The organism is Streptomyces sp. NPDC023527, assembly GCF_055560115.1.
Genome location: NZ_JBVHJJ010000012.1, coordinates 55323 through 111390, shown reverse-complemented (window position 1 = coordinate 111390; position 56068 = coordinate 55323). Strand labels below are relative to the sequence as shown.

The following is a 56068-nucleotide window of genomic DNA, read 5'->3' as shown; positions in this document are numbered from 1 at the left end:
GTGGCGCTGGCGCTGATCCCCGAGGCGATCTCGTTCTCGGTCATCGCCGGTGTCGACCCGAGGGTCGGCCTGTTCGCGTCGTTCACCATGGCCGTCACCACCGCGATCGTCGGCGGCCGCCCCGCCATGATCTCGGCGGCGACCGGCGCCGTCGCGCTGGTCATCGCCCCCGTCAATCGCGAACACGGTCTCGGCCACCTGATCGCCTGTGTCATCCTCGCCGGCGTCTTCCAGATCGTCCTGGGGGCGGTCGGCGTCGCGAAGCTGATGCGGTTCGTACCGCGCAGCGTGATGGTCGGCTTCGTCAACGCCCTCGCGATCCTGGTCTTCCTGGCCCAGGTGCCCGAGCTGCGCGACGTGCCGTGGGCCGTCTATCCCCTGGTCGTCGCGGGCATCGCGCTGATGGTGCTCTTCCCGAGGATCACCAGGGCCGTGCCCGCGCCGCTGGTCTCCGTCGCCATCCTCACCGCCGTCACGGTGGCGGCGGGCATCGCGGTGCCGACGGTGGGCGACAGGGGAGACCTGCCCTCCTCGCTGCCGGTGCCGGGCCTGCCCGATGTGCCGTTCACGATGGAGACGCTGACGACGATCGCCCCGTACGCGCTGGCGATGGCGCTGGTCGGGCTGATGGAGTCGCTGCTGACCGCCAAGCTCGTCGACGACATCACGGACACCCGTTCCGGCAAGACCCGCGAGTCGATGGGTCAGGGCGTCGCCAACATCGTGACCGGGTTCCTCGGTGGCATGGGCGGTTGCGCGGTGATCGGCCAGACGATGATCAACGTACGGGTCTCCGGCGCCCGGACCCGGCTGTCGACCTTCCTGGCGGGTGTCTTCCTGCTGGTGCTGTGCGTCGCCTTCGGCCCGGTCGTCTCCGGCATCCCCATGGCCGCCCTCGTCGCCGTCATGATCATGGTGTCGTTCGCGGCGTTCGACTGGCACTCCATCGCCCCGAGGACGCTCAAGCGCATGCCCGCCGGGGAGATCGCGGTCATGGTGATCACCGTGGCGTGTGTGGTCGCCACCCACAACCTGGCCATCGGTGTGGTCGTCGGCACGATCACCGCCGTGGTCATATTCGCCCAGCGCGTCGCCCAGCAGGCCACGGTCACCTCGGTCACCGACCCCGCCGGGGGCAGCGTCGTCCACGCCGTCACCGGCCAGCTCTTCTTCGCCTCCGCCAACGACCTCGTCGGCCGCTTCGACTACGCGGGCGACCCGGACACGGTCGTCATCGACCTCACTGGTGCCCACATATGGGACGCCTCCTCCGTCGCCGCGCTGGACGCCGTCACGGCCAAGTACGCCGGCCACGGCAAGTCCGTGGAGATCATCGGCATGAACCGGCCGAGCGCGAAGATGCACGACGCGCTGTCGGGGGAGCTGACGGGCGGCCACTGACGCCGACGCCGGTGGCGCGCGGACCGCTCATGGTCCTCGGAGTTCCCGCCCGGTGGCACGTTATCGGCCACCTCGATCACGGAACGCGCCGCGTCGGGGCCGTCCCGGGTGACCCTGGCTCGGCTTGATCGAAATGCGGCCATCGCGGCATAAGCGGACAGGATCACTGCCCTCGACGGCCGTGGATCGCCAGTGGCCACCCCTGGCACCGGGGTGGGCCGCGCGAAACCGCGTCCGTCCGATGGCGCGAATGCGCCGGTGCCATCCCAGCCGTCTCGACCAACATCATTAAGCGCTGCTTCACTTGCGCGGCGGGAGTCCCTCGTCGCCCCATCGGGCGATTCCAGGGGCTCCCTCTTGACGCATGCGCCCAGATGGAGGGACCCGGGATGTCGACCGCAGCGCACCGGCAGCAGGAGCAGCCCGAACAGCAGGCAGGCAGGGCGCAGCTCGGCCTGGGGATCGCCGCCGCGCGAAACCTGGCGACCACCACCAAGAGCGTCCCGCAGATGCAGGGCATCAGCTCGCGGTGGCTGCTGCGCATGCTGCCGTGGGTGGAAGTCAAGGGCGGCACGTACCGGGTCAACCGGCGCCTGGCGTACGAGGTCGGCGACGGCCGGGTCACCTTCGTCCAGGAAGGCTCCGCGGTCAGGGTCGTCCCCGCGGAGCTGGGGGAACTGCCGCTGCTGCGCGGATTCCACGACGACGACACCCTGCGGGCACTGGCCGAGCGGTGCCGGCAGCAGGAGTACGAACCCGGCCAGGTGATCGCCGAACGGGGCCGGGCCGTCGACCACGTCTATCTGATCGCGCGCGGCAAGGTGGAGAAGGCCGGCGTCGGACGGTACGGCGAGGAGACCCGGCGCGGCGTGCTGGCCGACGGCGGGTTCTTCGGCGCGCAGGTGGTGGCCCAGGAGCCGGGCGTGTGGGAGTTCACCGCACGCGCGATGACGGCGTGCACCGTACTCGCCCTGCCCCGGGCCGCGTACGAGGAGGTGGCGGCCCGCGACGAGCGGCTGCGGACCCACGTCCGGCACCGCGAGGCCGAGAAGGCACGGCCGCACAACAAGAAGGGCGAGGCGAACATCGCCCTCGCCTCCGGCCACACCGGCGAGCCGGTGCTGCCGGGCACCTTCGTCGACTACGAGCTCGCCCCCCGCGAGTACGAACTGAGCGTGGCCCAGACGGTGCTGCGGGTGCACAGCCGGGTCGCCGACCTCTACAACGACCCGATGGACCAGGTCGAGCAGCAGCTGCGCCTGACCATCGAGGCGCTGCGCGAGCGCCAGGAGTCCGAGCTGGTCAACAACCCCGAGTTCGGCCTCCTGCACAACGCCGACCACAGCCAGCGCGTCTCCACCCACTCAGGCCCGCCCACCCCCGACGACATGGACGAGCTGCTGAGCATGCGGCGGGGGACCAAGGCGTTCTTCGCCCACCCCCGGGCCGTCTCCGCCTTCGCCCGCGAGTGCAACAAGCGGGGCCTGTCCTTCGACAGCGCCGACGTGGGCGGACACCAGGTTCCCGCCTGGCGGGGCGTGCCGATCCTGCCCTGCGGCAAGATCCCCGTTTCGGACGAGGGCACCTCCGCCATCCTCGCCATGCGTCTGGGCGAGGACGAGCAAGGAGTGGTCGGTCTGCGGCAGACCGGGATCCCCGACGAGTACGAGCCGGGCCTGAACGTCCGGTTCATGGGCATCAACGATCAAGCCCTCATCTCCTATCTGGTGAGCACCTACTATTCGGCAGCCGTTCTCGTTCCCGACGCGCTCGGCGTCCTGGAGAACGTCGAGGTCTTCCACACCCCGTCCTGACGCGCACCACCACCGGAACGGAGAGAAGGACCTGTGTCATTGCTGTCCCGGATCACCGCGCCCACGGCCCGCCATGACGTCGCGCGGCTCGCGGCCACGCTGCTCACCCACCACCAGGGCGTGAGCCGTTCCGCGCCGCGGACGCTGCCCGGAACCGCGCCCCGCCCGGTGGGCACCACCCTGCCCACCGGACCGACGGGGCTGGGCACCTCCGCCGCCCGTATCGCGGCGCGTGCCACGGCCGGGAAGGCGACCGGGAAACCGGCCGACGGCACCCCCGGCGCCCCGGACGCGCGCGGTTCCGGCGTCCCGGAGCTGTACTGCCCGCCCCCGCTCCGGGACGACCCGGCCCTCGGCCGGGAGGTCAACGACCGGCTGGTGGAGTGGGCCGACGGGGTCGGCATCTACGCCGGACGCCTCGACCGCGTCCGCGCGGCCGACTTCGGGCGCCTGATGATGCTGGCCCACCCCGACACCGACGAACCGGACCGGCTGCTGGCGGCGGGTAAATGCGCGCTGGCCGAATGGGCCACGGACGACTACTACTGCGACGACGAGACCGTCGGCTCCAAACCCGAACTCCTCGGCTCGCACCTCGGACTCGCCTACGCGGCCCTCGACCCCGCCCACCTCCCGGCCCGTTATGTGCCCGCATGGGAAAGAGACATGGAGGGCGACCCCGTACGGGTCGCCCTGCGCTCGGCACTCGGACACCTGGCCCGATACGCCGAGCCGTCCCAGATCGCCCGGCTCCGGCACGAGGTCGCCGTCCTCTTCGTCGGCTACGGGCAGGAAGGCTCCTGGCGCTCCCGGGGCCACATGCCCAGCGTCCACGAATACCTGGCACACCGTCAGATCAACAGCTTCCTCCCCTGCATCGCGCTGACCGACGCGGTGGGCGGCTACGCCCTGCCCGCCACCGAGTACGCCGACCCCCGGGTGCGCCGCGCCGTGACAACGGCCGCCACGGCCAGCACCCTCGTCAACGACCTGTACTCCATGACGAAGGAACACGACTCCTCGGGCGTGGAGTTCAACCTGCCCACCGTGATCGCCGAGGAGGAGCGGTGCTCACCGCGCGAGGCGATCGAACGGAGCGCGGAGATCCACGACGAGCTGGTGCGCGCCTACGAGACGGAGGCCGCCGCCCTCGCCCTCACCGGCTCGCCCCAACTGCGCCGGTTCCTCGCAGGGGTATGGGCCTGGCTCGGCGGCAACCGCGAATGGCACGCCGGGAGCCCCCGCTACAACGGCGCGTGACCCCCGCCCTCTCTCCTGTCACCACACAACGTCCCCCTGCACGCATGCCGTAAGGAGCACCCCATGACGACCACGCCCGCCCCCGCCGGCGTCCTGCGCACCGCCTACCAGAAGTCCGTCGCGGAGTACTGGAACAACGAGAGGGACCCGGTCAACCTGCGCCTGGGAGACGTCGACGGCCTCTACCACCACCACTACGGGATCGGCGACTACGACCCCTCCGTCCTGGAGGGCCCCCAGGAGACCCGGGACGAGCGGATCATCGAGGAACTGCACCGGCTGGAGTCGGCCCAGGCCGACGTCCTCCTCGACCACCTGGGCCCCGTAGCCCCCGAGCAGCGCCTGCTGGACGCCGGCTGCGGCCGCGGCGGCACCAGCATCATGGCCAACGCGCGCTTCGGCTGCCAGGTCGACGGCATCTCCATCTCGCAGTCCCAGGTCGACTTCGCCAACGGCCAGGCCCGCAAGCGAGGCGTGGAGGACAAGGTCCGCTACCACTTCGCCAACATGCTGGACACGGGCCTCCCCACCGGCGCCTTCCAGGGCATCTGGAACAACGAGTCCACCATGTACGTGGACCTGTTCGAACTCTTCTCCGAGCACGCCCGCCAGCTGGCGTACGGCGGCCGCTACGTCACCATCACCGGCTGCTACAACGACGTCACGGGCGGCCGCTCCAAGGCCGTCAGCCGCATCGACGAGCACTACACCTGCAACATCCACCCGCGCAGCGCCTACTTCAAGGCCATGGCCGCCAACGGCCTCGTGCCCATCAACGTCGTCGACCTGACGGCCGCCACGATCCCGTACTGGGAGCTGCGCGCGAAGTCCTCCCTCGCCACCGGCGTCGAGGACCCGTTCCTGACCGCGTACCGCGAGGGCAGCTTCCACTACCTCCTCATCGCCGCCGACCGCATCTGACCACCGGCCCCGTTCGTACGCGCGGAGGGCTGCTCAGCGCACCGGCGGTGGCGCGGGTGAACACGGCAGCCCTCCGGTTCCCCGTCGGCGACCGGAAAAGATCCGGCGGCAGGCTGCCTCCGCCAGGGCCTCGATCAGGTGCCGACGTAGGCCGCGAGGTGTTCGCCGGTGAGGGTGGAGCGGGTGGCGACGAGGTCGGCCGGTGTGCCCTCGAAGACGATCCGGCCGCCGTCGTGGCCGGCGCCGGGGCCGAGGTCGATGATCCAGTCGGCGTGCGCCATGACCGCCTGATGGTGCTCGATGACGATGACCGACTTGCCGGAGTCGACGAGCCGGTCGAGCAGGCCGAGCAGCTGCTCGACATCGGCGAGGTGCAGGCCGGTGGTCGGCTCGTCGAGGACGTAGACGCCACCCTTGTCGGCCATGTGGGTGGCCAGCTTGAGCCGCTGCCGCTCGCCGCCGGACAGCGTGGTGAGCGGCTGGCCGATGGTGAGGTAGCCGAGTCCGACGTCGGTGAGCCGGGACAGGATCTTGTGCGCGGCCGGGATGCGCGCCTCGCCGTCGGCGAAGAACTCCTCGGCCTCGGTCACCGACATCGCGAGCACCTGGCTGATGTCGCGGCCGCCGAGGCGGTATTCCAGCACCGACGCGTCGAACCGCTTCCCCTGGCAGTCCTCGCAGACGGTTTCGGCGCCGGCCATGATCCCCAGGTCGGTGTAGATGACGCCGACGCCGTTGCAGGTGGGGCAGGCGCCCTCGGAATTGGAGCTGAACAGCGCCGGCTTCACGCCGTTGGCCTTCGCGAACGCCTTGCGGATCGGGTCGAGCAGCCCGGTGTACGTGGCCGGGTTGCTGCGCCGGGAGCCGCGGATGGGTGCCTGGTCGACCGACACGACGCCCTCGGAGGAGGGGACGGAGCCGTGGATCAGCGAGCTCTTTCCGGAGCCGGCGACGCCGGTGACGACACAGAGGACGCCGAGCGGGACGTCGACGTCGACGTCCTGGAGGTTGTGGCGAGTGGCGCCGCGGACTGGCAGCCGGCCGGTGGGCGTCCGCACCTTCTCCTTGAGGGCGGCCCGGTCGTCGAGGTGGCGGCCGGTGAGGGTGCCACCGGCCCGTAGCCCTTCGAAGGTGCCCTCGAAGCAGATGGTGCCGCCCCCCGTGCCGGCGCCGGGGCCGAGGTCGACGACGTGGTCGGCGATCGCGATCGTCTCCGGCTTGTGCTCGACGACGAGCACGGTGTTGCCCTTGTCCCGCAGCCGGAGCAGCAGCTCGTTCATCCGCTGGATGTCGTGGGGGTGCAGACCGATGGTGGGCTCGTCGAAGACGTAGGTGGTGTCGGTGAGCGGGGAGCCGAGGTGGCGGATCATCTTGACGCGCTGCGCTTCGCCGCCCGACAGCGTGCCCGCGGGCCGCTCCAGCGACAGGTAGCCGAGCCCGATCTCGACGAACGAGTCGAGGGTGTGCAGGAGCTTGCCGAGCAGCGGCGCGACCGACGGCTCGTCGAGGCCGCGGATCCATTCGGCGAGGTCCCTGATCTCCATCGCGCACGCCTCGGCGATGTTGATCCCCTCGATCTTCGACGACCGGGCTTCTTCGGCGAGCCGGGTGCCACCGCAGTCGGGGCAGGCGGTGAACGTCATCGCCCGCTCCACGAACGCGCGGATGTGCGGCTGGAGCGCGTCGATGTCCTTGGACAGCATCGACTTCTGGATCTTCGGGATCACACCCTCGTACGTCAGGTTGATTCCGTCGACCTTGATCTTGGTCGGCTCCTTGTGGAGGAGGTCGTGCAGCTCCTTCTCGGTGAACTCGCGGATCGGCTTGTCCGGGTCGAAGAAGCCGCAGCCGCTGAAGATGCGGCCGTACCAGCCGTCCATGCTGTAGCCGGGGATCGTGAGCGCACCCTCGTTGAGCGACTTGGAGTCGTCGTAGAGCTGGGTGAGGTCGATGTCGGAGACCGTGCCCCGGCCTTCGCAGCGCGCGCACATGCCGCCGTGGTAGACGGCCTTGCGCACCGTGATCCGCTCGCCCTTGCCCTTGTCGACGGTCATGGAGCCGCTCGCCGTCCGCTTCGGGACGTTGAACGCGAAGGCGGTGGGCGGGCCGATGTAGGGCTTTCCGAGCCGGCTGAAGAGGATGCGCAGCATCGCGTTGGCGTCGGTGGCGGTGCCGACCGTGGAGCGGGGGTCGGTACCCAGCCGCTGCTGGTCGACGATGATCGCGGTCGTCAGCCCTTCGAGTACGTCGACCTCGGGCCGCGCCAGTGTCGGCATGAAGCCCTGCAGGAAGGCGCTGTAGGTCTCGTTGATCAGCCGCTGCGACTCCGCGGCGATCGTGCCGAACACCAGTGAGCTCTTGCCCGAGCCGGAGACGCCGGTGAACACCGTCAGCCGACGCTTCGGGATCTCGATGCTGACGTCCTTGAGGTTGTTCACGCGCGCGCCGTGCACGCGGATCACATCGTGGCTGTCGGCAACATGCGGCGCGGGCGACTGTGTGTCCGTTCTCGTGACCCTACTCATCATGTCTCCCTCTGTGACGCGGGGCCGCCGGTCTCCGTCGGCCGGCTCGATCCAACCACCCTCGAACAGTTGTCCGCTCCCCTTTCGCTTCTCCTCGTGCTGCCTCTGAGCGCGCTCATCGATCCTGAAGCAGCCCGAGGACGTTGCCGTCGGGATCGGTGACCGTGGCCACCAGGCGTCCGCCACCGACATCGTGCGCGGGCTCCTTCACGGTGGCACCCGCGGCCGTCACCTCGGCCAGCTTCGCCTCGAGGTCCGGCACATGCCAGTAGGCCACCGGTGAGGTCATGCCCGGCGATCCACCGCCCGGCACCAGCCCGATGTGCTGACCCCCGGCCTCGAAGCCGACGTAGTAGGACTCGTCGGTCTGCGGCGGTACGCCGAGCAGGGCGGCGTACACCTCCTTGGCCGTCGCCAGGTCGGAAACGGGGTGCAGCACGGTCTTGATTCCCTGGGTGGAAGAGCCGGTCATGGTGACTCCTGAGGTCGTGGGTCCGGTCGGGACAGTCTGGCTCAATGACGAACGGGAGGCCCGGAAATCGACAGCCCCACCTTGGTCGAGCTCCACTAAGGTCTGTGTCATGAAGTGATGACACGCCCCGGCGCATCCCCCTGAGACCGTCCGAGCCTCTGCTCCGGCGTTCCTCCGGTGTGCCCGCATCGCCCGTCATCCACTTCGCACGATCGGACCTCTTATGACCGACGACACCTTCCTCGACCATGTCGCCGACCGGCTCGCATCCCTGCCCGCCGTCCATGCGGTCGCCCTCGGCGGCTCGCGTACCCAGGGCACCCACACTCCCGACAGCGACTGGGACTTGGCCGTGTACTACCGGGGTGGATTCGACCCCGCCGACCTGCGCGCCGTCGGCTGGGACGGCGAGGTATCCGAAATCGGCGGCTGGGGCGGCGGCGTCTTCAACGGCGGAGCCTGGTTCACGATCGAAGGCCGGCACGTCGATGTCCACTACCGCGACCTCGACATCGTGGAACACGAACTCGCCGAGGCCCGGCGGGGCCGCTTCCACTGGGAGCCGCTGATGTTCCACCTCGCGGGCATCCCCAGCTCTCTGGTGGTCGCCGAACTCGCCGTCAATCGGGTGCTGCGCGGCACCCTGCCGCGCCCCGAGTACCCACAGGCACTGCGCGAGGCGGCCCCGAAGATGTGGCGTGACCGGGCGGCCATGACCCTCCAGTACGCCAAGGGGTCGTACGTCCGGCGTGGCCAGGTCACCGAGTTCGCGGGTGCGGTGGCCACCGCCGCCATGCAGACGGCGCATGCGGTGTTGGCGGCGCGCGGTGAATGGGTCACCAACGAGAAGCGGCTCCTGCGGCGGGCCGGCCTGCGAGGCGTCGACGCGGTCGTGGCCGGGCTGCGGCCGGAGCCCGAGGCCCTGACCCGGGCGATCGCCGAGGTCGAGAGGCTATTCGAGGTCGCTGTTTGAGAGGTGGGCCGCGGGGTGGTGCGGAGGGGAACGCCCTCGCCCCCACCCCGCGGCCTTCGAGTCACGGAACGTTGGTCTCCGACATGCGAGCCCCGCATCGGCGACAGTAGCCACAGCGAGGGGCGGAGCCCAGGCGCGGGAGACCCATCGTCACAGAGCCGGGCAACGCGCTGGACAGTACGTTAGGGTGGTGCGCCGTCGGGGTAGCCGACCTCGGTGGAGGGGAGACCCGCCGCCGAGTCCGGGGCGGACGTGTTTGCTCTGGATATGGAGAGCCCGCCGCGGGGATCCGGACCCCGCGACGGGCGAGCCGAGGTGTTGGCCGCACGGGGCGTATTGGCAGTACGCCCCGCCGGTCAGCCTCTACCGATCATCGCCAGGGACAGAGCGGTCATGGCCGCCAGCAATTCCACCCACGGTGTCACCGCACTGGCCACACTCCGTACCCGGTCCCAGTCGACCGGCGTTCTCGGCTTCCTGTGCTGCACCATTTTGTGCGCCTTTCCTCGGGCCGGAGACTCGCCGAACGGTGAGGCCCCAGAAGGGCCCTCGGACACGGCAGCGCTACCGGCCCCGCCCGAGACCCCTGGCTGAGGCCCCGATCGTGACGAGCTGACCCAAGGTCAGTGCTGATGCGGCACGAAGGGAATGTATCCGTCGAAGCACCCGAATGCGTCGCATTTGGAGGATGAACGTCGGCGAGCCCCCTCATCTGTATGAGTGGTGACCGGTCGGAGGGACCCGAGAACGCCGGATTCGCCGGTCGCTTCCTGAACCACCCGAGGGTCAACACGGCGAAGTCTCCAACCCCCACCAGGGCGTACACCGCGAAACGTGTGGCCCCCCACGAATGCCCTCCGCACCGCCGCCGGAATGCGCGCCATGTGATCGCGGTTGTATCCGATCATGAACTACACGGCCGGCCGCGAACACGACGACAGACACGTAGGCGACCACGAAGTGCCCACCATCCAGCGGAAGTTCCTCTTCCTGCTCGGCAGCGCCCGCATCGGCGGCAACACCGAGACGCTCGCCCGCGAGGCCGCCGCCCAGCTCCCCTCCACCGTGGAGCAGCGGTGGCTGCGGCTGCGTGACCTCCCGCTGCCCGCCTTCGACGACCTGCGACACGCCACGGACCCTCACACGGGCAACCCCACTCGCCCTCTCCCCACCGGCAACGAGCGGATCCTGCTGGAGGCCACGCTCGAGGCCACCGACCTCGTGATCGCCTCGCCGCTCTACTGGTACAGCGTGTCGGCCGACACCAAGCTCTACCTCGACTACTGGGGAGGGTGGCTGCAGCTGCGCGAAGAGCTGCGGTTCAGGGCCCGGATGCGCGGCAAGACCATGTGGGCGGTCACCACGACCAGCCACCAGGACTCCGCGAAGGCCGACCCGCTGCTCGGTACGCTCCGCCTCTCCGCGGAGTACATGGGTATGGAATGGGGCGGCGACCTGGTCGGGTACGGCAACCGCCCGGGCGACATGCACGCGGACACGGCCTCCCTCGTCGCCGCGAAGAGCCTTTTCGACGTCGGCCTGTGACGTCCCGCGAAACGCCTCCGGCGTCCGCCCGGTCCCGCGCGTGACCTCGGTCGGCCGGGCCGTTATCCGCGCTCGGCCGCGACGGTGCCGGCGGTGCCGGCGTGAAGGACGGCGGGGGTGTCCATGTCGATCGAGGCCGTGGTGATGGCTTCGTCCAGGACGTCGCGGGAGCGGATCAGGTCGGTGATCATTCGATCGATGCGGTCCCGTTCCGTGGTCAGCTCGGTGACCAGCCGCGCGGTGGCGATCTCGGAGGGGCCGCCATCCGCATCCCGCATACAGGGAAGCAGCTGCGCGATCTTCTTGCTGTTGAGCCCCGCGGCGTAGAGCGCCTGGACGCGGATGACCCGGTCGACCGCCCACTCGCCGTAATGCCGTTGACCACCCGGGGTGGGCTCGGCCCGCAGCAGCCCCTGAGTGGGAGATGACCGTCGAGGACATCCGTTCCACCGTGGCCGATTTCGCCGCCGCCGCCCGCAACGCCATTGACGCCGGCTTCTCCGGGGTGGAGGTGCATGCCGCCAACGGCCACCTCCTGCACCAGTTCATGGCAGCGAACACCAACCACCGCACCGACGCCTACGGCGGCTCGGTCGCCGGCCGCATCCGGTTCGCCGTCGAGGTGGTACGGGCGGTCGCCGAGGCCATCGGCTCCGAGCGGGTGGGCCTGCGCATCTCCCCGGGAGTCACCGTCAACGGCATCGACGAGGGCGACACCGAGAGCATCTACCCGGCGCTCATCGAGGCACTGGCGGACGCCGGCCTGGCCTACCTGCACCTCGTGTTCGCCGACCCGGACCAGCCCCTCTTCCAGGACATCCGGAAGTCCTGGCCGGGCACGCTGATCGCCAACCCGGTGCTGGGCTGGGGAGAGCCCCTGCCCGCCGACGGCGGCAAGCGGGCGGGCGAGCGGCTGCTGGACGCGGGAGCCGACCTGATCTCCTTGGGCCGCGCGTTCCTGGCCAACCCTGACCTGGTCGAACGGCTGCGCATCGGCGCACCGCTCAACCAGGTACGCGACCAGCACATGATGTACGTGGGAGGGGAGACCGGCTACACCGACTATCCCGTGCTGGCCGCCGCCCAGCACCGGGCGGAGACGCTCGAGCTCGTCGGATCATGACCACCTCAAGCCTCGGGCCGCCCGGTCGATACGTAAGTTCGGCTTCGGCGGACCGTTGGCGTCATGGGTGCCGGTGCGTGCCGTGCGGGGGCGAAGCGTCGTTGAGCGTAAGAAGGCATTTTGGGCCAATCGCGCGCTGTTCAAAGAAAGGGACGCACGATGCGTCTTATCCGCCGGGTCGTCGTTGTTCTCCTCGGCCTCACCCTGACCCTGACCGCCCACGCGGGCGCGGCATACGCCGCGAAAGGCCCGTTCAGCTGGCTGGGCCCCAAGGGCAGGCCGTTCTTTGTCGAGAACCTGCCCGACGGCCGATGCTTCACGATGAGCCAGGAAGCACACGGCGCCCGCAACGGAACCGGCACCCCGGCCACGATCTTCGCCGACAAACAGTGCAAGAAAAAGGCACTCCGCCTCGCCCCCGGACAACAGGCACCCCGCAGCACGCCTTTCTCCAGCGTCCGCTTCGGCGCGCACTGAGTCGCCGGCGTCGGTGAGCCGGCCGCCGAAGCCGCCGTTCAGCCCTTCCGCTTCGTGACCGCGTCCGCGATCCGCAGCGTCATCCTCAACTGGCTGCCGTCCCGGTGGGTCGGATTGAACGAGTACACGACGCGCCGCTGCTGGTCGCGCGTGGCGACCATCGCGGAGTTGTAGCCGTACCGCTCACCGGTCTTGCCCCACAGCGTCACGCCGTTCACGGTGACCGTCTGCAGGCCCACGCCATAGCGGGCCGGGCCGCCGTCGACCATCCGCACATCCGCCGAGGGCAGCGTGAACATCTTCTCCAGCTGAGCCTTGGGCAGCAGCTTGCCGGAGAAGAGCGCGGACATGAAGCGGTCCAGGTCCCCGGTCGTGGAGATCATCTCTCCCTCGCCCCAGGCCTCGGACTGCCCGTACTCCGTGACATCCCTCAAAGCGCCGTCCGACATGGCGAGATAGCCGTGCACGTGCGGGCCGTGGAGCTTCGGGTCGTTGCCGGGGACGGACGTGCGGTCGAGGCGCAGGGGGCGCAGGACGCGCTTGCCGATCTCCTCGCCATACGGGCGTCCGGTCACCTTCTCGATGAGCATCGCGGCCAGCACATAGTTGATGCCCCGGTACTCCTGCTTGGTGCCCGGCTGGAACTTCATCGGACCGTGGCTCACCGTGGCCACCAACTGCTCCGGCGTCCAGCGATCGTAGCGGTGCCGCAGGATGTCCTCCGGCGTCTTGATGTCCGGAACGTCCGGGCCGCTCTCGGCGGGCAGGCCGCTGGTGTGGTTGAGCAGCTGGGTGGCCGTGATCGGCGGGAACTCGGCCGGCAGCACACCGGGCAGGGAGCGCTGGATCGGCGCGTCCATGTCCAGCTTGTGCTCCGCGGCCAGCTGGAGCACCACGGTGGCGACGAAGACCTTGGTGATGCTGCCGATCCGGAACTTGTCGTCCGCCCGTACGGGCCGCCCGGTCCGGATGTCCGCGACGCCCGAGGTGCCGTACCACTGGCCGGCCGAGCCGCTGACCCGTACCTGTGCCGCCGTCAGCTGCGGATCGTGGAGGTTGGAGATGGCCGCCCGCAAAGCCTGGGGGTCGAGCGGCGGAACCGCCGGGGCGGAGGGGGTGCTGCCCGCGCTCGTGGCGGCCATGGCGCCGCTCGCCGGCAGCCCCACGGTCATGAGCAGCGAGCCGGCCAGGGCGGTTCCGAGGAGAGCCCGGCGGGAGAGGAACGAGGATGAGGAAGTCATGTCGACCATGCTTTCCCGCCGCCCCCGCACCGCCATCCGGGTCGCACCCCCACCTGCCCCTGAGCCGCCCCCGAGACGCGTTGGGGGGTGACCCTTACTCCCTGGGTCGACCGACCAGCGAGCGTCCTGCCGGTCGCACCGGCCAAACCGGTCACACCGATCACACCGGCAAGGGATGGCCTGGAATGGGCCGGGCCTAGAGTGGTGGAATGCTCCTGCCTGCCGACCGGTCCGCCCTCGACCTGCTCGACGCCCACCTGGAAGCCCTCTGGTACGGAACGAGGCCCCCGCTCCCCGAGGGTCCCGCGGGCCTCGTCACGGACGGGGCGGGCGAGCTCGTCCACTGGGCCCTCGACCGGCTCCGGAGCATCCCCCTCGAACCGAAGGACGACTTCCTCCGCCGAGTCGGCAGCCTCCTGGAGGAGTTCCGCAGCCGCCGCTGCGCCTGGAACGCGGCGGCACTGCGGCTGCTCGGCGACCCCTACACCTTCGCGGCCACCGGCCCCCGCCGGCACCAGGACTGGGCGTACGACGTCCTCGCCGTGCTGCACCGTTCCGTCGACGATCCCCGCGGCTGGGTCCGGCTGGACGGCGACCACACCAAAACCACCCGCTACGGGTTGTCCGCGTACCCCTTCGACCCGCCGGCCGCGTCGCGGTTCCCCGACCACCTCTACCCCCTGGAAGCACAAGCGGCCCTCGCCGCGCTCGCCATCATGGCCGAGGAGTGGCAGGCGGAACCCGCCCCCGTACGCTCCCGCCCGGACCGCGACGCCGTCCTGGCGGACGCCCGAACCCTCCTCGACCGGTACGGCCCCACCGCGCGCTACTGGACCAACGCGACGGCCGCCGCCGGCGACCCGGCCCCGGACTTCCTCACGGCGGGCCTGCAGGGCACCCGCTCCCATTCCTTCCTCACCTCCGCCTACCTCGGCGGCCTCGACCTCTTCGAGGACCTGGGCCTGATCGTGGTGAGCGACGACGAGGTGGGCGTCTTCTGGTCCATCGGCGCGTACTGACATACGGCTGACGTACAGTTCGGCCATGACACCCACGACGCCCGCCAAGGCCCCCCACCCGGCGGCCCGGTGAGCCGCTTGTGGGCCTACCTGGAGGAGCGGACCCGCCAGGAGGTCGACGCGAACGTGCTGCGCGACCGCCGGATGATGGCGACCAAGGTGGTGTGGGAGGCCCTGCGCCCGCTGGAGTTGGGCCTGTACGAGGCGGAGCAGGTGGTCCACGCGCGCTACGAGGCCCTCGCGGACCGCGTGCGGCACACTCCGCCCGATCCGCTCGACCTCCCCTCGCTCTCCTCCCGCGCCGCGGCTCTCCCGGGCCGGGTGGTCGCGGTCGAGGCTCTCTGGGACGGCGACACCGTCCACGACTGGTTCGTGCAGGTGGTCGCCGTCCTGGACGGCCCGGCCGGGGAAGGCCACCTGGCGTTCGTCTACCACCGCCCGGGCGGCCCCCCACCGGCCGCCGTCGCCGCCGAGGCGGGCCGGGCCCTGGCCGACCACCTCGCGGTGCCCTTCCACTTCGCCTCCCCGGACGTCCCCGACGACGAGGCGCCGCGCTGGCGGACAGCGTAGGAAGCAGAGTGTCGGTCACTCGCCGAGCCGACCGACCGCTTCGGGGACCGTGCAATCCCTCCTATGTCGGCCGTGGACAGGAGGACAGGACAGCTAGCGCGGAGTGCTGTCGTCGGCCTTGAACGGGCCGCCGTGGCCGGGCACGATCAGGTCGGCGGCGGCCAGCACGCGAAGCCGGGAGGCGCGCAGTACCTCGCGGTCCGGGGCCACGGGGTCGTCCGCCGGTCCGTCCGAGTGCCACCACAGGTCGCCGGCGAACGCCACCACGCCCGAGTCCGTGCCGGCCAGCAGGGTGATGTCCTCGGGGCTGTGTCCCGGGGTGCGGATCAGCCGTAGTGACGGGGTGAGTTCGTAGCCCTCCGCGTCCCGGTTCGTCCACTGGTCGCCCACGTACTCCACCTTGTGGTCGTGGACCCGAGCCCGGCCGAACAGGCCCACGTTCATGGTGTTGTCCGGGTGGTGGTGGCTGAGGACCACGTCGGTGATGTCGTCGGGCCCGAGACCCAACTCCGCGAGCGGGCCGAGGATGTCGTCGCGGCTCGCCACCATGCCCGGGTCGAAGATCACATGCCGGCCGGCGTCGGAGACGTACGAGACGGTGGCGGCGACGCCGGGACCGGTGGAGCCGACGTAACCGGTGGTCAGGATCGTGTACACGGCGCTGCGGCCGAGCGGTGCGTCTGTCATGACCCCCATCCTTCAGGGCCGGCCAGCCGCTCACGAGTGGCACGACTGCCACTGATCGCAGGATACGTGCCACACTGCGCCCATGCCTTCTTTCGCGACCGTCGCCGCCTATGCCCCGCCCGGAGTCGGCATGCTCGCCGTCGGCATCGTCACCGAGGTGTTCGGTCCGCACGGGGAGGGGCTGCCCGGCTTCGACTTCACCCTGTGCACCGACCGGCCCGGGCCGGTAGCCACCGACCTCGGCGTGCCGCTCACCATCACGCACGGCCTGGACCGGCTGGCCGCCGCGGATCTGGTGATCGCCCTGCCATGGGCCGGTTTCCGCACCCCGCCCGGTCCCTCCGTGCTCGACGCGCTGTCGGCCGCACACGAACGAGGTTCGCTGGTCGCCGCCCACTGCGTGGGCACGTTCGCGCTCGCCGCCGCCGGGCTGCTCGACGGCCGACGCGCCACCACTCACTGGCGGTTCGCCGAACTGCTGGCCCGCCGCCACCCGGCCGTCACCGTCGAACCCGACGCCCTCTACATCGACGAAGGACGGATCATCACGGGCGCGGGGGCCGCCGCGGGCTCCGATCTGTGCCTGCACCTGCTGAGGCGGGAGTACGGAGCCGCGATGGCCAACGCCGTCGCCCGGGACATGGTGCTGCCCGCCCACCGCGACGGCGGGCAGGCGCAATACCTGGCAGCCCCCGTCCCCGAGGACTGTCAGGACGAGCGTCTCGCCGAGGTGCTCGGCTGGGCCCGAGAGCACCTCCACGAACCGCTTCCCGTCGCGGAGCTGGCCCGGCGCGCCGTGATGAGCAAACGCTCCTTCGCCCGCCGCTTCGCCGCCGCCACCGGCACCACCCCGCACGCCTGGCTCCGCGGCCTTCGACTGAGCAGCGCCGAGGAACTCCTGGAGACCACGGACCTGCCGGTCGAGGAGATCGCCCGCCGCGTCGGATACGGAAGCGCGGCCGTCCTGCGCGAACAGTTCGTGCGCCGCCGGGGAGTGCCACCCCGCTCGTACCGCCGCTCCTTCACCAACACTCCGTAACGGACAGGGCGGACCGGGTGAGTCGACACGTTCGACGACCACGGGTTCCTGGCGGCGGTGCAGCAGCACAAGCACGTCGCCCCGGCCTGACTGCCGGGCCCATGCGCGGTGGCGTCAATGGGCCTTGAACGCGGTGGGCCCAAGACGCGATAGCAACGGCGATTCACGCGTCGGCCTGCGCCAGGGCCGGGCGTGCGGCAGCGAGTCCCGGGGCGGTGCCCCGGGGCTCGCTTTTTGTTCTGCCGCAGGCATATTCCTGCGCTGCCGACGTGAAAATCCCCTGCCCGGACGGGAAGACCGTGGCGGCCCCGCCCAACGACTGGCCTATCCGGTAATCGTCTTTTACCCCTGAACGGGTGGGGGTTGGGGTACGGCGTGGACCACCGCCCCCTGAAGCGCCGGGATCGCCGCCGGACAGTGGCCTCTACCACCCCCGTAGTCCGCGCCGCACGGCACATCTGAAGTGATATGTGCTGGTCACGGGCGTCCAATGCGAGGCGCCGAGGGGTACGAGGACCTCACGGGGGCGCCTGGGTCAGTCAGTCGACCAGGCAGGCTATCGCCCATACGGGGTGGCTGCCGGGGGTTTCAAATGGAAAATTCCTGGTGCCTGGGTAGGTGCGAAAGTACACACGTTCCCCGGCCGGGCCGATATTCGCCACCATGTTCGCAGTGTTTTGGTCAGACGATTTGACCGGCTGTTGGAAACAGGAGTAGCAATCGCTCTGCGCCGGAGACCTTCCTGGTGTTTCCTCCGCCCAGCCGCGTCATTTCGGTACGACCCATTTCCCTTCCGTGCGGCCTCAGCGCCGCGCCTCCCCCCTTTCGGTGAAGGAGCGTTTATGTCTTCTGCACGCACTCGCGTGGCCGCAGCCCTGGTGGCCGCCGCCGCATCCGCAGTGGTCTTCGGTCAGGCGTCGGTCGCCCTGGCCGACGACCACCACGGCCACGGTGGCCCGGTCCTGATCATGTCCCCGGCCCCGGGCAAGATCACCAAGGAGCGCAAGGTCACGGACACCTACCAGTACGACCCGAAGGCGTCCGGATCCGCTTCGGAGGAGCAGCCCCCGCCGCCCGGCGGCTCCACCCCGCAGCCGGAGCCGGGTCCGCTCACCAGCGCCAAGGACGCCGTCAACTCCACCGCGCAGTCAGCCATTTCCGGAGCCTCCAGCACCGTGGACTCCGCGCTGAAGTAGTCCGGACATCCGCTGACGGCATGCGATGCCGCTCCCGGCCGGCCAACAGGCCGGCCGGGAGCGGCGCTTTGAAGGAGATGGACACATGAAGGACCCGACGAATCCCTTGAGTGGTCACAAGGGCGGTCGAAGCCGTATGGGCACGGCCGCCGCCGTACTGGCCTTTACGGCACCGGTGCTCGGGCTGCCGGGCACGCCGTCGGCCGAGGCGGCACCGGCCCACGGGCAGGCCGTCTTCGACGAGCCCGGCGCACAGACGTGGAAGCCGCCGGCCGGGGTCACCAAGGTGACGGTCCACCTGTGGGGCCCCGGTGGCGGCGGGGGCGGCGGTGCGGCCGGCGGCGGCGGAGGCGGCGGCGAGGCGTTCACCGCGCCGGCTCCGGGCGGCGGCGTGGGGGGTGCGGGCGAAACCGGCGGCGGGGGCGCCGGCGGCTCCAGTGGCGGTGGGGGAGGCGGCGGCTCGTACATCACCTGCACACTGACCGTGGACGACCCCGCCGACACCTACCGAGTGCTCATCGGCCGTGGTGGCCGGGCAGGTGACGGCGCCGCGGGCGGCAAGGGCGGCGCGGGCGGCACGGGCCACTTCGGCCGTGACGGAAAGAACGGCTCCACCGGGCGCAACGGCAGTAACGGCGGCCGGGGAACGCTGACGCGGTTCGGCGAGGCGGAGGGCGGCGACCTCAGCGAGCTCACATGGGTGGCCACAGCGGCCGGAGGCGGCGCCGGACAGCGGGCCCAGGGCGGACACGGCGGAGCCGGAGGCGGAAGCTCCGAGAACCCGGGAGGCAGGCCCCGCCCCGGCGCGAACCGCTCCTTGAGCACCCTCGCGAGCGCTTGCGACGGGAAGCAGAAGCAGACACTCGACGGTCAGGGCGGCCGACGAGGCGAGGCAGGCACCAAGGGCGGCGGAGACGGACGCGGCGGCCGCGGGGGCAACAACAAGCTCCGCTGCGAAGACGACGGTTCCGGACTCTACTGCAGCCGCAAAACCGGGCACGGCGCGGGCGGCACCCCGGGGAAGGCCACCGACCCGGCCGGACAGAAGCTGCCCGGCGGCGCGGCGACCGGCGGCACGGGCGGCAACGGCGGCCGCGGCGGAATCGGCGGCCATGGAGGCCAGGGCGGCCTCCCCAACGGCAAGTCCGGCGACACGGGCCAGGACGGCGGCCGAGGCCGTACCGGAGGCAACGGCTACGCCGTCATCACCTGGTAGACGCCGGATCCGGACCGCACGCACCACCGGCGTTCCCTGGATGCGCGGGTTCCGGTGGCCAGGGATCCAGCGGCCGGGCCGAAGCCGACCAGAGCGCCAGGGACGGCCGGCCGGGGCGCAAGGGCCACCAGGGTGGCCAGGGGGAGAACGTGCCGCTCTGGTGCCGTCGAGATCCAGTGGTGAAACATGGACGGTAATCGCACCCAGCGGCACGAAGACCTCTGCCCCTGCCGCCCGGGCGGCAGGGCCGGTCACGACACCGGCCCGACCACCACCACCGCCGGGCCGGTGCGTGGGAGGCCACGCGATCCGGCCGGGCGGTGGGAAGGCCGGTCAGGCGAGGGAGACGAGGTCGCGGTAGTCCTCGCTCCACAGGTCCTCGTCCGAGTCCGGCAGCAGCAGGACACGGTCTGGGCGCAGGGCGTCGATGGCACCCTCGTCGTGGGTGACCATCACGATGGCGCCGGGGTAGGAGCCGACCGCGGCCAGGACCTCGCCGCGGGAGGCAGGGTCGAGGTTGTTGGTCGGCTCGTCCAGCAGCAGCACGTTCGCGCCGGAGTGGACCAGCCCGGCCAGGGCCAGGCGCGTCTTCTCCCCTCCGGAGAGAACCCCGGCCGGCTTGTCGGCGTCGTCGCCGGAGAACAGGAACGCACCCAGCACACGCCGAACCTCACCACCGGTCAGATGCGGCGCCGCGGCGGCCAGGTTCTGCCGGACCGTGCGATCCCGGTCCAGGGTGTCGTGCTCCTGGGCGAAGTACCCCAGGCGCAGCCCGTGCCCGCGCACCACACGGCCGGAGTCCGGCTGTTCCGCGCCGGCGAGGATACGCAGCAACGTGGTCTTGCCCGCGCCGTTGAGGCCGAGGACGACCAGACGGCTGCCCCGATCCACAGCCAGGTCTACGCCGGAGAGCACCCGGTGGTCACCGTAGGACTTGGTCACGCCGACCGCGCCCAGCGGCATCCGCCCGCACGGTTCCGGCTCGGGCAGCCGGATCTTCGCGACCTTCTCCGACCGCCGGACCGGTTCCAGCTCCGCCAGCATCCGATCGGCGCGCCGCGCCATGCTCTTGGCCATGACGGCGGTCGCCGACCGGGCCTTCATCTTGTCCGCCTGCGCGTTCAGCGCCGCCGCCTTCCGCTCGGCGTTCGTACGCTCCCTGGCGCGGCGCCGCTCATCGGCCTCCCGCTGGGCGAGGTAGGCGCTCCAGCCGGTGTTGTAGAAGTCGATGGTCGCGCGGGTGGCGTCCAGGTGGAACACGCGGTTGACGACGTCGGCCAGCAGCGACGTGGCATGGCTGATCACGACGAGGCCGCCGGTGTGACCTTGGAGGAAGGTGCGCAGCCAGGCGACGGAGTCGGCGTCGAGGTGGTTGGTCGGCTCGTCCAGCAGCAGCGTGCCCTTGTGTCCGGCGAACAGGATGCGCGCCAGTTCGACGCGGCGGCGCTGGCCGCCGGAGAGCGCGCCGACCGGCTCGGCCAACACCCGGTCGGGCAGCCCGAGGCCCGCGGCCACACGGGCGGCCTCGGCCTCCGCGGCGTACCCGCCGCCGGCCTGGAAGGCCGCCTCGGCACGGGCGTAGGCGTTCATCGCCCGCTCCAGTACGGCGGGGCCCGCCGCGTCGGCCATCGCGGCCTCGGCCGCACGCAGTTCGCGCCGAGCCCGGTCGAGGCCGCGGGCGGACAGGATGCGGTCGGTGACCGTGACGGCGGGGTCGGCGGTGCGGGAGTCCTGCGCCAGGAACCCGACCTGGCCGGTGTGCGTGATGGTTCCGGCCGCCGGTTTCGCCCGCCCGGCCAGGGCGGTCATCAGGGTGGTCTTGCCCGCGCCGTTGCGGCCGACCAGGCCGATACGGTCGCCAGGGGAGACGGTGAAAGAGATGTCGGACAGCAGCAGGCGCGCGCCCGCGCGCAGTTCAGCACCGCGAATAGTGATCATGTGGTGACGCTCCGAGATAGCAAAGGGACACACTTCTGGCGTGGAAGCGGGTCCTGAGCTAGGAAACTCGGGGCGTAGACATGCAGCCACCGTAACCGACACCCGGAAAGCGGCGCATCCCCCGCCGCCCCGGGCGCGGGCCGCCAGTACTGCGGTGGCACCGGCCCCCGCCGCGCCGACGCCTAACCGTCGCTGCCCGCCAAGGCGCGTGTGCCAGGAGCGCAACACTCCCGCAGCACGGCGAGCTCAGCCGCCGGCAGCCGCCGGGAGGCGCCCCGGCGGCTGCCGTCGAGGCGGGCACTCCCGGCGTCGAGCCATTGCGGGAGCGGTTCGACGCCGATGAAGTCCGCCAGTCGCGTCAGCTCCTTGCGGGGCTCGTCGATCAGGTCCTCGTAGGCGAGCGTGGCCCGCATCGATGCGGGCACCCCGCTGAGATGGTCCACGCCCCGGACGACGAGCTCCGACCACAGCGCCCCGAATCCGCTCAGCGGCAGGTCACGGTGGAGCACGAGCGCGGGGTCGAAACGCTCCGCCAGCAACTGCGACAGCTCCGGCGGCAGGGAGAGGACCTGCTCCTCGGTCAGTTCCGCCAAGCGCTCGGCGCCGGTCCGCGCGAGGATGTCCCGCTGCAGGAGGATCAGCCGGTAGCCCGTATGCCGGCTCATGGACAGGGCGCAGTCGGGCCCGTCTCTGAACAGGTGTACGAAGCGCGCCTGTGGGAAGACCCTGCGCAGAAGCGGCACCCGCTCCGTGGAATAGCCGGATCGCTCGACGACCGCCGTGCGCCCGAAGCGCCCGCACAGCAGGCCGAACAGGGCCTCGTAGTGTCCGGCGGCGGTACGGTCCGGCCAGCGGCACACCTGCTTCTCCAGCTCGTCGAACAGCCCGTCCGGATCGTCGGTGAGATGTGGAAGCACCATCAGGGACAGGGCGGGGAGACCGGTGGTCTCCGTCGCGAACCGCCCTGGGCGACGGGTGTAGAGGAACTCCGGCATCGGCACCCCGCTGCGGATCATGCGCTCGAACAGCGGATTGGGGTCGGCGAGCAGCCGCCAGAACTCCCCACCGCCGAGAAGGCCCTCGGGAAAGCCCCGGCTCTGCACCGACGACAGCAACTCGTTGAGACTGAGCACGTCCGGATGCGCGTTGACGATGCCGGACAGCGCGGTCGACCCGCTGCGGCCTGTACCGACGATGAACGTCAGGGTGCGCATGCGGCCATTCTCCTTCGACGACGGACCCTCGTACCGATTGCGAACAGGCTTCCCCGCCATCCCCGCACGACTCCTCCCCGTAAGGCGGGAAGCGTCTTGGCGACCCGCCCGCTCCGGCCGCGCCGGACACCACAGCGCCTTGAAGAGCCCAACGCCTCGCTAAGAGCATGCGGCTTGTTGACCCTCACACCGTGTCAGGCGTTGAACTCGGAGACATCATGTTCACCATCGGAGACTTCGCCCGGCACGGCCGCGTCTCGGTCCGGATGCTGCGTCACTACGACGCGACCGGACTGCTGCGCCCGGCCCATGTCGACCCGGCCACCGGCTACCGCTACTACACGGCCGCCCAGCTGGCCCGCCTCAACCGCGTCATCGCGCTCAAGGACCTCGGTTTCACTCTCCAGCAGGTGCGGGACATCGTGGACGAGAAGATCGGCACCGAGGAACTACGCGGCATGCTCCGGCTGCGGCGCGCCGAGCTGGAGGCCGCGGTCACCGTCGCGGCAGCGCGGCTGGTCCAGGTCGAGGCGAGGCTCCGGTCCATCGAGAACGAGGGACACATGCCAACGAACGACGTCGTCATCAAGAGCGTCCCGGCGATCCGGGTGGCGCAGCTGACCGCGACCGCCGCGAGCTTCGATCCACAGGACATCGGCCCCGTGGTCGGGCCGCTCTACGACGAGCTGTTCCGACGCCTGGACGCGGCGGGCGTCACGCCCGCGGGACCCGGTATCGCCTACTACGAGGACGCCCCGGAGGGCGACGGCAGGATCAGCGTCCACGCCGCCGTCCAGGTCGCGGCCCCCCTCCAGGACGGCGCCTTCCAAGTGCTCGACCTGCCGCCCATCGACCAGGCGGCGACCATCGTGCACCGCGGCTCGATGGACACCGTGCTGCCCACGGCCCAGGCGCTGGCCCACTGGATCGACGGCAACGGGTACCGGTCGGCCGGATACCCCCGGGAGATCAGCCTGGAGTGCCCGGAAAACCGTGACGACTGGGTGACCGAACTCCAGGCACCGGTCACCAAACCCTGACACCTCATCACCTCGGCCCCGGAGAAGACCCTCGCGCGCCGGTCGGCGATCCTTCTCCGGTGGCTGGAGAGGGGATGGGGAGAGTGCGGTGGGCGCGCGCCGAGCGCGGCGGCTCGGCTCCCGCTACCCGCAGTCGCCCAGGACGACCCTCGCCCCAGCGGACTCGTACGCGGCGTACAGCTCGATCAGCTCGACCGGGATGGTCAGCACCGTGAGCCACATGCACAGCTGCACACCGATGTAGGTCACCAGCCCCGGCCACGTCTCCCCGAGACGGGCGCCGTACCGCCGGCGGATCCGCTTGGTGAGCAGCACGCAGACAACCAGTGCCGTTATGCCGAGGGCCAGCCCGATCGACGCGGCGGCGTATTCCGCCTTCGGGAAAGGCATGTGCCGACATGCCTCCTGCTGCCGCTCCGCCCAGTCGTTCTCGATGTCATCCCTGTGCAGGGAAGCGGCCGCCCCGGCAACGCTCATGAGCGGCACCAACAGTGCCGCGATCACCACTTTGGGCGTGAGGGGGCGCGTCCGCGCGGTGACGTCGAGCTCATCGGGTGCGGGGGGAGTAACCATCAGTACCAATTCGGTTCGGGTCGGACGATGCGGTGCGGTGTTCGCCCCCCATTCTCGCTGGGATGTACTGCCTCGCCGTCAGGCGCCCACCAGACGCTTTCCGCGGCTGGCTACGGTGATGCGATGGACTACTGGAATCACAACGTGCACTACCACCCGCTCGTCCTTGGGGCGGTGCCGGACGCGTGCGGCACGGCCTTGGACATCGGATGCGGTGAGGGACTGCTGGCGCGCAAACTGGCTCGGCGCGTCCGGACGGTGATCGGCGTGGACAGCTCCAGCGAGATGATCCGCCTTGCTCGCGAACGCAGCCCGCATTTACACAATGTGTCCTTCGCGGAGGCGGACTTCCTCGACGACTCACCCGGCCTGCTCAAGGAAGGCCAATACGACTTCGCCAGTGCGGTAGCGGTAGTCCATCACGTCGAGTTCTCAAAGGCGATCGAGGCCATGGTCCGCCTGCTCGCGCCGGGCGGGCGCCTGGTGATCATCGGCCTTGCCCGCAACAGGACTCCGCTGGACTGGATCACCAGCGGAGCCGGCGTCCCGGCAGCCCGACTGAACGCCCTTAGCCATGGAGGCAAGACCGACCCGGCCGGTATGCCCCTCCAGTGGCCCACCATGGACTGGGGCGAGGTTCGCCAGGAGGCGGCGCGCCTTCTGCCCGGGTGCCGCTTCCGCCGCCACCTGCTGTGGCGCTACTCGCTCGTTTGGGACAAACCCGCCGAAGGTGCGAGGTGAGTCGAACCCGGACGCATCGCAAATTTTGAAGCGGAGTTTTTCGATTCGCGTTTCGGATTCCGCCCGGCAGCAGTTCAGCGCTTGGGGTAGACGCCTGAGTACGGGGTGGTGGGCCGGGTCGACCGCGGGGTCCTTCTCGTTCCGCGGCGCCGATTCGTAGAGGGCCACGTCGCCGGTCACCCGGGTGGGGAGAGTGACGCCGCTGAGTTCGGTGTGTGCGCCTGTGGCGAGGTCGACGGAGACGGTACGCCACGCGGGGCGCGGAGGTCTCGCGTGGCGTCCGCGGTGTGATTCTTGAGGATGAGGCCCCAGCGATCGGCGGTCATGCCGTCCGCGTCGCCGCCCATCGCCCTGACGTACTCCTCGAAGGTCGCGTGACGTGCCGGCAGCCGGCGCGTGGAGTCGCTCTTGGCGATCTCGCCTCGGTGAGGGCTGCCGATGCGCCGTCGGCGCGCAGCTCTGCGAGGAGGTTGTAGCGGCCCTCTTCCGCCTCTACGCCGACATCACCCGAGAAGCAGCGAACCGGGCCACGCGCTGAAGACGGGCCGGACGGCTGTGAGGAACGCTTACTGCTGGTGCCACCTGTAGTACTGGTGGGAGGGGTCGCAGACCGTCGCTTGCAGAAGGGTGCCGTTTCGCACGCTGGGCGTCGACAGGCAGAGGCCGCTGGAGACGTTCTGCCAGACCTGGTACCAGCCTGAGGGCGGCCCGTTGGGATTGTCCGCGAAGAAGACGCGCCACTGCTGGTTGGCCGCGGCCGCGTTGCAGAACGCCATCGTCACCGTCCCCGACCCCGAGGCCGGCGCGGTGATGCACCGTCCCGTGCGCTGGTTGGTGAAGGTGAACAGGCCGGTCTGAGTGTTGAACCCTTCGAGCCATTTCTGCTCGGAACCACCACTGCACGACCACATATGGAGCTTCGCGGCGTTCTCGGTGGCATTGTCGAGACAGTGGCTCGAGTTCCAGACGTTGATCGGGCTGAAGCCCGCGGCATGCGCGGGTGCACCGGCCACGGAGAGGGCCAGCACCGCCGACACCGCGGTGAGGAGCGCGAACAATCTACGTCGTGTGGGCATGAGCTTCTCCGGTTTCTCACTGGAGACCGGCGGAGAGCCCGAACGGCATCCGGCGGGTGCGGAGGAATGGGTCCGAGCGTCGCGAGTCTTGAGGCTGCCCGCCGAAGTCGCCGGCGAAATCCTCCGGCCGGGCGCCCCGAGTCTCACACCAAGGCTTGTTTCCGGCAATGCGCTTGAGGTCGAATGTCCGATTACCGCAGGGGTTTGATCGCCCAGAAGCCGTCCTTTGTGGAGCTGACGGTCGTGGTGCGTCTGGAGTGGGTCAAGAGGACTACGCGTTTGCGAAAGAAGGGAGGCGACGACCCGGCTCCCATCTGGTGTTCGACCAGGTCGACGTTGGTGGCGCGGCCGTCATTGACACCGGAGTTACAGGTGAGGCGAAGTCGGCGCGGATGGAGTCGACGGCCTTGAATCCCGGCCTGACGCGCAGCACTTCCAGACACCGGCAATCGCGCAGGGGCAGCCCCTCTGGGCGCTGCTCGGCTGGATCGGTGGGACACCGGCGTGACGGTACGGCTCCATGTGGAACAACATCACCGCGCGCACTCCCTCCGGCAAGCACCCGCGGTGTCCTCGGCCTCCCAGCGAAGCAGGTCGCCTGGCTGGCACTTGAGCACCTCGCAGAGCGCAGCGAGCGTCGCGAAGCGCACCGCCTTGGCGCGGCCGTTCTTGAGTACCGCCAGATTGGCGGGCGTGATCCCTACGCGGTCTGCGAGTTCGCCCACGGACATCTTCCGCCTGGCCAGCATCACGTCGATGTCGACGGCGATCGGCATCAGATCACCTCGTCCAACTCGGCCTGCATCTGAGCCGCTTCGACGTCGCGGGCGACGGCCTGGGCGAGCAGCATCCGCAGCACGAGCACGATGAGCGCGACTCCCAGGATGGCCACGCCAATCCCGCCCATGATGAGGGTGACGCCCGGGTCGTCCCGCTGGCCGGGCGCGTTCAGGGCCGTGACCGCGAACCACACGAGAGCTGCCGCAACGATCGCGCCGATGATGACGTCCACGTACCGGAAGGCGGCGTGGGAGAACACGGTTCCGCGTCGCACCATCGTTACCAGTCGCCATACACCGACCAGGGCGACCTGGGCCGTCCCGATGCCCAGGATCGTGATCACGCGCAGCGGGGTCAGCGGGAGCGCCCCGTCCTCCGGGTCGCTCCCGCTGACCAACGCCCACACCATCAATGCCTGTACGAACACGGTGCCGGTGAGCACCACCACGAGCACGGCGCGCAGCGCGCGCACTGTCAGCTTTCCCATGACCTGTCTTCCATCGAACTACGATGGGAATCTATCGAATCTCGATAGATGGCGCAAGGGCTGGGTCGGAGGCCGGGCGGCTGTTTCGCACCATGGCGGGATACCGCCGCCCCCTCCCGCGGCAGGGCGCGATGCGCAGGTTTTCGATCTTGCTGAAGTCGACCTCGCTCAGCCACAAATCGGACGCCATCCGACTACGCCGAAGCCTTGCCCTGGTGAGACCCGCGCCCAAGCTGCTCCTGTTGATCCGTCCAACGCGGACTGTGCGGCGCCAAGGAATTCCCTATGCTCGGCGATGAAGGCCATGCCCTCCGCGTGAATGGCAGCGCCGCGCTCGTCCAGGCCGCCATCCGCTGCCGTGTGTGCCTGCGCGTACTGCCGGACGTCTTCCACCGGGCTGGAAAGGCGAAGCATCAGCCTGTGAGCGGCGTCAGCAATGCCCTCCGGCCCCTCCAGCACCACGGTGTGCCCTGCGCCTTTGCGGCCCATGTCCGCAAGCACGGTGGGTCGTTGAGGCAGTGACGGCTTGAGTGGCTTTCGGCGCCAGTGTGTGCAGCGCGCAGGCTGCGGAGGTGGCAGCGCCCGCGCACGGGCTGCCAGTGTGACGCGGGACGCGGGTGAGGCGGTAGCGGGTGACGAACTGCCGGAGCGTTCTTTCCGGCCCAAACGGCAAGGAGCCCCCGCCCTGAGGTTTTCCACCGCACGACCGGCACCTTGACAACCACCAAGCTGAGCACGTTCATCCGTACGCAGCTGGACACTTCAACGAGTAGGCCGACAACGGCCATTGGGGCTTTGGAACGGCGAAGTCCTCAATTCATCAGATCCGGCGCGAAGTAGTCACGCAGCCGGGCGATCTTCCCGTCGCGGATGCGGAAGATCTGCACGAGCGAGACAGCCGTGTCCTTTCCGTCCCCGTCGAAGACCGTGTCGATTTCGGCGATGAACACGTCGGGGTCGGAGGTGGTGTGCAGTACGTAACCGGACTTCTCGAGGTTCGGCGAGCGGTCGTCCTTCGCCTGTCGCTCGTAGTACGCCGTCATTGCGCCGCGGATCTCCTCGCGACCCACCAACCGTCTGGGGAAGACGGCGTCGGCCGGCATGAGCGGTGCCTCGAAGACGCCATCCTCGGTGAAGCTTTCGGCGAGGGCATCGGCATTCCGGGTCATGGTGCCGGCGTAGACGTAGCTCTCAAAGATCTCTCGCGGTGTTCTGGGCACGGCGGCCTCCCTGGGCGCGGTCGCGGACGCGGAAGACCACATCACCACAGGCGATGCCTGCGGGAACGTGGTTTCCGTGAACGATCACGTCGCGTGGGTGATCGCCACAGAACGTTCATGGGTCGAGGTGACGAATCCGCTCGTGCCGGCTCGCCCCGTGCTTCCGTGCGACGGCGAGTGCCTCGTCGCGCTCGGTGCCGCGCCGGGACCAGCGGGCCGACCGCCAGAGGCGCGGTCGCCGGGGCGGTCGTCCCGCCGGCTTCGACAGGGCACGGTTCACCCGCAGGAACGAGGTCGAGCGGACCATCAACGCGCTCAAGAGCTTCTGGGCCGTGGCGACCCTGTACGACAAGGGAGCGTTCGTCTTTCACGGCACAGTCACCGTCGCCGGCGATCCGGCCGTGGATCCGTCGGTGACCCGCCGGACAGTTCCTTAGCCCACCTGGAGTGCCTTGGCACCCGACAGGAAGGGGATGAGCGAGTAGTTCCCGTCGCCCGAGCCGCACGAAACCTGTGTGTCAGCGGTGTTGGAGACGTTCGTCCCCGTGGCGAACCGTCCGTCGCCGCTCGGCACCACCGTCGTGAAGTGATTGGTGGCGGAGGACGAGTAGTACACGCACTGATGCAGGTTCAGGTAGCCCGAGGCGGCGGCCTGGGCCTGCCGGGACTGCGGGAGGCCGGGGTGGGCGCCGTCATGCCCGCGAAGGCACACACGCCCACCGCAGCCGCGACTACGGGCCTCCATACACGTCTGATCACCGATCGCAGCATGCCTGGTTCCTCCCCGGTACCCAAGCGGCACCGGACACCCCGGCCCGCGGCGCAACAGGCTCAGGAGACCACCGACAGCAACGGAAAGTAACGGGGCGAACGCCTACGATCCTCCCATTAAGTGACGAGTCGACCAGTCTTGCGTAACCACTGGCAAGGCGCGCGAGGTTTGCCCTGGCGAGAGAACGTGTCCTTGGGCCGCGCCGCGCCGGTGACGGGGCGGTGTGCCCCTCCGCCTGACCGGGAGGGCCGCGACATCACTGGGATCTGAGCCGAGGCGGGGGGCCGGGGTCAGTGACCGCCGGGTTCCTTCCGGTCCTCGTCGCTCCATGTGCGGGTGTCACGGGGTTCGACGTAGGGCTCTTCATCCTTCGGGTGGCCACCGATGATCGCGCGCTGGCGGGCCATCTCCGCGTCGAACTCCAGGCCCAGCAGAATCGCCAGGTTGGTGATCCACAGCCACACCAGGAAGACGATCACGCCGGCCAAGGTGCCGTACGTCTTGTTGTAGGAGGCGAAATTCGCCACATACAGTGCGAACCCTGCCGAGGCGATCATCCAGATCACCAGGGCCAGGAAGCTCCCCGGGGTGATCCACTTGAAGCCGCGGCCCTTCGCGTTGGGTGCCGCCCAGTACAAGATCGCGATCATGATGGTGACCAGCAGGACCAGGACCGGCCACTTGGCGATCGACCACACGGTCAGAGCGGTGTCACCGATCCCCAGAGCGGTGCCGGCCCGCCGGGCAAGGTCGCCGGTGAACACCACGATCAGCGCGCTGGCACACGCCATGACCATCAGCACCAGGGTGAGGGCCAACCGCAAGGGGGTGAGCTTCCATACCGGGCGTCCCTCCGGCATGTCGTAGACGGCGTTGGAGCTGCGGATGAACGCCGCCACGTACCCCGACGCCGACCACAGGGCGCCCAGCAGGCCGACCACGGCCAGGACGGAGCCGGTGCCCCCGCCACCGGTCCGCAACTGCTCGACCGCGTCGGTGACGACGTCACGTGCCGCACCGGGCGTGAGCTTCTTCAGGTTGTCCAGGATGCTCTTCGTCGCGGACTCGCCCGCGACCCCCAGCAGCGAGACCAGCACCAGCAGCGCGGGAAACAACGCCAGCACCCCGTAATACGTCAGCGCCGCCGCCCGGTCCGCCAGCTCGTCATCCTTGAACTCCGCCCCCGTGCGCCGCAGCACCGCCCACCACGACTTCCCGCCCATGTCGGTCGGCTGGTCCGGCGCACCCTGATCCACCTGCGGATCCGGACCCGCTCCACCACCCTCATGCCGATGCCGCCCATCGCCGTCCTTGCCGAACCACTTCTGTGCCATGACAGTAGGGGTAACCGCAAACCCGTCCGCCAACCCCTGTCGGTAGCGGGCGACCGTACGCCACCACGCCCGTGACCTGTACGGGGGCCGCTGTCCGGCGAGGCGCTTCATTCGGCCACTCGGGTGAGGCGACTCCCCGCAGTACGTGGAGTCCTGGGCAGCCGGGGCGTGCGCGGCCCACCGGCGAGTGTGCCGAGCGGCGCCAGATCGGCGGTGCAGGCAGTCGGCACGAGGCGGGACGACGCTGAACCATGGCGTCACGGCGTGCCACGTAGCCTTGCGACATGACGATGCGCAAGGCCGCCGATGTGAGTGTCGACGCGATGATCGAGGACCTCAGGACACTCGTCGAAATCGAGTCCCCATCGCGCGATCCCGACGCCCTGACGGCATCGGCCAAAGCCGTCGCCGCTGTCATCGAGAGCCGCCTTGGCGGGCACGCCCTCCTCGTGGAGAGCGAAGCCGGGCCGCACGTCCACTGGTCGGCCGGTGGCGATCCCGAAGTGCTGATTCTCGGTCACCATGACACGGTGTTTCCGCTCGGCACCCTCGACCGCCGCCCGTTCACGGTCGAAGACGGGCGTGCGACCGGCCCCGGCGTCTTCGACATGCTTGGCGGTTTGGTGCAGGCCATTCACGGTCTGGCGACGCTCGACGATCGGTCGGGCGTCGAGATCCTGGTGACCGCCGACGAAGAGGTCGGCTCCCGCTCCTCTCGAGCTCTCATCGAAGAACGAGCCCTGGCTTGTGGCGCTGTACTCGTGTTCGAGGGTGCGGCTGAGGGTGGAGCGTTGAAGACCGGCCGTAAGGGCTGCGGCACGTTTCAGGTCGCCATCGCGGGCCGGGCGTCGCACGCGGGCCTTGAGCCCGAGGCCGGGGTGAACGCCCTGATCGAGGCAGCGCACCAGGTGTTGGATATCGCGGCGCTCGGCCGACCCGATATCGGCACGACCGTCACACCGACCGTCGCGTCCGCGGGAACCCAGAACAACGTCGTTCCCGCAGAGGCGACCGTCATCGTCGACGTCCGGGTCGAGTCGGCCGACGAGAAAGAACGCGTCGAATCCGCGTTCGCGGCACTGGTTCCGCATCTCGACGAGGCGGAGATCGCGGTCCAGGGAGCCATCGGCCGGCCCCCGATGCCGGAGTCGGCGTCGGCCGAGCTCTTCGCGGTGGCGAAGCAGCTGCTTCCTGGCCTCGAAGGCAGGGCAGTGGGCGGCGGAAGCGACGGCAACTTCACGGCCGCACTGGGGGTGCCGACACTCGATGGCCTCGGAGCGGTCGGCGGCGGTGCCCACGCCGACCACGAGTACCTGCTGATCGACGCCATGGCCGAGCGGGCGAACCTTGCCGCTGGACTGGTGCGGGCGATCAGGAACACGTAGGAGACGGAGAACATGCGCGACCTGTGAGCGATCACGCGAGGTCGCGACCCGAGATCCGCGATCTGCGCTTTTTGCGATCACCGAGATCCGCGTTCGTTGATCGGCGCCCGCTGCCGCTGTGGTGTGCGCGGGCGGCCGCCAGGGAGGTGTTGACCGGACTACCGAAGGACACGCCGAGCTGAAGTACGTCCCCCAACTGGCCTAGTCGATAGACGTTGCGCATCCAAACAAGCAAGGAGCGCAACGAAGTTGGACGAGTACTCGCGTGATGTCCGATCGATTCGCCTGCCGCGATGGGGCTGCGTCGCCGCGAACCCGGGCGTGGTGCCATGGCTGGTCTTTGATGAGGCGGGGAGAGCGGTGGAGCCGGTACGCCGGTACCTGATCGATTTCGTCGCCCGGTACAACCGGCCCGGCAGCGTCCGCAGTTACGCATTCGACCTGCTGAGGTGGTGGCGGTGGCTGCGGGTGGTCGATGTTCCATGGAACCAGGCCACTCCGGCCGAAGGGCGGGACTTCGCGTTGTGGCTGGGGGCGACGGTCAAGGTCCCCAGCGCCGCGCGGACGGTGTCCACCGCCACGGCGGGCACCATCAACCCGATCAGCGCAGCGCGTTGGGTCCGGCTCTACCAGAGCGAGGGCACACCCCTGGACCCGCAGGCCCCGCTGTGGTGGACCCTGCGCCGACGTGATCGCGGGGCGGGGCTGATCCATCAGTCGATGAACTACGAGGCTCTGCGGGCGGTATTCCGCCGCGCCAACGCCCTGCTGGAGACGAACTGGTCCATGCACGACCTGCGGCACACCGCCGCGCTACGCATGGCCCGCGACAAGCGTCTTTCGCTGCGTGACGTGCAGACCATCCTCGGACACGCGCACCTGAGCACCACTGCCGACATTTACCTGGTCGAGGACGAGGAGCAGGTGATCGCACGCGTCCAGGAGTACCTCGCCGACGTGAAGGAACGCGCCGTCCTTCCGCCGCCCCCGCCGGCCACCGGCTACGAGGCGAGCGACCTGGACGTGCTGTTCGGCGGTGAGCTCGCATGACGCGGCAAGGATCACGGCGCGCCAACTCCGTCCGGCTGGCGGGAACTGGACCGATTCCGCCGCGGCCGTTGTTCGTCGACCACGAACTGAAAGCCGATGAGGGACGTGTCGGGCCCCACGATCACCTGAGCCGCGCCGAAGTGCTCGCACTACTGCCCACCTCTCCGTTCTGGCCATCCCGTGACTCCAAGGCGGACCGGGACCGGGGGCACGTGCGGCTGCTGAACGCGGCCAAGATCCTGGACTGGCCCGCGGATCATCCCGGCGACGGGTGGCAGGAACGCTGGCGGGCGACCGATGCCGACAACGGGAAGGAATTCGTACTCGCCGCCGTGCTGGGCGACGACCAGAGTGAGTCCCAGCGCAACGGGCTGGTCGCGGGGCTCAACTGCCTGATGATGAGCCGGATCGTCCTGCCGGGCTATGCCTTCCTGCGCGGCTACAAGGCATTGCGGCTGTTCAAGGACGTCCAGCAGACCTTTCCCGACGGGGACCTGGACACCATGCGCGATCACGGTGCCGGGCTGGGCATGACGCCCCGACACGTCGACGAAGGCTTGCGCCTAATCTCCGCGATGGTCCTGCACACCGGCCGTGACCTGCATGAACTAACCGCAGAGGACATCGTCCACCTCCGGGCCCTGGGACGCCGGCTGCGAGGTGAGGCGTTCATCGGGACCCACACAGCCTGGGAACTTCTGCGAGGCGTCGGTGTCATCCAGTCCAGGGAGACCCTCAAAGACGCTCTGCGATATGGCCAGCGGCCGACGGCCGAACTGGTCGACTCCTACAACATCCAGTCCACAGCGATCCGGAACGTGCTGGTGCGGTATCTCGACGAACGTCGTCCCGGTGTCGACTACGGCACCTTCCGCGGACTGGTACGGGAACTGGTCGGTGTCTTCTGGGCAGACATCGAGGCCCACCACCCCGGCATCGACACCCTCCGGCTCCCCGATGACGTCGTCGACGGCTGGAAGCAGCGGTTGGTTACTACGTCCACAGCAAGACCGGAGAGGTCAAGGAGCGCCGTTCGCGCATCGACGTGATGATGCGCGTCCGAGGCTTCTACCTCGACATCCAGGAATGGGCGCACGAGGACCCGTTCTGGGCACAGTGGGCCGTCCCCAGCCCCATCACCCGGGGCGATGGAGCCGGGAACCACAAGATCTACAAGCAGACCACCGCACGCATGCACCAGCGGGTGCGCGAACGGCTTCCTCACCTCCCGCTGCTGGTCCAGACGACCGAGCGAGTACACCGCGAGGCTGCCGCTCTACTGGAGGCCGCTCGCGCCACCCCGCTCAACGGGGTCTTCGAGCACGACGGGACGAGTTACCTGCGGGAGCTGCTGAAAGTGAACCAGGTGCCCAGTCGGCTGGACCACGGATCGCCGCATGTCTACATCAGGCCGGTCGGTACCACTGGCCGTCGGATCAACCAGAGCCTCGTGGAGGACGACGCCTTCTGGTCCTGGGCGGTCATCGAGACCTTGCGGCACACCGGAGTGCGAGCCGAGGAACTGACTGAACTGACGCATCTGGCGCTGGTCTCCTACCGACTGCCCGAGACCGGAGAAGTCGTTCCGTTGCTTCAGATTGTTCCGTCCAAGAGCAACGAAGAACGGCTACTGCTGGTCAGCCCCGAACTCGCCAGCGTTCTGGCCACCATCATCAAGCGCCTTCGCGACACCAACGGCGGCAAGATCCCGCTCGTCGCCCGCTACGACTCCCACGAGCGCGTTACCGGCCCGCTGCTGCCCCACCTCTTCCAGCGACGGCCCTACTGGCAGCCGCAGGTCATGAGCGAGGCCGCGGTCAAGCACAGGCTCGATCGAGCACTGGAAGCCACCGGCCTGCTCGACCAGGCCGGCCAGCCGCTGACCTACACGCCGCACGACTTCCGCAGGATGTTCGCCACCGAGGCCGTCACCGGCGGGCTCCCCGTCCACATCGCCGCCCGCATCCTCGGACACAAGACACTCACTACCATCCAGGCATACCTCGCGGTCTTCCAGGACGACCTGGTGCGGACCTACCGCGGCTTCCTCGACCGGCGCCGGGCTGACCGACCGCAGGACGAGTACCGCGAGCCCACCGAGCAGGAGTGGCACGACTTCCAGCAGCACTTCGAGCTCCGCAAGGTGTCACTGGGCACCTGCGGACGGCCCTACGGAACCCCCTGCAAGCACGAACACGCCTGCATCCGCTGCCCCGTGCTCCAGCTCGATCCGCAGCAGCGGCCCCGCCTCGTCGAGATCATTCGCAACCTCCGTGAGCGCATCACCGAGGCCCGCGCCAACGGCTGGCTCGGCGAGGTCGAAGGACTCCAGGTCAGCCTCAACGCCGCCATGGCCAAGCTCACCAGCCTCAACCGGACCTCCACCGACGGCCGCCCCCAACTGGTCGACCTCGGTATGCCCCTCTTCACCGACACTCCAGGTCCCTGACAGTTGCGACGGTACGAGCCTTGAGGTTCAGCCCACTGAACTTCAGTTGCAGGTGGCGTTGGGACCCCGCAGAGGCTGGCTGGGGCAGTGAACGCCAGCAAGGTCCCACCCGCTAGGAACGCCGCACTTGCAGCGTCTTCCTACCGTGCTCCGGCCGCACCCCGTGTTGGGTTCACGCGCTCAAGCTTGGTCCAGCCGGTCCAGCCTCGCTTCGTGAGCAGCTCGATCAGCCGACGGGTCGGCGGCAGGGTGTCGAACACATGTGTATCCAGCAGCTCGGCGAACGGTGGCTCGATGCCGGTGTCGTCGACGTAGAACTCGCCCTGCTCGTTGGCCATCTGCGTGATGTAGGCGGCCAACTTGTCGGCCAGTTCGACCAGGCGTGGGTCGTCGTCGGTGCGGTCGAGAGCTTTGCTCAGAGTGAGATAGAAGTCGATGATCTGCGGATCCTCGATCTGCTCCCGCTTGCGTGCCATCCACTCCGGAACTCGCTCGGGTGAGCGCGCGGCCAGCGGGATCCAGCCGTCGCGCTCGACCTGGACAATCCGCTCGTCGACCCCGAGCGCCCGCAGCCGGTCAAGGAATTCGACCACCTCCTGGGGCAGTGCCAGGCTGTCCCCGGCGGCGAGACGGGCGATCCGCTCGCGGTGCCGCTGCCGCTCCCGGATCTCCGTCCGCAGCCGCTTGTCGATATCTGCCACTGCTGCGGCGAACTCCTCCTCGTCGGCCTGCAGCAGCTCCCGCACGCGCGCCAGAGGGACCCCGGCCTCGGCGAGGGTCCGGATCTTGACCAACTCGACCACGGCGCCGGCGCCGTACCTCCGATAGCCGGAGTGGTCCCGCTCCGGCTCCGGCAGCAGCCCCTTGGCGTGATAGTGCCGCACCGCGCGCACCGTCACTCCGGCATACGACGCCAGCTCGCCGATAGTCAGCATCACACCAGTCTCCTAGTTCGCAGCCCGGGTCCGGTAGAGACGCCGTGACCAGAGGTAGCCGACCAGCCCGATCACCACACACCAGCCGATGGCCCAGAGCACGTCCGAACCATCGGGCGATCCGGCCAGCAGGCCGCGGAAGGCGTCGATGATCGGCGTGAACGGCTGGTACTCCGCGAACCACCGCAGCCCGGTCGGCATCGACTCGACCGGCACGAACCCGCTGCCCACGAACGGCAGCATGATGAAGATCATCGGCCAGTTGCTCGCGGCCTCCGGATTCGGACTGGCCAGCCCCAGCGCCACGGTGAACCAGGTCATCGCGAACGACAACAGCGCGAGCAGACCGATCAGGCCCAACCACTGCATCGCCGAGGCAGCGGTCTCCAGACCGAGCAGGAACGCGACGCCAAAGACCGTTGCGAGTGCCAGCGCAGTCTGGACCATCGCGCCCAGCACGTGGCCGGTCAGCACCGAGACCTTGGCGATGGCCATGGTCCGGAACCGGTCGATGATCCCGCCTGTCATGTCGGTGGCGACCGAGACGGCCGTGCTGATGGACACGCTTGCCACCGCCATCACCAAGATCCCGGGAGTGATGAACGTCAGGTAATCGCCGTGATCTCCCGCCCGGGCTCCGGGCAGACCGGCGCCCATCGTGCCGCCGAAGACGTAAACGAACAGCAGCAGGAACAGCAGCGGCAGGCCGATCAGCATCAGCGTCTGCGACGGGTACCGGGCCATGTGCTTCAGGTTGCGGCGCAGCATGGTCGCCGAATCGCGGACGGCATACGTCGCGGTGTTCATGCCGGCACCTCCTCGGGAGACTCGTCGGCGGTGGAGTGGTCGGTGAGAGCCAGGAACACGTCATCCAGGTCCGCGGTGTGTACGGCGAGCCCGGTGACCGCGTCGTCGTCGACCTCGGCCAACAGCCGTCGCAGCGTGGTGAGGCTGCCGTCGTGCGGCAGGGTCAGGGTCAGCGCCGCGGCGTTCGGGTTCGCTTCGGGGAACTGGCGTGCCAACTCGGCCAGCCGTTCAGTGTCGGCGGCCTGAAGCTCGACGTGACCGCCGGGGACCAGCCGCTTCAGCTCGGCTGCGGTGCCCTCGGCGACCAGTCGGCCTCCGTCGAGCACACCGACCCGGTCGGCGAGCTGGTCGGCCTCCTCCAGGTACTGGGTGGTGAGGAAGACGGTGACCCCGTCGGCTACCAGCTCCCGCACGATTTCCCACAGGTCACGGCGGCTGCGCGGGTCGAGGCCGGTGGTCGGCTCGTCGAGAAAGATCAGCCGCGGCCCTGCAACCAGGGTCATTGCCAGGTCCAGCCGCCGCTTCATACCGCCGGAGTACGTCACCGCGCGTCGGTCGGCGGCATCAGCCAGGTGGAACCGCTCCAGCAGTTGCTCTACCACGCTCTCCGCACGGCGCCGGTCTAGGTGACCGAGGTCGGCCATCAGCCGCAGATTTTCCCGCCCGGTGAGTAACTCGTCCACGGCGGAGAACTGCCCGGTCACTCCGATCGACGCACGCACCTGGTCTGCCTCGTGGCGTATGTCGTACCCGGCGACCCGAGCCTCACCGGCGTCTGCAGGCAGCAAGGTGGACAGGATCCGGACTGTGGTGGTCTTGCCGGCCCCGTTGGGTCCGAGCAGGGCGTATACGGTGCCTGCGGGGACGGTCAGGTCGACTCCGGCTACCACCTCGTGGTCACCGTACGACTTGCGTAGCCCGGCGACCTCGATCGCATTGGTTCTCGTCGTCATGCCGACCATGCTGAGAGGTTGCCCCTGCGTCAGGGTCAACTGTTGCGGCTACGTGGCATCGCACCCCGAGACGTCGGCCTCTGCCTCACACCGGCCAGTCGGCTGTCGCACGAGCGCGCCGAGTACCTGGTAACAGGCCGCCAAGAAGCACGACCACCCCGTGATCAATTCCTTAGTCCGGAAAAGGACCTGTTCGTACCCGACCGGACCGGGCACAGGATGTCGGGTCCGGCACTGCGAGCCCTTCCTGATGTGAGTGATCGAAAGGGAAGGAGGCCGGGGTGCTGGAACGACTGAACCAGGCCATGGAGCACATCGACTGCCACCTTGATCAGCGGATCGAGGTGTGCGACCTGGCGCGGATCGCGATGACACCGGAGTACCACTTCCGGCGGCTGTTCTCCGCGCTGGCGGGGATTCCCCTGTCGGAGTACATCCGGCGCAGGCGGCTGACGGTCGCGGGCGCCGAGGTGCTGGCCGGGGAGCGGACGCTGCTGGAGGTCGCGGTGCGTTACGGCTACACGTCGGGGGAGGCGTTCGCGCGCGCGTTCCGCGCGATGCACGGCGTCGGCGACATGGACGCGCTGACCGTCCCGGCCGGGACGTGGGCGGTCTTCGAGAACTCCGGGCCGTTCCCGCAGGCGCTCCAGTACCTGTGGCGGGACGTGTTCACGCAGTGGTTCCCGTCCAACCCGTACCGGAGCCGGCCGGGGCCCGAGATCCTGCGGACGCGACTGTCGCAGGACGCGGCACAGGCGGACGCGGAACTGTGGATCCCCGTGGAGCGGACCGCGGTCTGAACCGTAGCGCGCGGCGGCGCCGAGCCGCCGCGCGCTGGAGACACGGCCCAGCCGGAAAAGTGATTGACGCCCGTCGACGTCCGAGATCGGATGGCGTCCCATGAGCAGAGGGCAGATGCACCCCGGCCGGCATCCCATCGACGACGACCTCGTACGGCGGTTGGTCGCCGGGCAGTTCCCGCAGTGGGCGGGGCAAGCGGTCGAGCGGTTCGCGTCCGGTGGCACGGTCAACGCCGTGTACCGGCTGGGCGACGGCATGGTCGTACGGCTGCCGCTGGTGGGGGGTGGGGCCGAGGACATCTTGATGGAGCGGGAGTGGCTGCCCCGTCTCGCGCCCCGACTGCCCCTCGCCATTCCCGAGGTGCTGGCGGCCGGGGAGCCCGCCGAAGGGTATCCGTGGCCGTGGTCGGTGTACCGGTGGCAGGCGGGGGAGAACCCCAAGGAGGGGGCGCTGAGCGAGCCCGAGCTCCTGGCCGAGGATCTGGCCGGGTTCGTGGCGGCGATGCGGAGCATCACCTTGCCGGGAGCGCCGGCGGCCCACCGCGGTGGGCCCCTGGCCTCGCTCGACGCGGAGACCCGGGCGGCGATCGGGGAACTGCGCGGGATCCCGGAGGAGGGCGTCGACTGCGACGCCGCGACCGCCGCATGGGAGGACGCGCTGCGGGCCCCGGACTGGGAGGGGCCACCGGTGTGGCTGCATGCCGATCTGATGCCGGGCAATGTGCTGGTGGACGGTGGCAGGCTGGCCGCGGTGATCGACTTCGGGTGCCTGGGGGTGGGCGATCCGGCCTGCGATCTGTTCCCGGCTTGGAATCTGCTGCCGGCCGGTGCGAGGAAGGTCTTCCGCGAGGCGCTCGGCGTGGACGACGCGACCTGGATCCGCGGTCGGGGGCGGACCCTTTCCCAGGCGTTGATCGCGCTGCCGTACTACCGCGAGACGAACCCGGCGATGGCGCACAACGCCCGGCATGTGATCCGGGCGGTGCTGGGGGAGGGCTGACTGGACGTCTCAACGCCACGCACTGCTCTGCTATCGCCGACCCACCAAACGAAACAGCTGGTCAAGCCAAGCCCGTGATTTCCGGCGCATCGCCCTAGCGGGAAACACACCGGTAATGGGTCGTCAGGTGCCCTGCGTCGTCCAGAACGTGGAAGACGAGCGCCGGAGGCAGGTCGAGGTGGACATGGTCCGTCGGGTGGGCGTAGCGCTCCCAGGGAAGTCTGAGGGTGGAGACGACACCGGGGGCGACGATCAGAGGCTTCCCTGCGAAGGTGGTCGCCGCTGCGGTGTGGGCGTGGCCGCAGATCAGGCCGGCGATATTGGGGAAGCGTTCCACCAGGCGGGCGAGCCGGTGTCCCTCGAACTGCCGGAGGCTGTCGATGTAGGGACTGTGCAGCAGGGTCGGCGGGTGATGAAAGCCGACGAGAACGGGCATGTCGCTCGGCGTCCGGGTGAGAACGTCCTCCAGCCAGACCAGGGTGTCGTCCTCGATGAACCCCTCGTCCTTCCCCGGTATCGAGGAGTCGCATAGGGCGATGGTGAAGTCGGCCGTGCGATGAACCTGGTTGACAGGGGCCGCCGAGGCGGGCTCCCCGAGCAGGAACTGGCGGAAGGAACTGCGCTCGTCGTGGTTACCCGGGCTCACCAGCACCGGATGCCGGGAAGTCAGCAGCTCCCTGGCCTGCTCGTACTCGGCCGGCGATCCGTGTTCGGCGATGTCGCCGGTCACCACGACGGCGTCGAGATCGTAGGGAAGGGCGTTCAAGTAGTCCATGACCACCCTTGTGCGGTCGGTGCTGCGTTGCCGGCCGTCGATGTGGATGTCGCTGAGGTGGGCTGTCACGATCACGGTCTGCCTGGTCCTTCCGAGAGGAGTCTGGGCTCAACGAGGACGGCAGGGCGTTCACGCCCGCGTCCCTCCATGGCTCCGGTGAACCTAAAACGGCGACTGGACCATAGGTAAGATCCGGTTTCATGCCAAAAGATTGGTCCAGTCCGGGGCTCGACCTCCATATCGACATCGGCACCGCGGGCGGCCGGCGTTCGGGGCTGGAGTTCGCACTGCGCGAGGCGGTTCGATCAGGACGCCTGAGATCCGGGACTCCCTTGCCGTCCACTCGTGGGCTGGCCAAGGAGCTCGGGTTCTCACGGGGCACTGTGAGCGCCGCCTATGACCAACTGGCCGAGGAGGGCTACCTGACGGTGCGCCCCGGCTCTGGCACACGCGTCGCCGACGTACCGGCCGCCGATCTTTCCCCGACGGCCCTGGAGGCCCCTCGAAGATCCCCGCGTCATGACCTGCGGCCCGGGCTTCCCGATGTGAGTGCCTTCCCCGTCCAGACCTGGCTCCGTGCGTGCCGCCGCGTACTGGAGTCCGCACCTCCGCGGACTTTCGGTGCCGGGGACCCTCAGGGGCAGCATCAACTGCGTGCCGCGGTGGCCGACTACCTCGGCCGAACGCGGGGAGTGCTCACCACACCCGACCGAGTCGTGATCACCTCAGGTTTCCACCAGTCCGTGGGACTGCTGAGCCGAGTGCTGATCGAGAGGGACATCGGTGCCGTCGCCATGGAGGATCCGGGCCACAACGCCTATCGCGAGGTGGTCCAGCGAGCAGGAATCGCCACGCCGGCTCTGACCGTTGACGCGTGGGGAGCTCGCGTCGGATCGCTTGCGCACGACATCGGGGCGGTGGTGGTCACTCCGTCGCACCAGTATCCGACCGGGGTGCCGCTGCATCCCGACCGGCGTCAGTCGCTGTGCGAATGGGCACGCGCCACCGGCGGCCTGATCGTGGAGGACGACTACGACGGAGAGTTCCGCTACGACCGTCAGCCTGTCGGGGCCCTCCAGGGCATCGCTCCCGACCAGGTGGTGTACTGCGGCACCGCGTCCAAGACTCTCGGCCCCGCCCTCCGGCTGGCCTGGATGGTCCTGCCGCGCCACCTGGTGGGCGCGGTCGTGAAGGCCAAGGAGGAGACCGATCTGTACACCGAGACCATTGGTCAACTCGTCCTCGCCGAACTGATCGGCACACACGCCTACGAACGTCACATCCGCGCATCCCGCCTGCGGTACCGCCGCCGCCGCGAGTTGCTCCTCGAACACCTCGCCGCTTTCCCCGCCCTCACCCCCCACGGTGTCCCGGCCGGTCTGCACACCCTCGTCACCCTCCCGCCCGGCGGAATCACCGAACGTCGGCTTCTGGCCGACTGTGCGGAGCGGGGCATCGCATTGAGAGGTCTCACCGAACTCCACCACGAGGCCACGGCCGGCACATCGGAAGGCCTGCTGATCGGCTTCGCCGCCCCCTCCGAGCTCGGGTACCCCATCGCCTTGGAGGCCTTGTCCTCGGTCATGGCAGACGCCATACGTTGATCAACGGCACGGTGGGCGATTCCGGCGCGGCCGGGGCTGAGACCTCAAGTGGAAGGCCCGGCGCCGACTCCTGCGCAACGGGGAAGGCCTCGCCGGGACCAGACCCGGGCCACCCTCACCAGCGCAGGCCACATGGACTCTGAATGACCGTCACCCTTCTTCGCATAAGGTGACGACACCGGAACATCCCGCTCGACCAGGGGTTCCGGGCCCGCACCGCGCATGGAGCGGGCGGCGGTCCAAGCGAGGAGTGGGTGTGGGGGACGTGGCGGTCGGCGCGCGGTCGGACCAGGACGGTCCGGGTGAAGGGCCCGAGAAGCCGGCGGGGAAGGCGAGGAGGTGGGGGAGGCCCGGAAAGTCCGCGAAAGCGCAGCGTCCGCTCTGGAAGGAACTGCCTCTGCTCATCGTGGTCGCGCTGGTGCTGGCGCTGCTGATCAAGACCTTCCTGGTGCAGGCGTTCTCGATCCCCTCGGGCTCCATGCAGAACACCCTGCAACCGGGTGACCGGGTCCTGGTCGACAAGCTGACGCCGTGGTTCGGCTCGAAGCCCGAGCGCGGTGAGGTCGTCGTCTTCCACGACCCGGGGCACTGGATGAGGGACCAGCCGACGCCCGAGCCCAACGTGGTGCAGAAGGCGTTGAGCTTCATCGGGCTGATGCCGTCCGCCAGCGAGAAGGACCTCATCAAGCGGGTCGTGGGCGTCGCCGGCGACACCGTCGAGTGCAAGGGCACCGGCCCGCTGAAGGTCAACGGCAAGCCGCTGAAGGAGCCTTACGTCTTTGCCGGCAACACCCCGTGCAGCACGAACCCGGAGAGCCAGTTCAAGGTCACGGTGCCCAAGGACCGGCTGTGGGTGATGGGCGACCACCGGCAGGACTCGCAGGACTCCCGCTACCACCAGGACGAGGACGACAAGGGCTTTGTCCCCGTGGACGAGGTGGTGGGTCGCGCCATCGTCATCGCCTGGCCCGTCGACCGCTGGGACACCCTCTCCGTCCCCACCACCTTCGACCAGAAGGGCATCGACAAGGCGGCGGCCGCCGCCCCCACCGCGGTGGCCTTCGCCGGCGCCGTCCCTCTGGTGCTGGTGCGTCGGCGCCTGCTCTCCCGCCGGAAGCCCGGCGGCGCGACACGGAACTGACCGATGAGGCCACGCCCTCGGCGCGGCGGGCCGGGGACGAACCGGGGTGTCGCGGGCGGTTCATTCCCGGTTACCGTTGGGGAAGGTGACGGATTGCCGTACTCGCATATGTACGAGCCGCCGTGGCCCTGGACAGAGCACGTGGAAGCCTGCGCCGGGGCCGCGCCGGCGACGCTCTCTCTGCCAGCCGGCTGAAGGACGTCGCCGGCGCCCTCGATCCCGTCCGTCGCACCGGACGGCGCCCGGTAGGCATCGTGTGCCCGGCGCGGGCGGTTCTCCGGCCGGCACCGGCCCGGCACAAACACGCCTGCGAATTTCTGTTATCGGCACCCCGCTCCCGGCGTCTCCTGAGTGTTGGCCTGCACTCAGCAGGCCCCGGACCGGGAGTGACCCACGTGAACCGTGAACACAAGACCCTGCCCCCCGAAGGAACCCACCGCCCCCGCCGAGGCAGCCGCCCCCGCCGGACGGCAGCCGTAGCCGGAACAGTGGCCGTGATGGCCGTCATGGCCGTCGGATGCGACGGCGATGGCAGCCCGGCCGCCGAAAAGACCTCCGCACAAGGCGCGCACCAGCCCACCGACCGACCCGCAGCCCCTTCCACCGAGCCGACCACCCCTGCATCTCCGACCGCCGCCGCCAGCAGCGCCGCCCCCAGCGCGAGCGCAAGCGCAAGCGCGCCCACGACAGGGACGGAGACCGGCAAGAAGCCCGACCCCCGCACATCCGCCAAGCCGAAGCCCAAGCCCACCGGCACGGGCACCGCCAACACCGGTAAGCCCCCGGCCACCCGCACCCCGACAGGCGGCACCAGCCGTCCCGCGCAGCAGGTCGTCGAGATGGTCAACGCGGAGCGAGCCCGCAACGGCTGCTCACCCGTCACCGTCAACGCCAAGCTCCAGGCCGCGGCCCAGGGCCACTCCGACGACATGGCCGCCCGCGACTATTACGACCACAGCACTCCCGAAGGCGTCGGCCCGGGCGACCGGATGACGGCCGCGGGATACCGCTGGAGCACGTACGGCGAAAACATCTTCAAGAGCCCGAAGGACGCCCGCACGGCGATGGAGGGATGGATGAAGAGCCCCGGCCACCGCGCCAACATCCTGAACTGCGCCTTCAAGGAGATAGGCGTGGGCATCAACCTCAGCTCGAACGGCCCCTGGTGGACGCAGAACTTCGGCGCCTCTTCCTGAAGCGAGTGATCGCAAAATAAGTGGCTCAGCCGCCGAATCGACTGCATCCTCAAGCCGTGGAAGAACCAAGACACAGAATCCGCGCGCACTACACAGAGACCACGGTCACCGTCTACCAGGCATACCCTCCGCACATCGGCCTGCCCGCCGCACGGGACGGCCGCTTCCCCGCAGCCTGGAAACGGGACCGGATGACGTGGATCAAGCAGTGTCCATAGGCTCTTTCCATGACGCCAGAGGAGAAAGACAAGGCCGACGCCCGCTTACGTAGAGCTCTCCGCGCCAGCCAAGCAGCCGGGCCGCAACGGGCCAAGAAGAACCGTGCCGACTGGCAGGGAGAGTCTGCGGCGATCTACTGCCGGATCTCCCACGTGAACGATGACGATCAGACCGGGGTGGACCGCCAAGAGCGGATCTGCCGGGAGGTCGCCGAACGCCTCGGTCTCAGGGTGGCCGAGGATCAAGTGTTCGTCGACAACAACAGGTCCGCATGGCAGCGCAAGCGCAAGCGGCCGGGGTGGGACGCCCTACTTGCCGAGGCAGGTAAGGGGCGCGTACGTCACGTACTGACCTACCACCCCGACCGCTTGATGCGGCAACCGCGCGATCTTGAAGAGTTGTTGCAGATCGCCGACGACCATGACATCACCTTGCACGGGCAGGCGAACCGGCGCGACCTGTCAGACCCCGACGACCGCTTCTTCCTCCGCATCGAGGTTGCGCACGCCTGTCGCTCCAGTGACGACACCTCACGCCGCCTCATCGACGCCATGGTCGACCGGGCCAAGGACGGAAGGCCGCACACCGGCAGGCGCCGCTACGGTTACGACAAGACCGGCATGGAGATCATCCCCGAGGAGGCCGTCATCGTCCGGGAGATCTACACCCGCTACCTGGACGGGGACAGCCCGGTTCGGCTGGCGAAGGACCTGTACGACCGTGGGGAAAAGACCGCCGAGGGGCGTCACTGGACCGCACCTCGCGTACGCGATCTACTCGACAATCGCCACGTCGCGGGCATCCGTGTCTTCCGGGGTGAGGAGATCGGCGAGGGTGAGTGGCCCGCGATCATCGATCGGGGCAAGTGGTTGGAGGTCAGGGAGCGTCGCGCGTACCGGGCCGCAGCTTCGGCGGCCAGCGGGCGGGCAGGCAGGTTCTACCTCTTGCGTGGCATCGTCATATGCACGGGCTGTAGCAAGCTCATGGGCGGAGCCGGAGGGAAGTACATCTGCCACGGCCATACCCACCGACTCGATGTTCCGCGCTGCAACCGCGCCATTTCCGCGCCCATCCTGGAGGACTTCGTGACCGAGGCCGCGATGTATCTCCTGGAGCGTCTCGACCTCGCCAACGTCCGCACGCCGTCATCCTTGTCGGAGAAGGATCAGGCCGCCATTGACGCCGACCGTCAGGAGCGAGCGGGCCGGTGGGCCGCGGCGGGCGGTCGTCGTCCTCCGCATCGATGTTGTCGCAGTCGGCGATGCGCATGGTCGCCGCGCTGGGCTGGACCGACAGCGCTGGCGGCGGCCCCGGCGACACCAGCGCGGTCACCGGGCATGTGCCGCAGGAGCGCGGGGTCTCCGCCGACGTCACGCACAATGACGCCCCGAGGTGGGTAGACATGTCGTGACGCGGCGTTCCCGGGTCCCGGAGGGCGCCGTGCAACCACGGGGGACGACATGAACACATCCATACGAGTGATCGCGGCGCTCACGCTGGCCGGGGCCATGGCTCTGGGAGGGACGGCCTCAGCGGAGGCGGCACCGCCGTCGAGCGGGCCCAGCAGTCTCAACTTCGACTGCCCCGATATCGCCCAGGGCTCGGTCGGGGTCTGCGCGGCCATCCTGCAGAAGGAACTCAACGCTCACGGTGCGAACCTGGTGGTGGACGGGATCGTGGGCCCGGAGACGGCCAAGGCCGTCAAGAACTATCAGAGGGCCGAAGGGCTCGTCGTCGACGGTATCGCCGGCAGGAGGACCAAGGCCGCGCTGACCGCCGGGGGATCGGTGCCCACTCCGCGGCCGTTCATCATCCAGCGGCCGGCCGTAGGCAAGGCGACGCCGCCGAGCCCGTACGACAAGGCCAAGGACGGAGCCTGCGGTGCCCTTGGCGAGGGTACGGGCGCACTCGCCGGCACGGCGGTCGGCGTCGCCACCGTCGAGACGGGCCCGGGAGCCATCGTGGCCGCCGCGGTGGTGGGCTTCGGCGCGAAGAGCTTCGTCACCAACGGCTGCAAGTGGGCCCTGGCCATCGATCCCGCCCACTGATCAGGCCCGGACGGCCTCGGCGCGTACAACGCAGCTACTACGCGACCGCCCCTCGCGGGTCCCGCCTCACTCAGACCAGTTCTTCCGCGAGCAGGTCCATCAGCAACCCGTCCTGCCAAGCTCCTGTGCGGTGGTCGCGTCCGTACGCTCGCATGATTCCCACCGGCTCGAACCCGAGCTTGCCGCAACTGCGGATCGCCGCGGTGCCGGTCGCGGCGGGATCGATGGTCAGCCTGTGGTGGCCAGCCACGTTGGGACTCACGGACTCACGAGCTCACGAACGGAAGCCGATGATGCCGAAACCGGGACGGGCTTCCGCATGCCTCACCCAGCCGAGGCACTGCATGACCGCCTCCACGACCTCGGGATCAAGAGGTGGGGCATGCCCCGCCCGCTTCGTGGCCTCGAACTGCTCCAGCGCCCGTGCGCACTGCTCCGGCGTCCACTCGCCGCAACCCGGCGTGTACGTCCACGGCAGAGGCTTCGGCAGATCGCTGTACCCGAAGTCCGCCACGGATACCGCGGTGATGCCCAGGGCCGTCAGCCCCTGGTCGACCACCGACAGCCAGTCGCCCCGGTGCGGGGTGAAGCAGGAATTGTCGAGGAAGGAGCCGGTGAGCGAGCACAGCCGTCGGTAGGCGTAGCCGTACTGGAACGCGTGCTTCTCGTCGTCGATGAAGGGGCCGCCGTGCACGACCGCCTTGAGCGCCTCGAACGCGGTGGGAGCGCCGTTCTCGATCGCGTCCTGGAAGTAATCGTCGTCGCGAGCCAGATCGTCGCCGAAGCTGTCGCGTATGACGGTGAGCAACTGGTCGTCGCGGGAGCCGACCAGGGCACGCGTCGCTGTCACGTCGAGCAGGTACACACTCAGGGAGGAACTCATGGGACGACCTTAGACGCGGCCACTGACAGCGCCCCGAGCCGCTGCGCTCGCCCGCTCCTGATGCCGACGTCCGGCGGCGTATCCCCCGGCCGCGCCGACCCGCGCCGACATGCCGACAGGCTCCCGGAGCCGGAGAACGACATGGGCGCGGGGCACACTGGCGCTGGCTTGCCCGCTTCGGCTGTACGTAAGGAGGAAGGTCATGATCGTCGACTGCGCACACTACCGGGACGGGCACCGGCAGCACGAGGGCGCGATGCCGCTGGAAGAGGCGGCCGCGCGTTGCACGCAGGGCGGATTCGTCTGGCTGGGCATGTTCGAGCCGGCTCCCGAGGAACTTGCCAGGGTTCGTGAGTGCTTCGGGCTGCACGAACTCGCCGTCGAGGACGCCCGGGCCTTCCACCTGCGGCCCAAGGCCGAGCAATACGAGGACGGCACCGAGCTGATCATCCTGCGCACCGCACGCTATGACGACGAGCGCGAGGAGGTCGACACCGGCGAAATCAGCATCTTCCTCGCCGAACACTTCGTGATCACTGTTCGCCAGGGCATCGCCAGCGAGCTGCACGGTGCCCGCAGCCGACTGGAACGCCGCCCCGAACTGCTGCGTACGGGCAGCGTCTCGACGCTGTGGGCGATCCTCGACCAGGTCGTCGACGGCTACGCACCAGTTGTCGCGGAACTCGAACGCGACATCGAGCAGATCGAGGCCACGGTGTTCTCCGGGGCGGTCGCCCCGACCGAACGGATCTACTCCCTGCGCCGTGAGGCCACGGACTTCTACCGCGCCGTCCACCCGCTTCTCGCCGTGCTCACCCGACGGCTTCAGCCCGGCAGGTCACCGCACGAACTCCTGCCGTACTTCCGCGACGTGCACGACCATCTGCTGTTGGTCAACGAGGAAGTCGCCGCCCAGCGCGACCTCTTGGCCACCGTCCTCGAAGCGAACATCGCGGTGATCTCCGTCGAGCAGAACAAGATCAATCTTCGGCAGAGCGCCACGATGGAACAGCTCACGATTCTCGCGACCGTATTTCTGCCGCTGTCCTTCGTGGTCGGATTCTTCGGGCAGAACTTCGACTGGCTGGTCGGACATATCAGCGGCTTCGCGGCGTTCCTCGCCCTCACCATCATCGGACTGCTGCTGCCGTGCCTGCTGCTGTACGCCTGGCTGCGCCGACGACGTCGCCAGGCGACACCGCCGATGCCTGAAGTGAGCAACGCCGCCTCGCACACTTCGGCGGCCTTCAGGAGGTGAGGACAAGCGGCGCGCCGGGACGTGGCCAGAAGGAGTCCGTCGTCCCTATCCAGCCGTGACCGCGCCGCAGTTTCCGCACTGCCAGTTTCCATTGTTGAGTTGCCTCATGTCCGATGATCCACACGCGGGACAGTCCATGTGCGTCTCCTCTCCTACGTACCAACGCTATGGGTTTCAAGGTACGCGGGGGAGGGGCGTAGGCAAGCGGTGAGCCCTTTCGTCGCGCAGGTCCGCGCCCCGCGCCTCCGGGCCCTCCCCGAACGCGCCCGGCGAGCCGTCACGGGCGGGGATGCCCTGGCCATGAGGAGGGGAGGCAGACGGGGTGTCACGGCTCGGAGCGGCCGTGCGGCGCCAGGCCGTTCGTGGTGGCCCGGCGGGTCACGCGGGCCGCTCCGAGCCGACGGAACCGCCACCGACAGGAGCAGGACATGGCCATCATCGTCACCTTCAACGCCCCCGGCGCGGCGCAGGATCTCTACGACGCCTGCATCGACCGCCTCACCGACGGGCGCGGCTTCACCACCCCGGCCGACCTGCCCGCACCTGGGCTGCTCGCGCACGCGTCGGGGCCGGTCGACGGCGGCTGGCGGGTCGTCGACGTCTGGGAGTCGGCCGAGGCGTTCCAGGCGTTCGCCGCGATCCTCGGTCCGGTCATCGCGGATCTCGGCTACGGCGACCTGCGGCCCGAGATCACTCCGGCCCACCACGTGGTCGTGCGCTGAGGCGCTTCGTAAGCCCGGTGCCCCCCTTGCCCGGCCTGTGAAGGCTGGGCAGGGGTGCCGTCGTCGGCAGGTCCGGCGGTAGACCGGGGGCTTTCGGACGGTGCGACTGATGGAAGGTCACCGGCATCGTGCTCTAGCCGGTCGGCGTGCGACGCGCGAGGATGCGCTCTGGCCCTGGGATCACCCGGAGCCGCTGTCGATCGCTGGAGGTTGACCGGTCGTGCACCGAAGACTGTTACGGGGTTTACGAAGCGTGCTGTGCGGTGTGATCGCGCTGCTGTTCGTCTGCGCCGGGGGCGTGCTGGTCTCGCCGGTCGCGCACGCCGCGGCCGCGTGCGCGGGTGACGGCAACGCCCGAGGGCTCGCCTCCCGGCCCGCCCCGGGGAGCCTGGTCTCGGTGGCGCGGGCCGACGGGCGGGTCGAGCAGTTCCAGCAGTTCTACGACGACTCCTCGATGAGCGGCCTGCCCTTCGTCTGGCACCGGGCACAGGACGTGGCCGGCGGCCCCTACGGCGCCTGGGAGCGGGTCGGCTCCGTCCCCGTCGGGCCGAAGCTCTACCAGGTGGCCGCCATCGAGAACAGCATCGGCGGCCTGGAGGTGTTCATCGCCTCGTACGGCCGTTTCTGCCACACCGTGCTGCCCGTGCCCGGCGGCCAGTGGAGCCCGCCGGAGGACTTCGGCCTGCAACCGGCCCCGTACCACGGCGGCATCGTACTGTTCAAGGAACGCGACGGCCGCCTGCACGCCTTCGCCTCCGGTGGCAGCCCCTCCTACTCATCGATGGACGTGCGCAGCCAGTACAGCTCTTCCCAGGACCACTGGGCCGACGTGCGGTGGCTGGGGAAGGTTCCCGAAGTGGATGTAGGGCTCAGCTCCCCGGAGTCGGTCACCCAACTGGCCGACGGGCGGCTGCGCGTCGTCGCCCGCGAGTGGAACCGCGACCGCTGGTGGCAGACCACCGAGCGGAACCGTTTCATGTCCTGGGAGCCGTGGCAGGTGTGTGCGACCGCCGCGTGTGCGTGAGCCGCAGGCGCCACGGGGTTGTCGGGCGGGTTGTGTACCTGGGGTGACAAGTCGACCACGTCGTCGACGTCAGCGAGGAACTGGACGTACGTGCCCGCGGTGTTGCTGCGGCCGGGCGGCCACGTTGGTGCGAGTCGGTGAAGGCCGGCAGCGAGGAGCCTGTTTCCGCCCAGGGGCCCTGAGACGTGGCTCAGCGAGGCAGCGTGACGAGCCCCGTCTCATAGGCGGTGATCACGAGCTGGACCCGGTCCCGGGCGCCCAGTTTGGTGAGCAGCCGTGACACGTGCGACTTGGCGGTGGCGACCGTGATGAAGAGGTCCTCCGCTATCTCGGTGTTCGACCGGCCGCGTCCGACCAGGGTCAGGACTTCCCTTTCCCGCTCGGTGATGCCCTCGACCGGCCGTGGGGAGCGCGCCGGGGCAGCTCCGGGCTGCCCGACGAAGTCCGCGATCAGACGGCGCGTCACACCTGGCGCGATCAGTGCGTCGCCGGCGGCGACCACGCGGATCGCCGCGAGGATGTCGTCCAGCGCCATGTCCTTGACCGCGAAGCCGCTCGCGCCGGCCCGGAGCGCGCCGTAGACGTGGTCGTCCTCGTCGAAGGTGGTCAGGACGAGGACGCGGGCCGTCGCCGGACCGGCGGTGATCCGGCGCGTGGCCTCGATCCCGTCCATGCCGGGCATCCGGATGTCCATCACCACGACGTCGGGGCCGACATCGCTGACCATCTGGACCGCCTCGGCGCCGGTGGCGGCCTCACCGACGACCTCCAGGTCGGGGTGATCGGCCATGATCACGCGCAGGCCGGACCGCACCAGCGGCTGGTCGTCGGCGAGCAGGACACGTACGGGCCTGTCGGTCATCGGGCCTCCACCGGAACCGCGACGGGTTCGGGCAGCGGCAGCCGCGCCGTCACCCGGAAGCCGCCCTCGGGACGCGGCCCGGCGCTGAGGTGGCCGTGCAACAGGCCGGCCCGCTCCCGCATGCCCACGATGCCGAAGCCATGGGCCGAGCCGTTCTCGGTGGCGCCGCGCCCGTCGTCGACGACCTCCACGGACAACTCCTCATCCCCGTAACCCAGCGTCACCCGACAATGCCCGGTACCCGCGTGACGGACCACGTTGGTCAGCGCCTCCTGCACGATACGGTAGGCCGACAGGTCGATGTCGGCCGGCAAAGGACGCTGCTCCCCGCTACGGCGCACGTCGACACGTACCCCCGCGTCCGCCGTCGCCGCTGCCAGCCGTTCGATGTCCGCCAGACCCGGCGAGGGCGCGAGCGGTGCCTGCCCCGAGGTCCCCGCGTCCGGGTCGGCCTGACGGAGCGCCACCAGCGTGCGCCGAAGGCCCGACAGGGTCTCTCTGCTGGTGGCCTCGATGGCTCGCAGTGCCTCGCGGGCCTCCGCCGGCTGGGTCTGGATGACCCGGCTGCCCACACCGGCCTGGATGGCGATGATGCCGATGCTGTGCGCGACCATGTCGTGCAGCTCCCGCGCGATCCGCAGCCGCTCGGCGGTCACGGCCTCGGTCACCTCCTGTGCACGCAGCGCCACCGCATGCTCGCGGCGCTCGCGACTGAGCAGACCGGCCATGCAGGAGGCGGTCATCGCCAGGAGGGCGATCACCCCGTTGACGGTCAGGTTGTCCCCGTGCGCGAAGCCGCCGACAACCAGGAGCTGCACGGCGAAAGACACGGCCACGGCGCCGGCCGAAGCCCGCCGCGTACAGGTGGCGACGATGAAAGCCAAGACGAGGTCCACCGCCAGATACGACAGGAACTGGCCCTGATACGACGCCGCCACGCTCTCATCGGCGGAACTCGGGGGGCCCACCACCACAGCAGTGGATCCGATGAGTGCCATGGCCAGAGCCAGCAGCGGCATCCGTCGCACCACGCCGGCGAGCAGGCTCACAGCCAGCAGTGACCCGACACCGTGGACCGTGCCCGACGCCCGCGGCGCACCCCCCACCAGCAGACCCACCATGAGGAGGTAGGAGGCACCCCCCGCCCAGGCAACGGCCTTGGTTCTCGTCATCGGTGGCTTTCCCTCCCGGGAGCAACGCCGCGGTGCGCGACGAGCGCAGGCAACGGAATGATCATCATGGGGTTCACGCCGCGAGACTAACGGGCCACCACCGGCATGGCATCAGCCCGGGGACGTACGCCCACGGGCCAACCCGGCCGCACGATTGCCGCCCACGGCCTCATGTCCGGACGGGGGTCCGCTCGGCAGTGTGGGTGCCGTGATCGAAGTCAACGAACTCACCAAGCGCTACGGCAGCAAGACCGCCGTCGACCATCTGTCCTTCACCGTGCGGCCGGGCCGGGTCACCGGATTCCTCGGCCCCAACGGAGCCGGCAAGTCCACCACCTTGCGGATGATCCTCGGCCTGGACGCGCCCTCCACCGGCGCCGCCACCGTCAACGGCGTCCCTTTCCACCGCCACCCGCGCGGCCTGCGGCACGTCGGCGCCCTCCTCGACGCCGGACAGGTCCACGGCGGGCGCACCGCCGCGGCCCACCTGTCCGCCCTCGCCCGCGGCAACGGCATCCCGCTGCGCCGGGTGGGCGAGGTGCTTCAGGAGGTGGGGCTGGCCGAGGTGGCGAACCGCCGCATCGGTGGATTCTCCCTCGGCATGAAGCAGCGGCTGGGCATCGCCACCGCCCTGCTCGGCGACCCGCCCGTGCTCATGTTCGACGAGCCGATCAACGGCATGGACCCGGAGGGCGTGCTCTGGGTACGCCGACTCTTCCGGCGCCTGGCCGCCGAGGGGCGCACGGTCTTCCTCTCCAGCCACCTGATGTCGGAGATGGAGAACACCGCCGACCAGCTGGTCGTCATCGGCCGGGGCCGCCTCATCGCCGCCGAGTCGGTACGGGACTTCGCGGCGCGCGGCACCCGTAGCAGCGTCGTGGTCGGGACACCGCAGGCCGCTGAACTGGCGGCCGTGCTGACCGCGGCGGGCGCCTCGGTCGAGCCGGAGGGCTCGGCGGGCGCCGAGAAGCTCGCCGTGACCGGGCTCCCGGCGGACCGGATCGGAGCGCTCGCCTTCGAGAACGGTATCCGGCTGGACGAACTGACCACCCGTACCGCCTCACTGGAGGCGGCCTTCATGGAACTCACCGCCGACAGCACCGAATACCTGGCAGGACAGCCCCGATGACCACGCTCGCCTCCGTTTCCCGGACCACCCCCGTCGCCGCGCCGGCCGCCCGCTTCCGCGACCTGCTCGCCTCCGAGTGGATCAAGGTAAGGTCCCTGCGTTCCACCCCGTGGACGATCGGACTCACCGTCCTGTTCGTCGTCGGGTCCGCCGCCGTGGCCACGCTGTCGGACAAGGCCGTGGCCTCCGGCCCCGCTGACTTCCTGCCCTACGACGCCTACCCGTCGGCCGGTTACTGGACGCTGATGCTCGTCGCCGCCAGCATGGGCGCCCTCACCGTCGTGAGCGAGTACAGCAGTGGGCTGATCCGCACCACCACCGTGGCCGTCCCGGCCCGCGGCTCGGTCGTGCTGGCCAAGGCGGCCGTCACCGCCGTGCTGTGGACCGCGGTCGGCACGGCCGCCTCCACCGGTTCCTTCCTGGTCTCCCAGGCCATCCTGGACGGACATCATGCCGGCGTTCCGATCACCCACCCCGGGGTTTTCCGGGCGCTGGTGGCATCCGCGTTGCTGGCTCCGGTCTGCGCCCTGGTCGGTCTGGGCCTCGGCGTTCTGCTCCGGCATGCCGCCGGGACCATGGTCACCAGCGTCTTCACCCTGCTGATGCTGCCCACCATGTTCTCGGAGAGCAACCGCTGGTCGGCGGACATCAAACACGCGCTGGTCTCGGCCGCCTGGAATCGCCTGGTCCAAACCTGGGAGCCGGATCCCGGATCCCTGGGCTACACCGCCACGGTCCCCGGCTCCTGGATCGTGTACGCGCTCTGGCCGCTGATCACGGTCGCACTCGCCGTGCTCGTCGTGAGGCGTCGCGACGTATGAGCGTGTCTCCAGGGCGCGAACATCTACGAGAGGGCGGGGTGATCCGGCTCCAGGTCTTGTGGTTCTGCTGCGGGTCCCGTGCTCCTCGAAGCCAGTCGGCCGACAGGTTTATCCGTCCACCGGTCACATTCTCCCGTCGGGATCCGTCAGTGAAGTGACGAAGCAACACGACCCACCCCGGGTGACCGACGACCGCCTCGAACTCCGAGGCCGATCGGCGCCCCGGCGCGGAGGTCGCGAGACCCACACATGGACAGGACAACACGATGCTGACGAACATCATGTATGTGACGCTGAATGTCACCGATCAAGACCGCGCGCTGAGGTTCTATACGGAACAGCTCGGCCTGGAGAAGCGCATCGACTTCACCGGTCCTGACGGACGCTTCCTCACCGTAGGCATCCCTGGCAGTTCGCTCGAAATCATCCTTTGGCCGCGCGCTGCTGCCCCGGCCGAGGTGCGGCCGGGCACCACGCCCGGTCCGGTCTTCCTCGAATCGGACGACTTGCGGGCGGACTTCAAGGTGCTTCGCGATCGCGGTGTGACGTTCGACCAGCCCGAACCGGAGGACTACGGGTTCGGGGTGCGCATCGAGGCTGTGGATCCGGACGGCAACCGGATCTCGCTGCGTCAGCGCAGCCAGCCAAGCCGTAGCGATGGCTGACCGTCCGTAGGCCCCGCGTGGCTGGCGCCGCGCGGCCCCGCCGGTACGCCCCGGCCTGCGGATATCGCAGACCGGGGCGTGCTGTGTAGGGACGACGTCGTCCGTCAGTGCTTCCCGGCGGTCGACTGCGCCGAGGTCGGGCCGGGCACGTTGCCGACGTACGGGTCGGCGCGGGGTCAGGCCAGGTGCAGGCTGTCGGCCAGTCCCGCGGCGGTGAAGGCGGCCACCAGGTCGTCGCGGTCTTCGGTGAAGTGGGCCCAGCTGTCGCAGTGCACGGGGATGACTCGGCGTGCGCCGAGGATCTGGGCGGCTTCGGCGGCCTGGGCGCTGTCGAGGACGATCAGCGCGCCGTCGAAGAGGACGGGGAAGCGGGGAGCTCCGGCGAAGAGGATGGCGGTGTCCATCGGGCCGAACCGCTCGGCGATCTGCCCGACCGCGTCGAGCGAGGCGTTGTCGCCACTGACGTAGACCGTGGGCAGGCCCTCCCCGGTCAGGACGAAGCCGACGACCTGGCCG

General features: G+C 69.5%; 53 protein-coding genes and 4 pseudogenes (2 of these 57 only partly in view). 33 read left to right on the top strand and 24 right to left on the bottom strand.

Annotated elements, in window-relative coordinates; genetic code table 11:
- The 4 genes from ACZ303_RS23610 to ACZ303_RS23595 all read left to right on the top strand — a co-directional run.
- Positions 1 to 1401 carry the 3' portion of a SulP family inorganic anion transporter gene (locus ACZ303_RS23610; protein ID WP_467342323.1) on the top strand. 87 nt of this gene lie to the left of the window's left edge, so 1401 of the gene's 1488 nt are visible here — the last part of the coding sequence; the start codon falls outside the window, past its left edge; it ends in the stop codon at positions 1399 to 1401.
- A 389-nt stretch (positions 1402 to 1790) separates the two neighbouring features.
- Entirely contained in the window at positions 1791 to 3215 is a 1425-nt protein-coding gene (locus ACZ303_RS23605; protein WP_467342064.1) for a family 2B encapsulin nanocompartment shell protein, read from the top strand.
- Positions 3216 to 3248: 33 nt separating this feature from the next.
- Entirely contained in the window at positions 3249 to 4475 is a 1227-nt protein-coding gene (locus ACZ303_RS23600) for a family 2 encapsulin nanocompartment cargo protein terpene cyclase (RefSeq protein ID WP_467342062.1), read from the top strand.
- 63 nt (positions 4476 to 4538) lie between these two features.
- Entirely contained in the window at positions 4539 to 5396 is an 858-nt protein-coding gene (locus tag ACZ303_RS23595; RefSeq protein WP_467342061.1) for a geranyl diphosphate 2-C-methyltransferase, read from the top strand.
- 134 nt (positions 5397 to 5530) lie between these two features.
- On the opposite strand, the gene ACZ303_RS23590 is transcribed toward ACZ303_RS23595, so the two are convergent.
- Positions 5531 to 7921 (bottom strand): ATP-binding cassette domain-containing protein, encoded by a 2391-nt coding sequence (locus ACZ303_RS23590; protein WP_467342059.1) that lies wholly within the window; start codon positions 7919 to 7921, stop codon positions 5531 to 5533.
- Between the two features lie 115 nt (positions 7922 to 8036).
- Positions 8037 to 8393: a VOC family protein gene (locus ACZ303_RS23585; RefSeq protein WP_467342057.1), complete on the bottom strand. Its 357-nt coding sequence runs from the start codon at positions 8391 to 8393 to the stop codon at positions 8037 to 8039.
- 223 nt (positions 8394 to 8616) lie between these two features.
- On the opposite strand from ACZ303_RS23585, the gene ACZ303_RS23580 reads away from it, so the two are divergent.
- Together ACZ303_RS23580 and ACZ303_RS23575 are read left to right on the top strand one after the other, a co-directional pair.
- A complete protein-coding gene (locus ACZ303_RS23580; protein WP_467342055.1) occupies positions 8617 to 9366 on the top strand; it encodes a nucleotidyltransferase domain-containing protein in 750 nt (249 codons plus the stop codon).
- Between the two features lie 906 nt (positions 9367 to 10272).
- Positions 10273 to 10911 (top strand): flavodoxin family protein, encoded by a 639-nt coding sequence (locus ACZ303_RS23575; protein WP_467342053.1) that lies wholly within the window; start codon positions 10273 to 10275, stop codon positions 10909 to 10911.
- A gap of 62 nt (positions 10912 to 10973) precedes the next feature.
- On the opposite strand, the pseudogene ACZ303_RS23570 reads toward ACZ303_RS23575, so the two are convergent.
- Positions 10974 to 11327 (bottom strand): annotated as a pseudogene (locus tag ACZ303_RS23570) (MerR family transcriptional regulator); the annotation flags it as partial.
- Between the two features lie 5 nt (positions 11328 to 11332).
- On the opposite strand from ACZ303_RS23570, the pseudogene ACZ303_RS23565 reads away from it, so the two are divergent.
- Positions 11333 to 12034, top strand: a pseudogene (locus tag ACZ303_RS23565) (oxidoreductase); the annotation flags it as partial.
- Positions 12035 to 12193: 159 nt separating this feature from the next.
- Complete coding sequence (locus ACZ303_RS23560) at positions 12194 to 12511, top strand: hypothetical protein (RefSeq protein ID WP_467342051.1); 318 nt, start codon at positions 12194 to 12196, stop codon at positions 12509 to 12511.
- A 38-nt stretch (positions 12512 to 12549) separates the two neighbouring features.
- Here ACZ303_RS23560 and ACZ303_RS23555 read toward each other — a convergent pair whose 3' ends face one another.
- Positions 12550 to 13752 carry a serine hydrolase domain-containing protein gene (locus tag ACZ303_RS23555; protein WP_467342049.1) on the bottom strand — a complete coding sequence of 401 codons (1203 nt, stop codon included), beginning with the start codon at positions 13750 to 13752 and terminating at the stop codon, positions 12550 to 12552.
- 209 nt (positions 13753 to 13961) lie between these two features.
- On the opposite strand from ACZ303_RS23555, the gene ACZ303_RS23550 reads away from it, so the two are divergent.
- Complete coding sequence (locus tag ACZ303_RS23550; protein ID WP_467342047.1) at positions 13962 to 14771, top strand: hypothetical protein; 810 nt, start codon at positions 13962 to 13964, stop codon at positions 14769 to 14771.
- Positions 14772 to 14840: 69 nt separating this feature from the next.
- Entirely contained in the window at positions 14841 to 15341 is a 501-nt protein-coding gene (locus ACZ303_RS23545) for a hypothetical protein (protein ID WP_467342045.1), read from the top strand.
- A gap of 93 nt (positions 15342 to 15434) precedes the next feature.
- Here ACZ303_RS23545 and ACZ303_RS23540 read toward each other — a convergent pair whose 3' ends face one another.
- Positions 15435 to 16028 (bottom strand): MBL fold metallo-hydrolase, encoded by a 594-nt coding sequence (locus ACZ303_RS23540; protein WP_467342043.1) that lies wholly within the window; start codon positions 16026 to 16028, stop codon positions 15435 to 15437.
- Positions 16029 to 16110: 82 nt separating this feature from the next.
- On the opposite strand from ACZ303_RS23540, the gene ACZ303_RS23535 reads away from it, so the two are divergent.
- The 3 genes from ACZ303_RS23535 (at position 16111) to ACZ303_RS23525 (ending at position 19479) form a co-directional block, all read left to right on the top strand.
- Positions 16111 to 17067, top strand: a complete 957-nt coding sequence (locus tag ACZ303_RS23535; protein ID WP_467342041.1) for a GlxA family transcriptional regulator — start codon at positions 16111 to 16113, stop codon at positions 17065 to 17067.
- An 842-nt stretch (positions 17068 to 17909) separates the two neighbouring features.
- On the top strand, positions 17910 to 18263 hold the full coding sequence (locus ACZ303_RS23530; protein WP_467342039.1) for a hypothetical protein: 354 nt from the start codon (positions 17910 to 17912) through the stop codon (positions 18261 to 18263).
- 85 nt (positions 18264 to 18348) lie between these two features.
- Positions 18349 to 19479, top strand: a complete 1131-nt coding sequence (locus ACZ303_RS23525) for a hypothetical protein (protein WP_467342037.1) — start codon at positions 18349 to 18351, stop codon at positions 19477 to 19479.
- A gap of 333 nt (positions 19480 to 19812) precedes the next feature.
- On the opposite strand, the gene ACZ303_RS23520 is transcribed toward ACZ303_RS23525, so the two are convergent.
- Positions 19813 to 21417: an ABC-F family ATP-binding cassette domain-containing protein gene (locus ACZ303_RS23520; protein ID WP_467342036.1), complete on the bottom strand. Its 1605-nt coding sequence runs from the start codon at positions 21415 to 21417 to the stop codon at positions 19813 to 19815.
- A 182-nt stretch (positions 21418 to 21599) separates the two neighbouring features.
- A complete protein-coding gene (locus tag ACZ303_RS23515) occupies positions 21600 to 22631 on the bottom strand; it encodes a sulfotransferase family protein (protein ID WP_467342034.1) in 1032 nt (343 codons plus the stop codon).
- Between the two features lie 218 nt (positions 22632 to 22849).
- On the opposite strand from ACZ303_RS23515, the gene ACZ303_RS23510 reads away from it, so the two are divergent.
- Positions 22850 to 23671, top strand: coding sequence for a MerR family transcriptional regulator (locus ACZ303_RS23510; RefSeq protein WP_467342033.1), 822 nt, complete (start codon positions 22850 to 22852; stop codon positions 23669 to 23671).
- 123 nt (positions 23672 to 23794) lie between these two features.
- Here ACZ303_RS23510 and ACZ303_RS23505 read toward each other — a convergent pair whose 3' ends face one another.
- Positions 23795 to 24244, bottom strand: coding sequence for a hypothetical protein (locus ACZ303_RS23505; RefSeq protein ID WP_467342032.1), 450 nt, complete (start codon positions 24242 to 24244; stop codon positions 23795 to 23797).
- A gap of 123 nt (positions 24245 to 24367) precedes the next feature.
- Between ACZ303_RS23505 and ACZ303_RS23500 the strand changes: the two genes are divergently transcribed.
- Complete coding sequence (locus ACZ303_RS23500; protein ID WP_467342030.1) at positions 24368 to 24985, top strand: class I SAM-dependent methyltransferase; 618 nt, start codon at positions 24368 to 24370, stop codon at positions 24983 to 24985.
- Between the two features lie 566 nt (positions 24986 to 25551).
- Here ACZ303_RS23500 and ACZ303_RS23495 read toward each other — a convergent pair.
- From ACZ303_RS23495 to ACZ303_RS23470, 6 genes are all read right to left on the bottom strand, one after another.
- Complete coding sequence (locus ACZ303_RS23495) at positions 25552 to 26043, bottom strand: RICIN domain-containing protein (RefSeq protein ID WP_467342028.1); 492 nt, start codon at positions 26041 to 26043, stop codon at positions 25552 to 25554.
- A 551-nt stretch (positions 26044 to 26594) separates the two neighbouring features.
- Positions 26595 to 26837 (bottom strand): helix-turn-helix domain-containing protein, encoded by a 243-nt coding sequence (locus tag ACZ303_RS23490; protein WP_467342026.1) that lies wholly within the window; start codon positions 26835 to 26837, stop codon positions 26595 to 26597.
- Positions 26837 to 27328, bottom strand: a complete 492-nt coding sequence (locus ACZ303_RS23485; RefSeq protein ID WP_467342024.1) for a DUF2975 domain-containing protein — start codon at positions 27326 to 27328, stop codon at positions 26837 to 26839. Before ACZ303_RS23485 ends, ACZ303_RS23490 begins: the two co-directional genes overlap by 1 nt.
- A gap of 812 nt (positions 27329 to 28140) precedes the next feature.
- Entirely contained in the window at positions 28141 to 28548 is a 408-nt protein-coding gene (locus ACZ303_RS23480) for a nuclear transport factor 2 family protein (RefSeq protein WP_467342022.1), read from the bottom strand.
- 433 nt (positions 28549 to 28981) lie between these two features.
- The gene (locus ACZ303_RS23475) at positions 28982 to 29260 is read right to left on the bottom strand and encodes a hypothetical protein (protein ID WP_467342021.1); all 279 of its coding nucleotides are present in this window, start codon (positions 29258 to 29260) and stop codon (positions 28982 to 28984) included.
- Between the two features lie 350 nt (positions 29261 to 29610).
- Positions 29611 to 30654, bottom strand: a complete 1044-nt coding sequence (locus ACZ303_RS23470) for a YihY/virulence factor BrkB family protein (protein ID WP_467342019.1) — start codon at positions 30652 to 30654, stop codon at positions 29611 to 29613.
- A gap of 284 nt (positions 30655 to 30938) precedes the next feature.
- Between ACZ303_RS23470 and ACZ303_RS23465 the strand changes: the two genes are divergently transcribed.
- The 4 genes from ACZ303_RS23465 (at position 30939) to ACZ303_RS23450 (ending at position 35538) form a co-directional block, all read left to right on the top strand.
- A complete protein-coding gene (locus tag ACZ303_RS23465; RefSeq protein ID WP_467342017.1) occupies positions 30939 to 32039 on the top strand; it encodes a M20 family metallopeptidase in 1101 nt (366 codons plus the stop codon).
- Between the two features lie 249 nt (positions 32040 to 32288).
- Positions 32289 to 33089, top strand: a complete 801-nt coding sequence (locus tag ACZ303_RS23460; RefSeq protein ID WP_467342015.1) for a tyrosine-type recombinase/integrase — start codon at positions 32289 to 32291, stop codon at positions 33087 to 33089.
- Positions 33090 to 33157: 68 nt separating this feature from the next.
- The gene (locus ACZ303_RS23455; protein WP_467342013.1) at positions 33158 to 34138 is read left to right on the top strand and encodes a hypothetical protein; all 981 of its coding nucleotides are present in this window, start codon (positions 33158 to 33160) and stop codon (positions 34136 to 34138) included.
- A complete protein-coding gene (locus tag ACZ303_RS23450) occupies positions 34138 to 35538 on the top strand; it encodes a tyrosine-type recombinase/integrase (RefSeq protein WP_467342011.1) in 1401 nt (466 codons plus the stop codon). Before ACZ303_RS23455 ends, ACZ303_RS23450 begins: the two co-directional genes overlap by 1 nt.
- Positions 35539 to 35678: 140 nt before the next feature.
- Here the strand turns inward: ACZ303_RS23450 and ACZ303_RS23445 are convergent, their stop codons facing one another.
- Genes ACZ303_RS23445 through ACZ303_RS23435 form a run of 3 tightly spaced genes read right to left on the bottom strand, consistent with a single transcriptional unit; the run spans position 35679 to position 38233 of the window.
- Positions 35679 to 36473 carry a MerR family transcriptional regulator gene (locus ACZ303_RS23445; RefSeq protein ID WP_467342010.1) on the bottom strand — a complete coding sequence of 265 codons (795 nt, stop codon included), beginning with the start codon at positions 36471 to 36473 and terminating at the stop codon, positions 35679 to 35681.
- 12 nt (positions 36474 to 36485) lie between these two features.
- Complete coding sequence (locus tag ACZ303_RS23440; RefSeq protein ID WP_467342008.1) at positions 36486 to 37280, bottom strand: ABC transporter permease; 795 nt, start codon at positions 37278 to 37280, stop codon at positions 36486 to 36488.
- Positions 37277 to 38233, bottom strand: coding sequence for an ABC transporter ATP-binding protein (locus ACZ303_RS23435; RefSeq protein ID WP_467342322.1), 957 nt, complete (start codon positions 38231 to 38233; stop codon positions 37277 to 37279). Before ACZ303_RS23435 ends, ACZ303_RS23440 begins: the two co-directional genes overlap by 4 nt.
- A 281-nt stretch (positions 38234 to 38514) precedes the next feature.
- Between ACZ303_RS23435 and ACZ303_RS23430 the strand changes: the two genes are divergently transcribed.
- The gene (locus ACZ303_RS23430; protein WP_467342006.1) at positions 38515 to 39033 is read left to right on the top strand and encodes an AraC family transcriptional regulator; all 519 of its coding nucleotides are present in this window, start codon (positions 38515 to 38517) and stop codon (positions 39031 to 39033) included.
- Between the two features lie 100 nt (positions 39034 to 39133).
- Positions 39134 to 40033: an aminoglycoside phosphotransferase family protein gene (locus tag ACZ303_RS23425; protein WP_467342004.1), complete on the top strand. Its 900-nt coding sequence runs from the start codon at positions 39134 to 39136 to the stop codon at positions 40031 to 40033.
- Positions 40034 to 40127: 94 nt separating this feature from the next.
- On the opposite strand, the gene ACZ303_RS23420 is transcribed toward ACZ303_RS23425, so the two are convergent.
- A complete protein-coding gene (locus ACZ303_RS23420) occupies positions 40128 to 40883 on the bottom strand; it encodes a metallophosphoesterase (RefSeq protein WP_467342002.1) in 756 nt (251 codons plus the stop codon).
- A gap of 125 nt (positions 40884 to 41008) precedes the next feature.
- Between ACZ303_RS23420 and pdxR the strand changes: the two genes are divergently transcribed.
- From pdxR to ACZ303_RS23390, 6 genes and pseudogenes are all read left to right on the top strand, one after another.
- Entirely contained in the window at positions 41009 to 42412 is a 1404-nt protein-coding gene (gene pdxR / locus ACZ303_RS23415) for a MocR-like pyridoxine biosynthesis transcription factor PdxR (RefSeq protein ID WP_467342000.1), read from the top strand.
- A gap of 256 nt (positions 42413 to 42668) precedes the next feature.
- On the top strand, positions 42669 to 43553 hold the full coding sequence (gene lepB / locus ACZ303_RS23410) for a signal peptidase I (protein ID WP_467341998.1): 885 nt from the start codon (positions 42669 to 42671) through the stop codon (positions 43551 to 43553).
- Positions 43554 to 44050: 497 nt separating this feature from the next.
- The gene (locus ACZ303_RS23405; RefSeq protein ID WP_467341996.1) at positions 44051 to 44749 is read left to right on the top strand and encodes a CAP domain-containing protein; all 699 of its coding nucleotides are present in this window, start codon (positions 44051 to 44053) and stop codon (positions 44747 to 44749) included.
- Positions 44750 to 44805: 56 nt separating this feature from the next.
- A pseudogene (locus ACZ303_RS23400) lies at positions 44806 to 44955 on the top strand (DUF4291 family protein); the annotation flags it as partial.
- 21 nt (positions 44956 to 44976) lie between these two features.
- On the top strand, positions 44977 to 46368 hold the full coding sequence (locus tag ACZ303_RS23395; RefSeq protein WP_467341995.1) for a recombinase family protein: 1392 nt from the start codon (positions 44977 to 44979) through the stop codon (positions 46366 to 46368).
- A 60-nt stretch (positions 46369 to 46428) separates the two neighbouring features.
- Positions 46429 to 47016, top strand: a complete 588-nt coding sequence (locus ACZ303_RS23390; RefSeq protein ID WP_467341993.1) for a peptidoglycan-binding domain-containing protein — start codon at positions 46429 to 46431, stop codon at positions 47014 to 47016.
- A 70-nt stretch (positions 47017 to 47086) separates the two neighbouring features.
- Here the strand turns inward: ACZ303_RS23390 and ACZ303_RS23385 are convergent.
- Together ACZ303_RS23385 and ACZ303_RS23380 are read right to left on the bottom strand one after the other, a co-directional pair.
- Positions 47087 to 47260, bottom strand: a pseudogene (locus tag ACZ303_RS23385) (GNAT family N-acetyltransferase); the annotation flags it as partial.
- A 30-nt stretch (positions 47261 to 47290) separates the two neighbouring features.
- The gene (locus ACZ303_RS23380; protein ID WP_467341992.1) at positions 47291 to 47899 is read right to left on the bottom strand and encodes a DUF7691 family protein; all 609 of its coding nucleotides are present in this window, start codon (positions 47897 to 47899) and stop codon (positions 47291 to 47293) included.
- Between the two features lie 202 nt (positions 47900 to 48101).
- Between ACZ303_RS23380 and ACZ303_RS23375 the strand changes: the two genes are divergently transcribed.
- Positions 48102 to 49157 carry a magnesium and cobalt transport protein CorA gene (locus ACZ303_RS23375; RefSeq protein ID WP_467341990.1) on the top strand — a complete coding sequence of 352 codons (1056 nt, stop codon included), beginning with the start codon at positions 48102 to 48104 and terminating at the stop codon, positions 49155 to 49157.
- Between the two features lie 45 nt (positions 49158 to 49202).
- On the opposite strand, the gene ACZ303_RS23370 is transcribed toward ACZ303_RS23375, so the two are convergent.
- Positions 49203 to 49295: a hypothetical protein gene (locus ACZ303_RS23370; RefSeq protein ID WP_467341989.1), complete on the bottom strand. Its 93-nt coding sequence runs from the start codon at positions 49293 to 49295 to the stop codon at positions 49203 to 49205.
- Positions 49296 to 49585: 290 nt separating this feature from the next.
- Between ACZ303_RS23370 and ACZ303_RS23365 the strand changes: the two genes are divergently transcribed.
- Together ACZ303_RS23365 and ACZ303_RS23360 are read left to right on the top strand one after the other, a co-directional pair.
- A complete protein-coding gene (locus ACZ303_RS23365) occupies positions 49586 to 49879 on the top strand; it encodes a hypothetical protein (protein WP_467341987.1) in 294 nt (97 codons plus the stop codon).
- A gap of 265 nt (positions 49880 to 50144) precedes the next feature.
- On the top strand, positions 50145 to 50903 hold the full coding sequence (locus ACZ303_RS23360; RefSeq protein ID WP_467341985.1) for a DUF8189 domain-containing protein: 759 nt from the start codon (positions 50145 to 50147) through the stop codon (positions 50901 to 50903).
- Positions 50904 to 51093: 190 nt separating this feature from the next.
- Here the strand turns inward: ACZ303_RS23360 and ACZ303_RS23355 are convergent, their stop codons facing one another.
- Both ACZ303_RS23355 and ACZ303_RS23350 read right to left on the bottom strand, forming a co-directional pair.
- On the bottom strand, positions 51094 to 51765 hold the full coding sequence (locus tag ACZ303_RS23355) for a response regulator (RefSeq protein ID WP_467341984.1): 672 nt from the start codon (positions 51763 to 51765) through the stop codon (positions 51094 to 51096).
- Positions 51762 to 52937 (bottom strand): sensor histidine kinase, encoded by a 1176-nt coding sequence (locus ACZ303_RS23350; protein ID WP_467341982.1) that lies wholly within the window; start codon positions 52935 to 52937, stop codon positions 51762 to 51764. Before ACZ303_RS23350 ends, ACZ303_RS23355 begins: the two co-directional genes overlap by 4 nt.
- 208 nt (positions 52938 to 53145) lie before the next feature.
- Between ACZ303_RS23350 and ACZ303_RS23345 the strand changes: the two genes are divergently transcribed.
- The 3 genes from ACZ303_RS23345 to ACZ303_RS23335 all read left to right on the top strand — a co-directional run bounded on the left by ACZ303_RS23345 (position 53146) and on the right by ACZ303_RS23335 (position 55552).
- Positions 53146 to 54066: an ABC transporter ATP-binding protein gene (locus ACZ303_RS23345; RefSeq protein ID WP_467341980.1), complete on the top strand. Its 921-nt coding sequence runs from the start codon at positions 53146 to 53148 to the stop codon at positions 54064 to 54066.
- Positions 54063 to 54887, top strand: a complete 825-nt coding sequence (locus ACZ303_RS23340; RefSeq protein ID WP_467341978.1) for an ABC transporter permease — start codon at positions 54063 to 54065, stop codon at positions 54885 to 54887. The genes ACZ303_RS23345 and ACZ303_RS23340 overlap by 4 nt, the downstream gene beginning before the upstream one ends.
- Before the next feature lie 266 nt (positions 54888 to 55153).
- Positions 55154 to 55552 (top strand): VOC family protein, encoded by a 399-nt coding sequence (locus ACZ303_RS23335; protein WP_467341976.1) that lies wholly within the window; start codon positions 55154 to 55156, stop codon positions 55550 to 55552.
- A 176-nt stretch (positions 55553 to 55728) separates the two neighbouring features.
- Here ACZ303_RS23335 and ACZ303_RS23330 read toward each other — a convergent pair whose 3' ends face one another.
- On the bottom strand, positions 55729 to 56068 hold the 3' end of the coding sequence (locus ACZ303_RS23330; protein ID WP_467341974.1) for an MBL fold metallo-hydrolase. It continues 443 nt past the right edge of the window; 340 of the gene's 783 nt are visible here — the last part of the coding sequence; its start codon lies beyond the right edge, outside the window; the stop codon is at positions 55729 to 55731.

Coding starts and splice junctions, on each gene's coding strand:
- ACZ303_RS23395 (WP_467341995.1), top strand. CDS start 44,977: ATGACGCCAGAGGAGAAAGACAAGGCCGACGCCCGCTTACGTAGAGCT.
- ACZ303_RS23560 (WP_467342051.1), top strand. CDS start 12,194: ATGCGTCTTATCCGCCGGGTCGTCGTTGTTCTCCTCGGCCTCACCCTG.
- ACZ303_RS23605 (WP_467342064.1), top strand. CDS start 1,791: ATGTCGACCGCAGCGCACCGGCAGCAGGAGCAGCCCGAACAGCAGGCA.
- ACZ303_RS23525 (WP_467342037.1), top strand. CDS start 18,349: ATGAAGGACCCGACGAATCCCTTGAGTGGTCACAAGGGCGGTCGAAGC.
- ACZ303_RS23390 (WP_467341993.1), top strand. CDS start 46,429: ATGAACACATCCATACGAGTGATCGCGGCGCTCACGCTGGCCGGGGCC.
- ACZ303_RS23470 (WP_467342019.1), bottom strand. CDS start 30,654: ATGGCACAGAAGTGGTTCGGCAAGGACGGCGATGGGCGGCATCGGCAT.
- ACZ303_RS23500 (WP_467342030.1), top strand. CDS start 24,368: ATGGACTACTGGAATCACAACGTGCACTACCACCCGCTCGTCCTTGGG.
- pdxR (WP_467342000.1), top strand. CDS start 41,009: ATGCCAAAAGATTGGTCCAGTCCGGGGCTCGACCTCCATATCGACATC.
- ACZ303_RS23405 (WP_467341996.1), top strand. CDS start 44,051: ATGGCCGTCATGGCCGTCGGATGCGACGGCGATGGCAGCCCGGCCGCC.
- ACZ303_RS23595 (WP_467342061.1), top strand. CDS start 4,539: ATGACGACCACGCCCGCCCCCGCCGGCGTCCTGCGCACCGCCTACCAG.
- ACZ303_RS23530 (WP_467342039.1), top strand. CDS start 17,910: ATGTCTTCTGCACGCACTCGCGTGGCCGCAGCCCTGGTGGCCGCCGCC.
- ACZ303_RS23425 (WP_467342004.1), top strand. CDS start 39,134: ATGAGCAGAGGGCAGATGCACCCCGGCCGGCATCCCATCGACGACGAC.
- ACZ303_RS23515 (WP_467342034.1), bottom strand. CDS start 22,631: ATGCGCACCCTGACGTTCATCGTCGGTACAGGCCGCAGCGGGTCGACC.
- ACZ303_RS23375 (WP_467341990.1), top strand. CDS start 48,102: ATGATCGTCGACTGCGCACACTACCGGGACGGGCACCGGCAGCACGAG.
- ACZ303_RS23370 (WP_467341989.1), bottom strand. CDS start 49,295: ATGGACTGTCCCGCGTGTGGATCATCGGACATGAGGCAACTCAACAAT.
- ACZ303_RS23535 (WP_467342041.1), top strand. CDS start 16,111: ATGCCTTCTTTCGCGACCGTCGCCGCCTATGCCCCGCCCGGAGTCGGC.
- ACZ303_RS23450 (WP_467342011.1), top strand. CDS start 34,138: ATGATGCGCGTCCGAGGCTTCTACCTCGACATCCAGGAATGGGCGCAC.
- ACZ303_RS23580 (WP_467342055.1), top strand. CDS start 8,617: ATGACCGACGACACCTTCCTCGACCATGTCGCCGACCGGCTCGCATCC.
- ACZ303_RS23575 (WP_467342053.1), top strand. CDS start 10,273: ATGAACTACACGGCCGGCCGCGAACACGACGACAGACACGTAGGCGAC.
- ACZ303_RS23350 (WP_467341982.1), bottom strand. CDS start 52,937: ATGACGAGAACCAAGGCCGTTGCCTGGGCGGGGGGTGCCTCCTACCTC.
- ACZ303_RS23440 (WP_467342008.1), bottom strand. CDS start 37,280: ATGAACACCGCGACGTATGCCGTCCGCGATTCGGCGACCATGCTGCGC.
- ACZ303_RS23520 (WP_467342036.1), bottom strand. CDS start 21,417: ATGATCACTATTCGCGGTGCTGAACTGCGCGCGGGCGCGCGCCTGCTG.
- ACZ303_RS23355 (WP_467341984.1), bottom strand. CDS start 51,765: ATGACCGACAGGCCCGTACGTGTCCTGCTCGCCGACGACCAGCCGCTG.
- ACZ303_RS23550 (WP_467342047.1), top strand. CDS start 13,962: ATGCTCCTGCCTGCCGACCGGTCCGCCCTCGACCTGCTCGACGCCCAC.
- ACZ303_RS23335 (WP_467341976.1), top strand. CDS start 55,154: ATGCTGACGAACATCATGTATGTGACGCTGAATGTCACCGATCAAGAC.
- ACZ303_RS23365 (WP_467341987.1), top strand. CDS start 49,586: ATGGCCATCATCGTCACCTTCAACGCCCCCGGCGCGGCGCAGGATCTC.
- ACZ303_RS23445 (WP_467342010.1), bottom strand. CDS start 36,473: ATGCTGACTATCGGCGAGCTGGCGTCGTATGCCGGAGTGACGGTGCGC.
- ACZ303_RS23485 (WP_467342024.1), bottom strand. CDS start 27,328: ATGGGAAAGCTGACAGTGCGCGCGCTGCGCGCCGTGCTCGTGGTGGTG.
- ACZ303_RS23510 (WP_467342033.1), top strand. CDS start 22,850: ATGTTCACCATCGGAGACTTCGCCCGGCACGGCCGCGTCTCGGTCCGG.
- ACZ303_RS23555 (WP_467342049.1), bottom strand. CDS start 13,752: ATGACTTCCTCATCCTCGTTCCTCTCCCGCCGGGCTCTCCTCGGAACC.
- ACZ303_RS23585 (WP_467342057.1), bottom strand. CDS start 8,393: ATGACCGGCTCTTCCACCCAGGGAATCAAGACCGTGCTGCACCCCGTT.
- ACZ303_RS23505 (WP_467342032.1), bottom strand. CDS start 24,244: ATGGTTACTCCCCCCGCACCCGATGAGCTCGACGTCACCGCGCGGACG.
- ACZ303_RS23490 (WP_467342026.1), bottom strand. CDS start 26,837: ATGCCGATCGCCGTCGACATCGACGTGATGCTGGCCAGGCGGAAGATG.
- ACZ303_RS23590 (WP_467342059.1), bottom strand. CDS start 7,921: ATGAGTAGGGTCACGAGAACGGACACACAGTCGCCCGCGCCGCATGTT.
- ACZ303_RS23340 (WP_467341978.1), top strand. CDS start 54,063: ATGACCACGCTCGCCTCCGTTTCCCGGACCACCCCCGTCGCCGCGCCG.
- ACZ303_RS23465 (WP_467342017.1), top strand. CDS start 30,939: ATGACGATGCGCAAGGCCGCCGATGTGAGTGTCGACGCGATGATCGAG.
- ACZ303_RS23435 (WP_467342322.1), bottom strand. CDS start 38,233: ATGACGACGAGAACCAATGCGATCGAGGTCGCCGGGCTACGCAAGTCG.
- ACZ303_RS23540 (WP_467342043.1), bottom strand. CDS start 16,028: ATGACAGACGCACCGCTCGGCCGCAGCGCCGTGTACACGATCCTGACC.
- ACZ303_RS23380 (WP_467341992.1), bottom strand. CDS start 47,899: ATGAGTTCCTCCCTGAGTGTGTACCTGCTCGACGTGACAGCGACGCGT.